The following is a 57,671-nucleotide window of genomic DNA, read 5'->3' as shown; positions in this document are numbered from 1 at the left end:
ATTTTCAATTATATAAATTTTATAATTGAATGAAAGCTTTATTGTTTTGCTCCGCATGATTTTCGTTGATGAATTAGGTATGGTATCCTGTTTGAAAATTATGCTATCTATGCGGCATACCAAAACATCAAAGTCCTTGTGCTTTTTATTTCTATATTTGCCTCGCTTTTGGTTCCCCAGGCCTTTATGATTTGGGGATTAAAAGGGAATCCGGTGTAATTCCGGAACTGTCCCGCAGCTGTAAGCTCTGTTAACCGCTATCCATTCTATAGCCACTGTTTCGATATGATCGCGACGGGAAGGCCGGGTAAGCGGGGAGTAAGTCAGAAGACCTGCCATTGCATGATATGTATTCATAGCTTTCGGGGATTGAAGCTGGAATGAAGATACCTCACGTTGTTGCGTATTTCCATTGATGGTACCCTGTTGGCTGTTTGTTTAATTTTTTCACGAACAGAACGTATTGCAACACTTGTACAAATATTTGTGCTTCCCGATTTTTTTTATTTGCCTTACAGCGGTATGGGGCCTGTTTTGTGGTAACGCTAAGGCGCAGGTGGCGGATACCAGTCGCCATAAACCTGCAGCAGATACTGTTAAAAGTCACCATCTGAAAGAGGTTTCCGTTCGTGCAGGCCGGATTTCTTCGCGTAATACTTCGGCAACACCACTGCAAATACTCAAAGGAGCGGAGCTGGAAAAGCTGAATAGTTTTTCGGTGGCCGATGCCATCCGTTATTTCTCAGGTGTGCAATTGAAGGATTACGGCGGCGTAGGCGGTCTCAAAACCATTAATGTGCGCAGTCTGGGTAGTAATCATGTAGGTGTTTTTTATGATGGTGTCGAATTTGGCAATTCGCAAAATGGCCAGGTTGACCTGGGTAAGTTTTCGCTGGATAACATTGATGAAATAGCCCTTTACAATGCGCAAAAGGGTACCATATTTCAGTCGGCCAAGGGCTTTGCCTCCGGGAGCGCTATTTGCCTTACCTCGCGTCAGCCGCATTTTGAGGATAGTAGCCGTTCTGCTGGTAAAGTGAGTTTTAAAACCGGTTCATCAGGTTTGGTTAATCCGTCATTCTTTTGGCAGTATAAGCTGAGTGATAATACCTACAGTACCTTCAGTACAGAGTTTGTACATGCCAATGGCCGCAACAAATTCCGTTATACTAATGGTGTTTATGATACTACAGCCGTGCGGCAAAACAGCGATATCACCGCGCAACGGGCAGAGCTCGGGCTAAATGGAAAGCTGCCGGATAGTAGTAAATGGGCAGTTAAAGGGTATCTGTATAATTCGGCAAGGGGATTACCGGCCGCCATTGTATCCAATAAATTTGATTCGGATGAGCGCTTGTGGAACAGGGATATCTTTATGCAATCTACCTACAACAAAAATTTTGGCGACAGGTACAGTCTGATGCTTAGTGGTAAGTATGCCAATACTTTCAGCCATTATACCAATCCCGATATCACCACAACTACCGGGCTGTTAAATGATCGTTATTATGAACATGAACTTTACTTTTCGGTAGCTAATAAATACAAGATCAATAAGTTTTGGGATGTGGCGGCCTCGGCAGATTATGAGTGGAGTACCTTGCACATCACCGAGAATGATTCGGCTAAATATAAGTTTGCACCGCCTATTCGTAATCAACTGTTAACGGCCTTGGCCACCGAATTGCATTTTACCCGGTTTAACTTACAGGCTAATGTGCTGGGTACTTTTGTTCGGGACAAAGTTCCGGTTGAGGCTAATTCAGATAATAAAACCGAGTATACACCCGCATTATTGTTTTCATGGCAACCCACAGAAAGCCCTGATTTTAGGTTGCGTGGTTTTTATAAGAGCATTTTCAGGCTGCCAACTTTTAATGACCTGTATTACACTTTTGTAGGTTACGCTACGGTAAGGCCAGAATTTAACAAGCAGTATGATCTGGGCTTTACTTATAACCGTACACTGCATCAGCAAACGCTGGTCTACTTCGCGATACAGGCCGATGCTTATTACAACCAGGTAAGGGATAAAATAGTGGCGGTACCGGGAGCCGATCTGGGTCGGTGGTCTATCATTAACCTGGGTAAAGTACATATTAAGGGGGCCGAGGTAAACGCGCAGGCTACGTGGCAATTATGGGGTAGTGTGCTATTGAATACCGGCATTTCATACACCTATCAACAATCGGTGGATGTAACTGATAAAACTGATCTCAACTATAATCAGCAAATACCTTATACCCCTGTAAACAGCGGTTCGGTACTGATAGGCGCTGAGTGGCATAAACTGGCCTTCACCTATAGCTATATCTATACCGGCGAAAGATATAATCAAAAATATCATGAAGCAGCCAATTATATGCCGCCATGGTATACGCACGACATAGCGTTTACCTATGCCACAAAGCTCAATAGCCACAAGCTTAAACTTACTGCCGAAATCAATAACCTGCTTAATCAATATTACGACGTGATATACAATTTTCCCTTGCCGGGGCGCAACTATCGCTTCACCATAAGTTCAACATTTTAAGCATTTGCCATGAAGAAAATAAATCACATGAAATATCTGCTGCTCGGATGCATTATTCTGAGCTACAGCGCCTGCCGGAAAGATGCTAAACCCATCCCAGAGCAGGATAAGTCCTTGTTGCCCCCCGATCCCACAGCTGTGGTTAAAGGCTTCTATTTGCTTAATGAGGGTAATATGAATATGAATAAGGCTTCGCTTGACTACCTGGATTATACTACCGGGCAGTATCGCCGTAATATTTACAATCAAACCAACCCGGATGTTACCAAAGGTTTGGGCGATGTGGGTAATGATATTGGCATTTATGGCTCAAAGGTATATGTGGTAGTTAACGTATCCAACAAGGTGGAGATTTTGAACGCGAAAACCGGTAAACGGATCTCGCTCATCAATATCGATAACTGCCGTTACGTAACCTTTCATAATGGCAAAGCCTATGTGAGTGCTTACCTGGGTAAAGTAGGCGATCCCAAAGCGCCGAATGGTGCTGTTAATGAGATAGATACTTCTACACTTCAGATCACACGCAAGGTTACCGTTGGCCGCCAACCCGAAGAGATGGCCATAGTAGGCGAAAAGCTGTATGTAGCTAACTCAGGCGGTTATAGTCCGCCAAATTATGAGCGTACGGTTTCTGTTATCGACCTGCCTTCATTTAAGGAGTTGAAACGCATAGATGTGGCCATCAACCTGGATAGGGTAAAGGCTGATAAATACGGCGATATCTATGTAACCTCCCGCGGCGATTATTATAGCATTCCCTCCAAGTTATTTGTAATTGACACCAAAACAGACCAGGTTAAAAAGCAATTTGATTTTGGCGTAAGTAACCTTTGGATTGATGGTGATATCGCCTATATGTATGGTTACGAATATAATTACAACACCAACTCAAATACCACCACCTATTCCATGCTTAATGTAAAAGATGAAACCGTATTGAATACGAAGTTTATTACCGATGGCACCGAAACCCAGATCAAGGTTCCCTACGGTATAGCTGTAAACCCGGTAACTAAAGAAGTATTGGTTACTGATGCTAAAGACTACGTTACACCGGGAACGCTGTATTGCTTCGATCCGTCGGGAAAGAAAAAATGGTCGGTAGTGGCCGGGGATATACCGGCCCATTTTGCATTCGCTTATTAATACTTACATAAACTCATCAATAAAATGAAATTGAACCTTAATCTTTACCAAGTTTTTCTCCTGTCGGTCATCATTGGTGTCGCCCTGCTGTCATCCTGTAAAAAGGATGTACAAATAGTTGAGAAACTGCGGGTTGATACAGTTATTAAACGCGATACTGTAGCTCCACCCGAGCCTCCGGGCTCACCTATCAGGCCTGTAACGGCTTCAAGTAACCCCTATGTAACCGCACTTTTTGATTTTAAGCCTGCTCCGGGCCAATTTATCAATACCACTCTTGGCGATTCAACAGCTGCCAAAGGGGTATTAAGAGGTACTCAGGGGCTGGTTTCATTAGGAGCCTGGGGCGGTTATATTGTACTGGGATTTGACCATACCGTTTTGAATGTACCCAATGCCAATGACCTGATTGTTTTTGGTAATCCTATACCTAACATATTTGCCGAGCCCGGCGTGATATGGGTGATGGATGATAAAAATGGTAACGGTAAACCGGATGATACCTGGTATGAACTGAAAGGCAGCCAATTTGATCATGACGGATATGTGCGCAATTACCAGGTAACTTATACCCGCCCGGCAAATGATGCTGATGACATACCATGGACAGACAATCAGGGCGGTGCCGGCTTTGTAAAAAGGAACCAATATAACACGCAGCCCACTTATTTCCCGGGATGGGTAAATGGCAGAACGCTTACTGTAACCGGAACTTTGTTACCCTCAACTAATATTGACGATAGCAACCCGCAATATATCACAAGCAGGCCTTTTGATTTTGGCTATTCTGACAGTACTTATGGCGGCGATAAGGTTGATATTTCCAACGCTATTGATAAGGACGGAAAAAGAGTGAAGCTGAAAGGTATCGATTTTATCAAAGTGCAAACCGGGGTGCTATATGATATGGGGTGGCTTGGAGAACAATCAACCGAAGTTTGCGGTGCCGCCGACCTTAGCATAGTGAAATTAGATCAATAAACAATCTGTATAAATAACCAATCAACACACCATGAAAACAAAAAGATCTACCCTTATTAAGTTGCTACCCTATATTGTTCCTGTATTATTGATGGGAATGGTAAGTTCCTGTAAAAAAGATGCGGCGAACATTACACCAAATACTAATCAGGTAAACAGCAAATTGCAAGTGCGTGGCACAGGTAAATATGATAACGGCTTTTTCCTGATCAATGAAGGATGGTATGCACACGGTACCGGAACGGTAAGCTTTTACGATTTTGGTACTGGCGTGCTCAGCGACAGTCTGTTTACCAAAGAAAACCCGGGTAAGAACCTGAACCCAACCAGCAGCACCTTACAGTACGGTACTATTTTTAACGACAGATTATACCTGGTAAGTAAAGTTGGAGGCCCCCTGGTAGTGGTCAATCCACATACTTTACAGGAAATAAACCGTATTGCCGCCAAAAGTGGTAATGACTTCAGGGCTTTTGTGGGTATTGATGCTAACAATGGCCTGGTGAGTACCAATTCGGGTATTTTTCCTATCAATCTGCAAACATTGGCTTTGGGTACCAAATTAAGTGGCGTAACCGGTCAGGTGGGCGATATGATCAAAGCCGGTAATTATGTTTTTGTACTATCAGCATCAAGCGGAGTGATCGTATTGAATGCTTCTAATAATTCGGTGGTTACATCTACCTCTGTTGCTGGCATGTTATGCGCGTTTGCCAAAACCCCTGACGGTGCTGTTTGGTCCGCCGGTGGCACACAACTGGTGCGCATTGATCCAGCTACTTTGGTTATACAAACCATTACTGTGCCGTTTTCCATATACGGCTCATGGGCGGCCTGGCATCCGGGTTCTATCGCTGCTTCTACTACCGAAAACGCCATCTTTATAGCCAAAAACGCTACATTTTCTGGTGGTACACAGATTTATAAGTATACCTCAACCAACAGCGCTTCATTTACTACGCCATTTATCACCGTGCCAACAGGCAGAGAGTTGTATGGTTCGGGTGTAGGTTATGATCCTGCACATAACCAGGTTATTGTTAATACGGTACACTCCGGTTTTACCACTAACTATGGCTTTAATGACCTATGCTTTTATAATGCCTCAACAGGAGCATTGATCAATGATATCGCTTATACAGGATATTTCTTTCCTTCTATAGCGGTATTTCATTAATTCTTTATATCACAAACAATAAGCATGAAAAATAAACTCACCATAAAAAAGCTATCAACATATCTTATTCCGGTATTGTTAATGGCCACTATCGCTTCCTGTAAAAAGGATCACGATGTTAAAATAGCGCCTCCGGGTAAATATGAAAACGGTTTCTTTATAGTAAATGAGGGCTGGTATGGTCACGGTACGGGTTCCGTAAGCTTTTTCGATTACGCAAAAGGGACTTTAACCGATAGCATATTTACCAAAGAAAACCCCGGTAAAACACTTCTGCCAGCTACTTCATCATTGGAGTTCGGTACGGTTTATAATCATAAATTGTACCTGTTATCAAAAGCAGGCGGTCCCCTGGTGGTAACTGATGATATGTCGCTTAAAGAAACGGGCCGTATAGATTCTGCCGGTAGTAACGATTGGCGGGCGTTTGTCGGCATCGATAATAATACCGGTTTAGTGAGTACAGGTGATGGTATTTATCAGCTTAATCTGCAAACGGTTAAACTGGGTACAAAGATCAGCGGTGTGAGCGGCGAGGTAGGTGACCTGATCAAAGCAGGTAATTATGTATTCGCGCTATCACAATCGGCCGGGGTAGTGGTACTAAACGCCTCTAACTATACCATTGCTAAAACTATTCCTGGCTTAGAAGTAGCATTCGCCCGTAGCAAAGATGGTGCTATATGGGCGGCAGGCGGCAACCAGTTGGTGCGTATAGACCCCGCAACGCTTGATGTACAAAATATCACTGTGCCATTTACTGTTAATGGTTCATGGGGTGCTTGGCATCCAGGCTCCATTGCAGCCTCTACCACCGAGAATACTATTTTCCTGGCTAAAAATGGCCCATATAGCGGTGGTACCGAAATCTATAAATATACCCCAGGCAATAGTACTTCATTTACCACTCCTTTTATAACCGTACCAGCCGGCAAGGAATTGTATGGCGCAGGTTTGGCTTTTAATGCCAAATTGAATCAGTTGGTAGTGAGTACGGTAAAATCCGGGTATGGTATTAACTACAGTGTAAACGACCTGTTTTTTTATGATGCATCAAGCGGATCTCAAACTAAGGATATCCCCTATACAGGCTATTATTTCCCGGCTACCTTCGTATTTCATTAATATTTAAATAAGTATAGTTCTGTTTATAAAAGAAGGCCACCGGTAGGAGGCCTTCTTTGGTTTTGTGTTTATAGATTTGCCTGTTAATAGCAGGTTTTTATAGTGAATAAAATGAACTGTTCTGTAATTTATGAATAGAAATAACAATTTAGTTTAAATTACTTTTAGAGGTTAAAACATGGAACGCTTATCACGGCATGCAGTCATTCTTTTTAGTGAAGTGGTTTAGGGATATTCCGATCGCGAAGAAATTATATTTTACTATAGGTATAATGGCTTTTCTGATTATAATAGAGTTATTTACGCTTAGTTTTGCCATAAAAACACTCTCGGCAGTTAGGTCATATGTTGGCGGGGAGGGGCTTTGGTCAAAGGCGCAAAAAGATGCTTTATCCCATTTAAAAGTCTACGCTTATTCACACAATGAACAGGATTATCAGGCTTTTCAGCAATTTTTAAAAGTTCCACTGGGGGATGGTGCAGCTCGTACTGCCCTTGAAAGAATGCCTCCAGATTACGATGCAGCCCGATTAGGTTTCCTGGAAGGTCGTAATCATCCGAATGATATTGACGGTATGATTAAATTAATGCTGCGGTTTAATCAGGTGAAATATCTAAAGCAGACCATTTTTTATTGGAAAAAGGCCGAGGGAGTATTGATAAAGCTGATCCCCGTGAGCAAGCAACTACATGATAAAGTGCTATCCGGAACTACAACTGCATTAGAAACTCAACAGTTTTTAGAATACATTTCTGCAATCGATGCCGAGTTTACGCCAATGGAAGATGGCTTTTCCTATAGTTTAGGTGAAGGGTCGCGATGGTTTGAAAACCTTGTACTTAAAATTCTAATTGGTTTGGCATTTACTGTTGAACTAACGGGGATACTGATCGCTATATCTATAAGCAATGGTATGCAAAAAGGCATTAAAGAAATTATCTCCGGGGCTAAAAAAGTGTCAGAAGAGGAGTTTGATACCCGGGTAAAAGTTTATTCAAAGGATGAAATTGGTATTTTGGCAACCGCCTTTAACCAAATGACCGATAAATTGGAGCATACTATATACGAGTTGAAAAACGCCAAGGTTAAAGAGCGCCGGCAACTGGAAAGGGCAGAGGCATCTGAAAAAATTAAGCAGGTGTTCATTGCCAATATGAACCATGAATTTTTAACGCCCATGAATGCTATTATGGGTTTTGCCGGCTTGTTGCAAGAATCAGAAATGAATACCGAGCAAAAAGAGTATATCAGGGCTATTATGAAATCGGGTGAGTTTTTAAAAGGTTTGCTTAATAATATTCTTGACCTATCGAAGATTGGATCTGGCAACGTACAATTGGAAAAGCAGCCTGTAAGCATTCGTGATGTAGTGCACAACGCGGTGGCTATGTTAAAACCGGAAGTTAATAAAAAGTCGCTGGCCATCAGCTATCATATTGATGCCGACATTCCAGACCTGATTTTGGGCGATGAGATGCGCCTGAGTCATATATTATTAAACCTGCTTTCCAACTCGGTGAAGTTTACCCATCAGGGCGCTGTTATGGTGGAGGCATATGTTATTGATGACACCGATGATGTCATCTGGGTAGGTTTCAGTATTCAGGATACAGGGATAGGTATCCCCGCAGAAAAGCAGGATAAAATATTTGAGAGCCTTGATCAATTCAGGCAAAATAAGGGTTTAGGTGGTATTGGCCTTGGATTGAGCATGGCCAAGCACCTGGTCGATTTGCATGGAGGGGATTTATTTATCAAAACAAGTACGCCCAGGGGGTCCGATTTCAGATTTTTGCTTCCCTTTGATAAATATACGGTAATTGCTGAGCAACCAGTAATTGATAATGCATCGAACGGTTGTGCTCCGGAAAATGAAACAAAAAACACCAGGATATTGGTTGCGGATGATAATCATTTGAATCAGTTGCTGATCATTAAAGTATTGGAAAAGCGTGGTTATTGTGTTGATGCTGTTGATAATGGAAAACAGGCATTGGAGAAATTACAGCAGAATCATTACGATATTATACTGATGGATCTGGATATGCCCCAATTAAATGGCTATGAGGCAACCGCTGCAATCAGAGGCGAGGATAATGGCAAAAATACTATTCCCATTATTGCGATAACCGCCCATGCCACCCGGGAAGTAATGGAAAAGTGTATCGATCATGGCATGAACGATTTTGTGGCAAAGCCTTTTGACGCGCATGATCTTGACCAAAAAATAAAAGCCATTTTAATCGACGTCTGATCTTTACATCTGCGCGATTTTAAAATAAGCTGTAACATTAACTATATTTAACAGTCAAAAAACCTAATTAATGCCGTATTTAGCGGCGTAAATCCTTACGCGCTATATTTTCACGATTATTTTACTTATGATGCTTTTAAAACCTTTCTGCAAAACTTACTATGTACTTTCGCCTCAGAATAGGGCTGTATTTTTTACCGCTGCCTTACTGGCAGCTATATTGAGTTCCTGCGGGAATAAAAACAAACAGGCAGCCGGCGGGCAGGAAGGAGCACAGGTGTTGGATTATAAAGTACTTACCCTTCAGCCACGGTCGGCTACTTTAAATGTGGATTACCCGGCAAGTATCCAGGGGCAACAGAATATCGAGATCAGACCCAAAGTAGATGGTTACGTAGAAAAAATATACGTAGACGAAGGTTCTATCGTAAAAAAGGGCCAATTGCTTTTTAAGATCAATGCCCCGCAATATGAGCAGGATGTACGTACCGCGCAAGCAGGTATTAAAACAGCGGAGGCCGATCTGAGCCTGGCCAAAATGCAGGTAAATAAAGTAAAACCCCTGGTTGAAAAAGATATCATCAGTCATTACGAGCTGGAATCGGCAGAATATACACAGCAGTCAAAAGCAGCCGCTTTAGCACAAGCAAAGGCTGCGTTGGTAAACGCGCAGGTTAATTTGGGATATACTACCATAACCAGTCCGGTAAATGGCGTTATTGGTTCGCTGCCTTATAAATTGGGTAGTTTGATAACCAGTACCACAACAGATCCTTTAACTACAGTTTATAACACCTCCAATATTTACGCCTATTTCGCGCTGAACGAAAAACAATTACTTGATTTTAGCAAGGATAGCGCAGGTACAACCTCCTTCAAATCAAAATTAAGCAAACTACCCAATGTGCTGCTTATACTTCCTGATGGTACTACTTACGAGTATACAGGCCGTGTTGAAACGGTGAACGGATTAATTAATACCGCTACAGGCGCTGCCAATGTACGTGCCGATTTTGTAAATCCACGGGGTATTATCCGTAGTGGCAGTAGCGCTTCGGTTAGAATCCCCAACACGATTAAATCGGGTTTGCTGGTACCACAAAGAGCCACTTATGAACTGCAGGATAAACGCTTTGTTTACCTGGTTGATAAACAGAACAAGATCAAGAACGTAGCTATTCAGGTGATGGATAACACCGCTGGTCAGTTTTACGTAGTTACCGACGGTTTGCATGCCGGCGATAAAATAGTGCTGGAAAGCGCCAATAATTTGCCGGATGGAACCACCATAAAAGTCAATCCGGTTAGTGAGGCATCTGTTTATGGCAACCTTAAATAGTGGAGTTTAATTTATCAATCCTGTTAAAGCAATTGTATGCTTAAAAAATTCATAGAACGCCCGGTATTATCAACTGTTATATCCGTTTTACTGCTGATACTGGGTATACTGGGCCTTATTAATCTACCCATATCACAATATCCAGATATAGCGCCGCCAACGGTAAACGTGTCTGCTTTTTATAATGGCGCTAATGCCGATGTGGTACTTAAAAGCGTGATCATCCCGATGGAAGAGCAGATCAATGGGGTGGAGAACATGACCTACATGACTTCGTCTGCCTCTAATGATGGCTCAGCATCGATCACGGTATACTTTAAAGTAGGCACCAATCCCGATCTGGCCGCGGTGAACGTGCAGAACAGGGTATCAAGGGCAACCAGTTTACTGCCGCTGGTTGTTACGCAATCGGGTGTTACGGTGGCCAAAAGCCAGAGCAGCAACCTGGTTATTTTTTCCTTATACAGTGACAATAAAACATACGACGAAACCTTTTTGCAAAACTATGCCAAGATAAACCTGGTGCCGCAAATACAACGTGTAACCGGTGTGGGTACCGCTGAAGTGTTTGGCTCCCGGGATTATTCCATGCGTATCTGGCTAAAACCGGATGTGATGTCGCGATATGGTTTAGTGCCTGATGATATTACCGATGTGCTTAACGAGCAGAATATAGAAGCTGCGCCAGGTAAATTCGGCGAAAACAGCAATCAATCTTTTCAATATGTGATCAGGTACAAAGGGCGTTTACAATCTGCCGCTGAGTTTGGCAACATGATCATTAAATCGGTGGGCAATGGGCAATTGCTGCGGTTGAATGATGTGGCCCGGGTTGAATTAGGCTCGCTGGATTATTCGTTTCATATCATTACTGATGGTAAACCATCAGTAGGTGTGGCCATTAGCCAAACGGCGGGATCAAACGCCCGCGATGTGATCAATGAATCAAAAAAGATCCTGGATGCGGCTGCCGAAACCTTTCCTAAAGGAATGAAGATCGCTTACCTGGTTGATGCCAATGAGGTTTTGGATGCCTCGATAGAAAAAGTGATCAGCACACTCATTGAAGCATTTATATTGGTATTTATCGTAGTGTTTGTGTTCCTGCAGGATTTCCGGTCTACACTGATCCCGGCTATTGCGGTTCCGGTAGCTATTGTGGGTACTTTCTTTTTCCTCAACTTATTTGGCTTTACTATTAACCTGCTCACCTTATTCGCATTGGTGCTGGCCATCGGTATTGTGGTGGATGACGCCATTGTGGTGGTGGAAGCCGTACACGCTAAACTCGATATAGGCTATAAGTCGGCCCGAAAAGCATCTATTGATGCGATGAGCGAGATATCAGGCGCTATAGTTTCCATTACATTGGTGATGTCGGCAGTGTTTCTACCGGTAACTTTCATATCTGGCTCTACCGGTGTATTTTATAAGCAATTTGGTATTACGCTGGCAGTAGCTATTATGTTATCGGCCATCAACGCCTTAACGCTTAGTCCGGCTTTGTGCGCCCTGTTCTTAAAGCCGCACGAAAAAGGCACCAAGAAGCATGGTTTTATCAATCATTTCTACGTGATATTTAATACCGCTTTTGATGCGGTAAGCGGTAAGTATAAAAAGTCGGTAGGGTTCCTGGCGCATAAAAAGTGGATAGCGGTAGCCGCCATAGCCGTATTTGCTTCTGTTCTTATTTACCTGATCAAAACCACGCCATCCAGTTTTGTGCCTAATGAAGACCAGGGCGTTGTATTCGCGGCTATTAGTCTGCCCCCGGCATCGTCCATGGAACGCACAGATGCGGTTGCCAATAAGATCGATAGCATTGGACATACCTTTCCGGCTGTGGTGAGTACCTTGAAACTGGTTGGGTTTAACTTTATTGCAGGTAATGGCAGCGCTTACGCCATGGTGATCATGAAACTGAAAACCTGGGATAAGCGTAAATCAAAAAGCGACAGCCAGGAAGGTATTATTGGTCAGCTTTATGGCAAAACCAGTGGAATGCGGGAAGCTAATGTGTTTTATTTTTCGCCACCAACCTTAAATGGCTTTGGTAACAGTGATGGTTTTGAGTTTCAGCTGCAGGATAAAGGCGGGCATACCGTGAATGAATTGTTTAAAGTAAGTAACGACTTTATAGCGGCCCTTAGCAAGCGCCCCGAAATTCAAAGCCTTAATTCATCCTTCAACCCCAATTTTCCTCAATACCAGGTTGATGTTAATGTAGCCAAATGTAAAGAAGCCGGTGTAACGGTAAATTCGGTATTGAATACGCTGCAGGGGTACTATGGCGGTTTATATGCTTCTAACTTTAATCAATTTGGTAAACAATACCGTGTAATGGTGCAGGCCGATTATGATTACCGGGCTACGGAGGCAGGTTTAAGCAAAATATTTGTACGCAACAGCGCGGGTACGATGGCGCCTATAACTTCCTTTATTTCATTGAAAAGAGTATTTGGGCCTGAGTCTATTTCACGATTTAACCTGTTTACGGCCATATCCGTTTCGGGCCAACCTAAGCCGGGTTTTAGTACGGGCGATGCCATCAAGGCCATTAAAGAGGTTGCTTTGGAGAGCCTGCCTGCGGGTTATGGTTATGAATTTTCCGGTTTAACGCGGGAAGAGTTAACCGCAGGCACGCAATCGGCTTATATATTTATGCTTTGCCTGGTGTTTGTGTACTTTTTATTAAGCGCCCAATATGAAAGCTATATTCTGCCTTTCGCGGTATTGCTCTCCTTGCCTGTCGGTTTGTCGGGAACTTACCTGTTTGCCAAGATATTCGGTATCGAAAGTAACATTTACCTGCAGATCTCCCTTATCATGCTCATTGGTTTGCTGGCCAAAAATGCCATCCTGATTGTTGAGTTTGCTTTGGAAAGACGACGAGCGGGTATGGAACTGATACCAGCAGCTATTGCAGGTGCCGAAGCCCGTTTACGCCCCATCCTGATGACCTCCTTTGCTTTTATATTTGGTATTATGCCTTTGATGTTTTCAACAGGAGCAGGGGCTAATGGCAATAAATCTATAGGTACAGGGGCAGTGGGTGGTATGTTTGTAGGAACCATATTTGGGGTGTTTGTGATCCCGGTGTTGTTTATCATCTTCCAGCATTTGCAGGAAAGGGTAAGCGGCCCACCGAAACAAGATAATGACGACGATGAGGATGAAGCGGTTGAACTCAAACCCGCTCATTGATCCATCAATTAAAAACATCGCCATGAACAAAAATTGTTTAAAATATATATTGCTATTTGCCTCGCTTTCGGGAGTGCTGCTGTCTTGTCGTGTTACCAAAAGCTATAAACGCCCGGAGGTAAATACCGAAGGTCTTTATCGTGGTAGCCAGTCGACTGATACGACCACCATGGCCTCGATGCCCTGGCAAAACCTTTTTGCGGATACTGTATTGAGATCATTGATACAGGAAGGCTTGAACAATAACCTCGATCTGAAAACCGCGGTACAAAAGATATTGGAAGCGCAGGCAACCCTGCGCCAAAGCAAAGCCGCCTTTCTCCCCAGCTTAAGTGGCAATGTGAGCGTTACCCGGTCAAAACAATCGCAGGCCGGGTTGAATTTCCCGGAAGGTATCGACATCAATACCCTCACTACCACCTATCAGGCCAATTTAAGTACTTCGTGGGAGGCCGATATTTGGGGTAAACTAAGCAGCACCAAAAGAGCCGCCCTGGCCAGTTTTTTACAAAGTGATGCCGCCAAAAGAGCGGTGCAAACCCAGCTGATAGCGGATATTGCCAATAACTATTTCAGCCTGTTGGCTCTGGATAAGCAATTGGAAATTACTCAGCAAACGCTTAAAAACCGGATTCAGGATGTGGAGACCATGAAGGAGCTCAAAAAAGGGGCCGTGGTTAATGGCGCGGCTGTGGTGCAGAGCGAGGCTAACCGTTATGCCGCCGAAGTATCTATTCCTGACATTAAACGCAGCATTCGCGAGACGGAGAACGCACTGGATATTTTACTTTCGAGGGGCCCGGGCCCAATTACCCGCAGTACATTAGCCGATCAAAAGGTAACCACCGAACTGCAAACGGGTATCCCTACACAATTGCTAACCAACCGCCCGGATGTGCAGCAAAGTGAATATGCTTTCAGGGCGGCCTTTGAGAATACCAACCTGGCGCGGACTTATTTTTACCCGTCATTTACCATAACCGCTTCCGGAGGTCTCTCAAGCTTGACTTTGAAAGATTTTTTTGACAAATCAATATTTTATAACGCAGTGGCTGGTATAGCGCAACCTATTTTTAACCAGGGTATCAATAAAGCCAGATTACGTACCGCCCAGGCACAACAGCAGGAGGCTCTGAATAGTTTCCAGAAAACATTGTTGGTAGCCGGACAGGAAGTTTCCAACGCGCTTTATGCTCATGAAACCGCTGTTGAAAAACAGGATTCCCGCAGTAAACAAATCATCGCACTGCAAAAATCGGTTGACTATACACAGGAGTTATTACGTTACAGCTCAGCAACAAACTATACCGATGTATTAACCTCCGAACAAAATTTATTGGCAGCGCAACTTAGTGGCGTGAGTGACAGGTTGCAGGAATTGCAAGCCATTGTGAATTTGTACCGTGCTTTGGGTGGTGGATGGCGGTAATGTAAACTGCTGTTTTCTAAAAAAAATAAAAGGCCAGGCTTTATAAAGTCTGGCCTTTTTTATGGGTAATTATTGAGTGCTTATTATATTTTACTTTTCATATATATAGCTTATAGGTTTCTTAATAAGCTATATAAAATTCCTTTAACTTAATTAATAATCTATAATAGTTTAAAAATTAAGTATTTATTAAGCTTTTTTTAATATCCTTCCGCTTATTTTATGCTGATAACCAATTTATACCGGTATGCTTTTTCTAGAAGTTTCCGGTTTATTTAACCTTAATATCTATGAAAAAATACGTTTTTATGCCCCCTTAGGGATGGCTATGTCTAATTACAACTATTAACTACTATCAAACCAATTATTAAACACGTAAATTATGAAACTAAAAAATATTAAAGCTATATTTTTATTGGCCTTATTTGGCATTATAAGCTTAAGCAGCTGTAAAAAAGGTTTAGACAGAAACTCAGCTAGTGCATTGGCTGGAAAAAACAAAAGTACATTTGCCTCACCTGTTGGTGATGTGGTTGGGAAGATCACTGTAGGCTACCAGGGATGGTTTGCCGCTATTGGCGACGGTTCGCCTATTAATATTTGGTGGCATTGGGCACCGAATGCGGGCCAGGCGCCATCAACAAACAATATCGGTATCAAATCATGGCCTGATATGCGCGAGTATACCAGCTCTTATCAAACTGGTTTTGCCAATTTAAATAATGGAACACCCGCAAAATTATTCTCATCCTTTAATGACCAAACTGTAAATGTACAGTTTCAATGGATGCAGCAAAATAATATTGATTGCGCCGCGCTGCAACGTTTTAATCCAACAGGTGGGGAAGGCCCGGTTCGTGACGCGATAACGGCTAAGGTAAGAACTGCCGCTGAAGCTACTGGTCGCAAATTTTATATCATGTATGATATCACCGGCTGGACAAACATGCAATCAGAGATCAAAACCGACTGGACAAATAAAATGTCGGCGTATACTTCGTCATCGGCCTATGCCAAACAAAACGGCAAACCGGTAGTATGTATCTGGGGATTGGGTTTTATGGATGCTAACCACCCATTTTCTTCGGCTGTTTGTTTGGATGTGATCAATTGGTTTAAAGGCCAGGGCTGCTACGTAATAGGTGGTGTACCAGCTTCATGGCGAGATACCAATGCTACCGATATCCAGCCCAACTTTTTACCAACCGCTACCGCGTTGAACATGATATCGCCATGGATGATCGGTAAAATAGGTAATATCAGTGAAGCCAATAACTTCTATAACGATCATCAGGTGGGCGATCAGGCTTATTGTAATGCCAATGGTATCGATTATCAACCATGTGTATTGCCGGGCGACCTGCAATTACGTCAACGCGCACACGGCGACCTGATGTGGACCCAGTTTTATAACCTGATCCGTGGTGGCGCACAGGGTCTGTACATTTCGATGTTTGATGAATACAATGAAGGTAACCAGATTGCTAAAACAACAGAAAATTCATCCTTTGTTCCGGCCGGTTCCAACTTTTTATCATTGGATGAAGATGGTACCGTATGCTCTGCCGATTACTACCTGCGTTTAACGGGCGATGGTGGCAGGATGTTGAAAGGACAAATTCCTCTTACCTCAATACGCCCGACAGCGCCTGTTGTAGGTGGTAGCAATCCGGTTACGCCTCCCTTTGGGCAAACAGTGACTATAAAAGGCTCGAATAACCAGTATGTAAGTTCTGAAAACGGTACACAGGCCATGAATTGCAACCGCCCTGCGGCACAAGGCTGGGAGCAGTTTACTGTTGTTAATGCAGGTAACGGAAAGGTTGTTCTGCAAAACTCCAGTAAATATGTATCGTCTGAGAACGGTACCCAGGCTATCAACTGCAATCGTACTGTTATTGGCCCTTGGGAGCAGTTTGATTGGGTTGTGAACTCAAATGGCACTATCTCGTTCAGAGGTAATAATGGCGCTTATATTTCAAGTGAGGGCGGCACCGTAGCCATGACCTGCACCCGTACAACTATAACCGCAACAGAGCAGTTCCGGATAAATCAATAGACCCCAGCCAAACCCTTCCCGGGAGGGAGGGCTTTTAAAACAAAACCGGCGACCATATCAGGTCGCCGGTTTTGTTTTATGCTTACTCGGCAACAAACTTAAGCCCTATTACGGAGATGATGAGGGTGCTCATGAAAAACAAGCGCCAAAAGTTGGTTGGATCTTTAAATACCAGGATTCCGACCAGCACGGTGCCTACAGCGCCGATGCCTGTCCAAACGGCATAGGCTGTCCCTATAGGTAAGGTTTGTATGGCTTTGATAAGGAGTACCATGCTCAGGGTCATGGTGATAAAAAATCCGGTATACCAAAGGTACATTTCGGTACCTGTTGTTACTTTGGCTTTGCTTAAACATGAGGCAAAACCCACTTCGCAAAGACCTGCGATGATTAATATGATCCAATTCATTTTATCTTATATTTATTTCGACTGTAAAATTCCGGAGTATAAACAGCCTAAAAATTAACATAGGATAAATAATATAGTTACCTGATTTTGGATCTTATACGGCTTAAACTCACCTGTGTAATGCCCAAATAAGAGGCTATATGACACAATTGCACCCTTTGCACAAGATCGGGATTGTGGTTGAGTAGCTCCTGGTATCTGTCGGCTGCCATGCTGAATTGGCGGGAGATCAATCTTTCTTCTACCTTGATCAGTTCCGTTTCGGCAAAGCGGCGGCCCCAGTTGGCTATGTGAATATCCTCGGCAAACAGCTTCCGCAGGTCGCTGGTTCTGATGCGGTACAATTCACAATCTTCCAAAAGCTCAATATTTTCATAACCGGGTTTATTATCTACATAATTTTTCATCGAGATAATGGTATCACCTTCCCGGCCAAACCAGAAGGTAACCTCGGTATCGTGCTGAAATAAATAAGCACGTACGATACCTTTTTTTAAAAAATAAACGTTCCGACTGATTTTATCAACCTCAAATAAAATGCGCCCTTTAGGTAAAGTGATTTCCTCAGCCAACTGTTTCAGCTTCTGCGCGGAGGTTTCCGGTACAGGATAAATTTGATTGATAATTTGTTCAATGCTCACTTTAGCAATTATTAATTATAAATATTAACCTTAGGCTTGAGGGTATTTGCCCCTACAATTGTCCTTCTTATGCCGTTAAAAACCAAACGGAACTTTTATTATAAAAGAATATCAATAACATTGTCCAGAGCCATCGATCCTGTTTATATAATAGTTTGTAAATTTTAAAAACGTAATTATAACAAAACCTTTATTCTTAACCAATGAAACGTAACTACTACATTGTAGCCCTGATCATGCTCATCTTTTTTGTGATCTCCTTTTTAACCAATGTGATCGGTCCGCTGATACCTGACATTATCAAAGTATTCCATCTAAGTTACACATTGGCAGGTGTACTTCCTCTGGCATTTTTTATAGCCTATGGTGTAATGTCGGTGCCATCGGCTATTATGCTGGAAACATTCAAGGAGAAAAAGATCATGGTAGCGGCGTTTGTGGTGGCTTTTTTAGGATCGCTTTTGCTGGCGATGGAGCCTAATTACCTCAGCGCTATTATTTCCTTGTTCCTGATTGGCTGTGGTATGGCTATGCTGCAGGTGGTGATCAATCCGCTGCTCCGAACATCTGGTGGCGAAGAGAATTATGCCTTTACCTCGGTATTGGCGCAATTGATATTCGGGCTCGCTTCTTTTCTGAGCCCGCTGGTTTATTCTTATATGGTTAAAGCTTTAAAAGAAAACAATAGCGGCGGTATCGTGGGCTTATTACATTCGTTGGTGCCAGAAAATCTGCCCTGGATATCATTGTATTGGCTTTTTACTGTGATATGCCTGGCGATGGTTATTCTGTTGATATTAACCAAATTCCCCAAGGTTGAACTGAAAGAAGATGAGCAGGTAGGCTCCTTGCAAACGCATTTTGACCTATTTAAGCAACCTATCGTTATCCTGTTTTTGGTAGCCATGTTCTGCTATGTGGGCACGGAGCAGGGCATCGCTAACTGGATCTCCCAGTTTCTGAAAACCTATCACGATCTTGACCCTCAAACCAAAGGAGCTGATACCGTAGCCTATTTCTGGGGACTGATGACGGCAGGCGGCATCCTGGGCCTGTTTCTGTTGAAGATCATGGACAGCCGTAAAGTGCTCATCAGTTTTACCATACTGGCTTTAGTATGTTTAACTTCGGCTTTGTTTGGGCCAACAAGTGTGGCTTTGATCGCCTTTCCGCTGGTAGGTTTCTTTGCTTCGGTGATGTATCCTATTATATTTTCACTGGCACTTAATTCTATCAATAAAGATCACGGTTCTTTTGCAGGCTTGCTGGTTACGGCCATTATCGGCGGAGCTATCATACCACCTGTTATCGGTTTGCTGGGTGATGCTTTTGGCTTGCGCGCTGGTATGTTCTTTTTGTACATCACCCTGGGTTATATATTAAGCGTAGGCTTTTGGGCAAAACCACTCATTACCAATAAAACCATCGACATCAAAAAGAAAACTACTCATGAATAATATCAAAGTAATAGGGATAGACCTGGGGGCTACCAATATCCGCGGAGCAATTGTAAATGATAACTCCTTGTCGGCTATCGTATCGCAAAAAATAAAAAGCGATGGTTCTGTTGAAGATGTGATGAATGATATATACCAGGTGGTTGACGCTCTGTTAAAAAACGATCAGGTAGCCGCCATTGGTATTGGTGTACCCAGCGTGGTTGACGTTGCTGAAGGTATTGTATATGATGTGCAATACATTCCATCATGGAAGGAAGTGCATTTAAAACAGTTGATGGAAACACGTTATGGCATACCTGTGTATGTAAATAACGATGCCAATTGCTTTGCTGTAGGCGAATATTATTTTGGCAAAGGGGGCAATGTAGATTCGATGATCGGTTTAACGCTGGGTACGGGTTTAGGCGCTGGTATCATGATCAACAAACGATTGTACCCTGGTTTTAACTGCGGAGCTGGTGAATTTGGTTTGTTTCCGTACCTGGATAACATACTGGAATATTATTGCAGCGGCTCGTTCTTTAGCAATGTGTATGGCTTAGATGGCGTGCAGGTTTTTGAGGATGCCAAAAAGGGGGATGAGCAGGCATTAAAACTATATGCAGAGTTAGGTAAACATATTGGCCATGCTATAAAACAAGTGATGTATGCTTATGATCCGCAGCTAATTGTACTGGGTGGTTCTGTACGGTATGCCCATGCGTTTTTTCAGCAAACGATGTGGGAAGAGATCAGAACATTCGCCTATACCAAAACTGCCGAACGGATCAGGGTAGAGGTATCGGAACTGGAAAACAGCGGCATCATTGGCGCCGCGGCTTTGTATTACGATAATCAACAATAAACTATACTTCTTATCATGAAAAAATTCATACTTACGCTCATTTTACCCTTGTGCTTTCAACAGGCATTCAGTCAGGCCAGACAGGAAAGTTTTCAGCTTATACTGAAGGACGACTGGAAAATGCAATCAGCAGTGACCAATGTGGCACCGGCCGACAAAATCTCCAAAGAAAATTACGATACCCAAAACTGGTATAAAGTAAGCGTGCCTACTACCATCATAGCCGGCTTACTGGCCAATAAAGTTTATGATTTTGACCCATTTATGGGACGCAACTTAAAAAAGCTCAATGATCCTAAACTGGATAAACCCTGGTGGTTTCGCCGGGAGTTTACCTTGCCTGCTGCCGAAAACGGTAAAAATGTAATCCTGCGATTGCATGGCATCAATTACAAGGCAAACGTATGGCTAAATGGTGTAAAAATTGCCGATTCGACCCAAACCAAAGGGCCTTTCCGCATCATTCAGCTGGATGTAACCAAACACATCAATTATACCGGCAACAATGTGCTGGCCCTGCAAATAACGCGACCATTTACACCCAACAAAGCCAAAGGTGACCTGGCCATTGATTATGCCGACTGGATCCCTTATCCACCCGATTATAACGGTGGTATTGTGAACAATGTGGAGATCAAAACCTATGATAAAGTAGGGGTGCAGTACCCACTGGTAACCACTCGTTTTGATTTGCCGTCATTGGCCGTAGCGCATTTATATGTGGATGCTCAGGTAACCAATTATACCAATACCGCGCAGGATGCCGTGATTAAAGGGCAGATCAACAGTGACGTAAGCTTTGAACAAAAAGTGCATCTGTTGCCTCATGAATCCAAAAATGTAGACTTTAGTCCGGAGGTGTATAAACAGCTCAATATCAAAAATCCGCGTATCTGGTGGCCCTGGCAATATGGTAAGGCCGAACTGAATAGAGTTGAATTATCCGCAGAGGTAGGAGGTAAGGTAAGTAACAGCCTTTGGGAGAAATTCGGCATCCGCCAGATGGATTCTAAACTGATCGACAATGAATCGCGTGAGTTTATTGTGAACGGTAAACCTATTCTGATCCGCGGTGCGGCATGGTCGCCGGATATTTTTCAGCGCCGTTCGCCTGAAAGGCAAGAGCAGGAAGTGAGGCTTGTGCGGGATATGAATATGAATATCATCCGCTCCGAAGGTAAAATGGAAGATGATAATTTTTATGATCTGTGCGATCAGTACGGTATGCTGGTGATGACCGGCTGGATGTGCTGTGGCGTATGGCAACACCCCGAGCACTGGGACACAGCCGAACGCAAGGTAGCCATGGCATCTGACAGCAGCGTAATGTACTGGCTGCGCAACAAAGCCAGCCTCATGGTGTGGCTCAATGGCAGCGATATGCCGCCAACCGATACCTCTGTAGAGCGTGATTACCTGAAGATTGAGAAAACGTTGAAGTGGCCAAATCCGACATTATCTACGGCTAATGAAACCAAATCGAAAGTATCCGGCTATAGTGGTGTAAAAATGGCTGGCCCTTATGAATGGGTGCCGCCTATTTACTGGGAAACTGATGCTACGCATAAATTTGGCGGCACCTGGAGTTTTGCTACAGAAATTTCTCCGGGCCCGTCTATCCCTCCATATGAAAGTTTGATCAAGTTTATCCCCAAAGATTCCCTGTCGACCAGTTCGCCGGCATGGTTATACCATTGTGGTACAGGGTCATTTGGCACTACGAAAGTGTTTGATAAGGCGCTTTCAAACCGTTATGGAGAATCTACATCAATCAAAAACTACATAGCCAAGGCACAAGCGCAAAACTATGAGGCACACCGCGCCATGATGGAGGCCTATGGTTTTAAAAAATACAATACAGCTACTGGGGTAGTGCAATGGATGCTGGCCAACCCATGGCCCGGGTTGATTTGGCATACTTATGATTATTACCTGTACCCGGCAGGCACCTACTTCGGCATGAAAAAATCCATGGAGCCGTTGCATGTGATGTATTCCTACAAATCAAATGAGGTAGGTGTTATCAACTCTTACCTGAAAAAAATCACAGGTTTACAAGTAAAAGCTACGATTTACAATATTGATGGTACGGTAAAGTTTACCAAAACCGCCCTGGTAAGTATTGAAGCTGATGCCTCGAAAGTGGTATTTGCCCTGCCCGCTATTACCGGATTGTCACCTGCTTATTTTGTACGTTTGCAGTTAAGTGATAGTCAGGGTAAGGTAGAAAGTATTAACTGGTACTGGCTATCGCAAAAACAGGAAGTACTAAACTGGAAAAAATCAAACTGGTACACCACGCCGGAATCTGCCTTTGCCGATTATACTGCTTTACAACAGATTCCGAAAACGGCGCTTAAACTGGGCCATGTTCAGGAAGCTGCTCAAAGTGATAGCACCACGCATTCGGTTACCATAACCAATAACGGCAAAGCAGTGGCCTTTTTTGTGCATCTGCGCGCTTTGAAAGGTAAGGATGGTGATGATATACTGCCGGTGATATTCAGTGATAACTATATTTCGCTGGCGCCGGGCGAAACAAGGGTGATCAAATGCACTTACAGCAATAAAGATGCGGCGGGTAAAGCGCCCCACTTCCTGACCTCCGCCTGGAATATCGATACCGGTAGGAGTAAGAGTGATGAACAGGCTGGTTTTGAGGAAGGCTTGCCGGTAAATTAGTTTTAACAACATAGTTTGTCATTCTGAGCGTAGCGAAGAATAATCTATCGGCCAGCGGTTAGGTCGTAGGATAGGTCTTCGTTCCTCAGGATGACAAGTTAATGAATATCCCACCTTGCGCTCGTTTGTAACAACAAGTGTTGGGAAGACATAAATTTATACCGAACGTTGTCATTTCGATGAGCAGAAGCTGAGGCCTGGGCGGGAGGGCGAAGAGAAATCTTGTACGATTTGCTTATCTCAGCATATAAGATTTCTCCTCGTACCTCGTCGAAATGACAACTTTTTCTTCTTCCCAACACCTGTGGTTACAAACGAGTGCAAGTAGATAAAAAGAGTGTAAGTAGAAAATATAAAATTTGTCATTCTGAACGGAGTGAAGAATCTATTGACCAGCGGTAAGGTCGTAGAACAGATCCTTCGTTCCTCAGGATGACAAATTGAATGGACTGGACAAAAATCACATCGTAATCACTACCCGTTTACCCTGCGCATCCTGCTGCCAGGCTTCGGCTACATCTTTTAAAGGTATGGCCAGCGTATCGATAGATAGTTTTCCTTCCGCGGCCAGCTTGAATACTTCGGGTAGTATCTCGGTTTGGATCTTGACGATGATCTCTTGTGAAACGCTTCCACCACCAGCACCGGTAAGCTCAATAGCGGTGCTACGCAGGATAGAGGCAGGAAGATTAATAGCAGGGCCGGCCATTTCGCCAACCTGCACATAACGGGTGATATGATCAACCGTGGCATTCAAATCGTGCCCAGCCAAAGTGCCTAACAGCAGCTCGGCGGGTTTACCCCATAGGTAGTCGATAACTACATCAAACGGACTTTTAGCTGCTTCTGCTTTAATAGCTTGTTTAACGTCGTCGTCAGGTTGGTTGAGGGAGATGGTTGCATCAGCACTTAGATCATCTAAAGCCCGTTGATTACGACCAATGGCGATAATCCTGCCCGCACCTAAATGGCGGGCTATCTGCACGGCCAGTTTTCCGGTAATGCCGGTGGCGCCTAATATCAATACAGTATCTCCTGCCTTTAATTTGCCTTTATATGCTAATGATAACCACGCTGATATGGCCGGGTTGGGTAGCGCGGCTGCGGTAACGTCATCCAGTTCATTAGGTATTGGAACGTACCAATGTTTATTGATGAGGGCTTTTTCGCTCATCATACCTGTGGCCGATCCAGCGTATACGCGAGTGCCGTCTGCTAACACACCTACACCGTCAACCCCAACTATTACCGGGTAGTTCTCGTGCTTATCATAATGCGTGCCCTTGGCTCGTGCTTTATCCAGATTTTTGATACTGGCGGCTTTAATTTCAATAATTTGTTCGTGTTCGGAGGGGATGGGCTCTGCAAAATTTGCATATTGAGGAGTTTCTCCTGCCCGATATAATACTGCTGCTTTCATTTCATTTGTTATTTGTTCAACAAATTTCGGCAGCCAGCTATTGGCCTGCGATAACATTTGTTAATAAATGAAAAGGTGCTTTTTGATTCAGTAATTCACTAATTCAATAATTACCTAATGACTGCGTTACGGATGCGGCTTAGCGAAACCGAGGTAATACCCAGGTAGGAGGCGATATAATGTTGTGGTATGCGCTTAATGATATGTGGTTTTTCTTTGAGCAGGGTGAGGTAGCGTTCCTTGGGCGTGTATTTGATGAACGACATGAAATGGGTCATGTAATTGATTTGCCTGTCCAGCATCACATCGGCCAATCGTTCCCGCACCTCCGGAATGGCATTGAGCTCGCTCATCATCTCGTTATAATCCTTTTTGTGGATCCAGTGAAGTATGCAGGGCTCTATAGTTTCCAGCGTGACCAGGCTTGGCGTGCCTTTCCGGAAACTTTCAATAGATGATACCGCTTCCTGTTCAAAAAAGAACTGGAATGTTACATCCTTACCTTTATTGTTGAACCATACCCGCAAGCAGCCCTTTTCAATATAATAGGCTTTTTTGGATACATCCCCCTCGTGCAAAAGGATAGTTTTTGCAGGAACTTCAAGGCGATGGTAAAGCTTCTCATACTTTTCCCATGAGCCTTGAAGTTGTGGTAATAATTTTTTAAGCTGATCAAACACAGCTCAAATTACTGAATTTTTTATGAAAACAAGCTTAAAAGCCGCTATCGTCTAAAGCGAATGTGTTTTTACGGTCTTTCCATTTACCTTTTGTAAAATCGGGGAACTCCAAAGTCTTGCCCTCTTTTACCGATTGGGTTGACAGAGGAGCTATCACACTCATAGTTACGGAATCATACACATCAATAGGCGTTTGGCGTTTGTGTTTTACCGATTCGATAAAGGCGTTAAATACAAACCAGTCCATACCGCCATGCCCGGCGCCTGCGGCTTCGGCATCGTGTTTTTTCCATAACGGGTGATCATATTTTTCAAACCACTCTTTCGCCGGATCCCAGCTATCATCCTCTTTTGATTTATGATCGATATAGATGGATCTGTTTACATCCATCCAGATACCTTTAGTACCCTGAACCCGGAAACCCAAAGAATAAGGGCGAGGTAAATGTGTATCATGTGATAACAGAACGGTTTCGCCATTGGCACAGTTGATCATGGTGGTGGTTACGTCGCCATTTTTGTAGTTGATCTTGGCATTTGGATGGCCCGGCGAAAGCTCCTCTACATAAGCCGCCAAACCACGCGCTTTTGAACTGAACGAAACCAGGCTTGTAAAACGGTTACCACTGTTAATATCAATATAATGCATTACCGGTCCGGCACCATGAGTAGGGTACAGGTCGCCGTCACGGTCGATGTTAAACTGGGTACGCCATTGGGCTTCGCTTAACGCTTTTGCGCCGTATTCCACACCTTTGCCGCCATAGCGGCCTTTACCATCATTAAATAACACATCGCGCAGGTTGTGCTGATAACCGCCTTCAAGGTGTACTAACTCGCCAAACAGACCCTGTCTAACCATATTTAGGGCCGCCATTACATCACGACGATAGCATACGTTTTCGAGCGTCATGTAAGGGATACCTGTTTTTTCGGATGTTTTAACAATATCCCAGTGCTCGTCAACAGTTAAGCCGGCAATTACTTCGCAGCCTACATATTTACCAGCTTTCATGGCATCAATGGATTGCTGATAGTGGAACTGCCATGGCGTAGCGATGATTACCGCGTCAATATCCTTCCTTTCCAGTAGTTTTTTGTAAGCATCAAGACCGCCGGTGTATTCCTTAGCTGCGGGCCGGCCTTTTTTGGCCAAAAAATCCCGGCAGATACTTAATGAATGTTCCTGGATATCGCATATAGCAACAATCTCTACATCGTCGCGCAGGGCGCCTTCAGAAATATGGCTCATGCCGCGGGCACCTACACCAATATAACCAAGCCGTACTTTGCCGTTATCTTTGGCAAATAAACTACCTGCTGGCAGTATGGTAAACCCGGCGGCAGCTATCGCGCTGCTTTTTACAAATGTTCTTCTGTCCATTTATGTTATTGTTTGATAATGATTTATTAATGTGAACTAATGGTTTGGTTACCACCATCTATCGGGATTGAAGTTATAGATCATATTTCTAAAATCAACAGATCACCGGCCTCAAATACGCCGCAAACGTTTGATAAGCTTAGCTATTTATCCCAAATTCAAAAATAGTACGACTCTTAAACTCTTCGCCCGGATTTAACTGCGTACTGGGGAAATGGTGTTTGTTTGGTGCATCCGGATAATGCTGGGTTTCCAGGCATAATCCGCTTCTGAACGGATAGCTGCTATTTTGTTTACCGATAATGGTTTCGTCTAAAAAATTACCTGTATAAATGTGTATGGCAGGTTCGGTAGTAAAAACGTTTAATGTTCTTTTGCTGCCAGATTCAAAAACGGTTGCCGCTAATTTTAACTCATCGGAGTCCTGCTTTTTTACCACCCAGGAATGATCATATCCACGGCTTAATACCAGCTGGGCGTTATCCTCATTAATGCGCTTGCCAATAGCAGTTGGTTCTGTAAAATCAAAGGGTGTGCCGCTTACCGGGGTAAGTGTGCCCTCGGGTACCTGCATGGCATTTACGGGCAGGTAATCTGTTAAAGGCAACATGAGTTGATGATCCAGGATAGACCCGGCATCGTGTCCGGCTAAATTAAAATAAGCGTGTTGTGTTAAATTGATCAGGGTTGATTGATCGGTTTTGGCTGCAAAATCAACTATAAGCTGGTTTTGGTTATTAAGCGTATAAGTAACTATAGTAGTGAGGTTGCCCGGGAAACCTTCCTCGCCATCTTCACTCAGATATTCCAATATAACACCAACGCCATCTTCATTATTAAATGATTTTGATTGCCATACCTTTTTATTAAAGCCAACCTTGCCACCATGGTGATGGAAGCCGCCGTCTTTAACCGTAAGTTGATGCGTCGTACCATTTATATCTACCTTACCACCGGCTATCCGGTTGGCAAAGCGGCCAACTACGGTGCCAATATAAAACTGATCGTCGATATAGCCCTGCAGATCATCATATCCCAGTACAACATCGGCCATATTGCCCTGATTATCCGGAACGGATAAAGACTGTATAGCAGCACCAAAATTGGTTATGGATGCTTTTATGCCGTTATCATTGCTTAGTTCGTAAAGGAATATCTGGTGACCGTTATACTCGCCCCAATTTTTTTGGCTGATGGTGTATTTCATGTGATAATATGTTTAAATAGAATAATGGAAATTAGTGTTTTCATAGGTAGGGCAGCACAGAAAATTGCACAAAATACCACGCAAACGTTTGCAATAGGCACATCATACCAAATGTTCGCATCGGTTCTGTCTTTTTTGATGTGAGCGATGAAAATAATACTTCATCCTGTACTGTTAATTCTTCTGAATAACGTTAACCGGTAATATTTTATCATATTGTCGTTATGAATATTGTTGCTTTTTGTAATGACCTTTTGTTAAGGTGATTAGCTTGTGTAAAATAAAGAAGCACAAACGTTTGCGCATGTTTTTTCATCAGTAATTAATTACGTTTGACTAAAATTTGCCTTAAATGATGCTTGACCAGATCCTGGAACTATACGGACTCGATGCCAATAACTATATTATAAAAAGCTTTGGTGCGGGGTTGATTAACCATACCTGGAAGGTTAGCGGGCCAAAAAATTATATCCTTCAGCGTATTAATCCGTACGTTTTTAAAAATCCGGAAGCCATTGCAGAAAATATGGCTCTGTTGGCAGATCATCTTAAACAAACCGCACCCGATTACCTTTTTGTGGCGCCAATACCCACCCTGACAGGCGATCGTTTGGTTGAAATAAATAACAAAAAGGAGTATTACCGGCTTTTTCCTTTTATTGATAACTCGGTAACCATAACCGAAATTAAAAATCAGCAGGAAGCCTTTGAGGCCGCCCACCAGTTTGGGAAATTTACCTATTTGCTGCGTGGTTTTGACTTGGATAAACTGCATTATACTTTGCCCCGGTTTCATGATCTTAAATTACGGTTCGACCAATTTAAAGAGGCTTGCTCCACTGCAGGGGCCGATAAATTGGCTGTAGCCGCTGCTGCTATTAATGATATTTATAAGTACCAAGGTATATTATTTACCTATATGCAACTGATCGACCGCCAGTTGCTGCCCTTGCGGGTGATACATCATGATACCAAGATCAGTAATGTGTTGTTTGATCAGGATCATAACGGTTTGTGTGTGATCGACCTGGATACGGTGATGCCGGGGTACTTTTTGAGCGATGTTGGTGATATGCTGCGTACCTACCTTTCGCCAGCCAACGAAGAGGAACGTGATTTTTCAAAGATCCAGATCAACGAAGAATGTTTTTATGCTATTTATAAAGGATATATTTCGGCTATGGGTTCAGCCCTGACTCCTGTGGAGAAGGAATATTTTACTTACTCGGGCAAATACATGATCTATATGCAGGTGCTCCGGTTCCTGACCGATTTTTTAAATGACGATATCTATTATCACACCACCTATCCATTGCAAAACCTGGTAAGGGCGCAAAATCAGTTGGCCCTGTTAGAGCAATTCATCAAATCGGAAAAACGGTTCAAGAAATTTATTGAGTACTTTAGCTTTAAGCACAATAATATCGTGAACTGATGCCGCGACTAATTATCGCATAGCAAAAGAGGCTGTTCCCAAAAATGGAAACAGCCTCTTTTATTTTGATCTGTGATCCCGGATTAATGATAACCCGGATTTTGATCTTGTGGTGTTATTTCGGTATTCAGCTTTAACTCAGTGTCTGGTATTGGATAAAGCGCGTTAAATGCCTGGATGGTTCCGGATTGCGCCGTCCATTTATTATACTTTTTAACACGATCAACAAATGTTCCGGTACGGAGTAAATCAATACGACGCCAGCATTCCGCGAAAAGTTCACGGGTACGTTCGTCCATGATATTGGTACGGAAATCGGCCTGCGACATCGCGCCCCATGCTTTATCGCCCGGCAGTGTACCGCCCCAGGCGCGTGCCCGTACCTGGTTAACCACGGTAACAGCTTCGCCTGTTCTGTTCAGCTCATTTAAACATTCGGCATAGCATAATTTAATATCGGCTAAACGCAGTATGGGCATATCTTTACCTGAGTTGTACATGTTGTTGTACCCCAGACCGCTATGGGTATCGGTACGGAAATCCTCATATTTTTTTATGTGCGGTTTTAGCTCATCAAAATCATTGCCCAAACCTTCCCATGAAATAATGTCGAGCGTTGGCGTAACGCCATAATAGGTAAAATCATAACGGATGCTTTCGTTACGGCGCACATCACCATCTTCCCATATACCACCATTGGCAACGGTTTCATAGGCATGTATTGTAGGAACTATCTTGTCGTAGCCCGAGTAATAACAGCCATCGCCAAAGGTGTTCTGTACCGCGCGCGAGCCTATCTGGAATTGTACTTTATTATTGTTGGGAGATACCGGGCTATATTGAAATTCGAATATCGATTCGGCCGTGTTGGGTTTGTTATAGTCCCACAGATCGGCATAAGGTACCAGGCTGTATCTGCCCATCATTTTTTCAAAGCAGTCACGGGCTTTGTCAAAATCGCGCAAGCCGGTTGACACGGGGGCCGACATATAAGCTTTACCCAGCATAGCCAGGGCTGCGCCGCTTGTTGCCCTGCCTGCGGCATTTTTGTCCGGACAAAAAGCCGCGGCCTTAGTTAAATCGGCGATAATAAATGTCCATACATCTTTAAGCGGCTGGCGTTTAAAACCCAGTTGCGATTCGCGGCTCAGGTCCCTGATGGGTATTTCGCCCCAGTACATGGCCAGCTCATAGTCAATAAAGCCACGGATGAAACTGGCTTCACCTACAATGCCTGCTTCTACAGAGCCTGCCTGCAGTGTAGGTTTATCAACCCCGTTAATGATTTTGGCTGCCTCATTCACCAGGGGCCAGCGGAGGTTCCACTGAGTTGTTACCTGGCCTTGCAGCGAGTTCAGGTTGCCGTCGTACCTGTCCAATCCACCTTTGGAGGCATCGCTTTTCATTTGATAGGCACCTTGTTGGGTTTCGTCGGTACCCATCATCAAAACGGTTCCCTGCTCATCTACACGGTTATTTAACCAGCTGGCATATACGCCTTTCAAGCTGGTTTGTACCAGGCCTATATCTGAGTATACCTTACTTTCGTCCAGTTTGGTTAAACTATCCTCTTTCAGGAATTTTTTGCAGGAAGCCGAACATATTACTGTTCCTGCAATGCATATATTTATAATGGTTTTTTTCATGATCTTTTGCATTGAAGTTTAAAATCCAAAATTTACCCCAAGAACAAATGTCCGTACCGGTGGATAACCGTAATCGCCGGTTTCCGGATCAAGGCCTTTGTATTTTGTAATACAGAACAGGTTTGAACCTGTAGCATAAATCCGTACGCGGTTGGCATGCCAGCTGTTTAGTAGTTTTTGAGGCAGGTTATAGCCTAAAGTCAATGCCGATAAACGCAGATACGAGGCATCCTGAATGGCATAGTCCAGATCGGACGGGTTGTACCGGTTGTAACTGGTATTGTCAATTACGCGGGGAATATTGGTATTGGTGTTGGTTGGTGTCCAGCGGTTTAACAGATCGGTTGAAGCCATGCTTGAACCCACGCTGTTGATCAGACCTTCATAATAACCGCTGATCTTTTTGGCGCCATGCGAGTAAACAAACACCGCGTTTAAAGTTATCCCCTTGTAAGAAACATCGGTTGCAAAGCCACCGTAGTATTTCGGATCTTCGTTACCAACAATCTGCAGGTCATACTGGTTAACAATACCATCTTTAACGCCGTTAGGGCCCGAAACATCAAGCGCAAACAGATCGCCCAGACCTACTGTTTTACCATTGTAGTTAAGGCCCTGCCACTCAGCGCGGTTTGATTCCTGCGCTATACCGCCCGAACGAAGGGTATAGATACCGTGCAGCGGCTGGTCAACAAATAAATTGCCTTCACGCTGTATGGTGCTGCCAGATATGTTATAGATCTGCTGGGCATTGCCATATAATTGTTTTACCGTGTTTTTGGCAAAAGATATATTGCCGGATAATGACCAGTTCCAATCTTTGCTTTTAACTACCTGGCCGCTTAATGAAAGATCGACGCCTTTGTTATTTACACGACCCACGTTTTGCAACTGATGCGTATAACCGGTAGTGGTAGCCAGTTGACGATCAAGCAGCAAGTTATCATTATTGATGTAAAACGCGTCGGCAGTAACAGACAGGCGCGAGTTCAGGAAAGCCATATCTAAACCAAGATTGGCTTGTTTTTGCCTTTCCCAGGTGAGATCCGGGTTGCCCTTCAGGCCATCATTTGCCAATAATGCGTTGTTGTTGTTAACTTTTGAACCATACAACGTCTGGAAAGCATAATTGGTGATATCCTGGTTACCTACAACGCCATAACCCACACGCAGAGCCAATTGGTTAAATATTTTCTGCTGTTTCATGAAATCTTCTTTAACAACATCCCATTTTACCGAAGCTGATGGGAAAATACCATACTGATGTCCCGGCGCAAACCTGGATGAACCGTCATCACGTGCGGTAGCAGTCACGAAATACTTATCATCAAAGCTGTAGGTAAAACGAGCGATCACCGAAAAGATGGAGTAAGCGTAAAAGGTTGATCCTATGGTTGTTTTGTCCTGGGCGGCCGCACCATTCAGGTCATAGTATAACAGGTCGTTGCTGGCGAAACGGTCGCCTTGCGCCAAAGTATAATCGGAGGTGCGTTTGCTGGCACTGGTACCCAACAACGCAGTAATGCGGTGTCTGGAATTAAAGGTTTTACTATAGGTAGCGGTATTATCCCATTGCCAGTACAGGTCATTCCAGCGTTCGGCTTTGGCCCGTGCATCGCCATTGTAATTCCGGATAGCTTCCTGGATGTTGTTTGGTGTAAACGTAGAGTAGCTTTGCTGCCCGTAATCAACAGAAAAGGTTGAACGTATATCCAAACCCGTTATCGGGTTTACATTGATAAAGTTTGATATTGACAGGCGGTTGCGGTTTTGCCTGCGGGTAATATCAAGCGCGTTGAACGGGTTAAAACTATTGTTGCTGTTTTGACCAAGCGCACGGTAATACACGGTTAAGTAATTAGGCGTATACCTGGTAGCTGCAGCACGGTACGGATCATAATTTAAAAGTGGGTTGGCATTAATGGCCTGGTTGTACGCATCGTCATCGGGCAGATGATCGTCAGTACGGGTAAAGCCGGTATTGGTGCCAATTTTTAACCATTTTTTAACCAGGTAATCCGCATTAAAACGACCACTATATTTGTTTTGAGTTAAGGTTTGTATAATCCCTTTTGTACCGGCATAGCCCAAACTCAGGTAAAATGAGCCTCTTTCGGTACCACCTGCAAAGCTTAAAGCATGGTTTTGCTGATAGCCGGTCTGCGAAATAGCTTTAAGCCAGTCGTAGGTTTTACCGCTGTTATAAGTGTCAAATTCTTGTTGTGAGAAAGCTAAGTTGGTTTTAAGCAAGGTATTGTTAATGTAATCCTGTCTGTTGGCGTTAGGATTATCTTTGATGTAACCGTTAGCATAGGCATCCACGCGTAAATCAAATAACTGTTGGGCACTCATGGTTTCGGGCCTGTTGGCATAGTTAGAGAAGCCGGCCCAGGCATCATAGCTAATGGTACCATCGCCAGGTGATTTTTTGCCTTTTTTGGTGGTGATAACCACAACACCATTGGCACCACGCGAACCGTAAAGGGCAGTAGCCGAAGCGTCTTTCAATATGGATACCGTTTCCACATCGTTCATGTTGATGGAATTAAAGCCACCAAGGTTGTTTTCCATGATCAAACCGTCTACTACATAAATAGGGGTTGAGCCGGAGTTGATGGTGTTGGTACCACGGATCTTGATCACGGGGTCGTCGCTTGGTTTGGAGCCGCCACCTATAAATACGCCAGCCACACGACCCTGCAAGGCGCTGCTAACATTGGTAACTGTGCGTTCCTGTAACGTTTTGGAATCTACGTTACTTACAGAGCCGGTAAGGTCGCCTTTTTTGAAGGTTGTACCTACCACTACGATTTCGGCAAGGCTGTTATTCGATGTTACCAGGGTAATTTTCAGAGGCTCGGTTGTGGCAAGTACTTCTTTGGTTTCAAAACCTATAGCGGTGAAAACCAATGCTGTGCCCGGGCTTACATTTAGTGAAAAGTTACCATTAATATCTGTAACGGTTCCGGTTCTGGTACCCTTAATGGTTACCGTAACACCAGGAACTGCCAAACCTTTATCATCCTTAACATTACCCGTAACAGGAGCCTGGTTCATATCCAGGTCGGCTCGTTTGTTAACCACTGTGGGAGGGTTGTTTTTGATGATGATCACGTCGCCCGAAACTTCATAAGCCAGGTTAAGCGGCGTAAACAGATCGGTTAACACGTTGCCTAAGGTTTTTTCTGTAAACGAGGCGTTAACCTTTTGATTATCATTGATCAGTGCCGGGCTAAACACAAAGTTAATATGGTATTTTTCTTCCAGCCTTTTAATTACTGTTTTTAACGCGGTGTTATTTTCGCTTACCGTGATCTTTGTATTTAAAATAGCCTGTGCCTTACTATCTTTTGCAATTGCGCTTCCTAATAATGAGAGACTTAATGTTAACTGTAAAAATGTGATCTTCATTATTTTTACGAGTATAGGTTTATATTTCATAAATTTGGTTAGAGTTAATGATTCGTTAATAACTTGACAAAAAAGCCCCGCTCAACCTTTGCAAGAGGTTACAGTAAATGAGTATCCATCATTTGTGGGGCTAAACATTTGGACCGGCAGTACCGCAAATATTGCCGGTTTGTTTTTTAGGTGGGTTTAAGTATTTCTTTCTCTCATCATATTCAATAGGTTTAATAATAGGTTAATTGGTTGGTATAGGGTTTGGGTTTTGACCGTTGATAATAATGCGGCCATCAATAAATTGGCAGGTGGCATTAATAGCCTTGCATATCAGCTTAACTTTTTCGTCAAGCGGCCTGTCAGAAATAGATATGGTGAGGCTGATGCCGCCCAGTTTGGCTTTGTCGTACTCAATATTTACATCGTAGTCCTTATTTATCCGGTCGATAACTGCTGATAAGGGAGCGTTATCGAATGTAAATTCTTTTTGCGCCATTTCTTTTGACAGGGTCAATGGAATAGCGAGTGTTTCTTTTTTAAAGCTTAACTGTTTATCAGCAACGGTTACCTGTTGGTTTGGCGTAAGAATAACCTCATGTTGGCGTTTACCCTCTTTGGTTACTTCCTTTTGATTGTAAACCAATACTTTGCCGGTATTTACCACCACTTTAAAATTTTGGTTGTTGCGCCTGCTTGTTACGGTAAAGCTGGTACCCAATACCTGCACTACCATATCGTGGCTATGCACCCGGAAAGGCATCTGTGGATTTTTGTGTATCTCAAAAAAGGCTTCTCCATCTAAAAAAACCTCTCTTTTATCATGAAATGAGCGCAGGTATTTTAATCCGGAGCCTGGTTTTAAAACGGCAAGACTGCCATCACTCATGCGCACCAGTTTTGATTTTGGGGTATGATTGATCACCTGTAAAAACGGATCGGCTTGAGAGGAAACAGGTTGACGATACTTCTTAAAAAACAAAAAGCCTGCACCGGCAACCAATATCACCGTAGCTGCAACACGAAACCAACCGGTTTGGTAAAACCGTTGTTTGATCACAGCGGGCTCATATTGTTCAATAGCTTGCTGGTAAATGTTTGTTGCCATAGCGTTTACCTCGGCATTAGTCAGCTCTTCCGTTAAAGGGTTAACCCTTATAGCCAGGATAATGGCGCGTGCCTGATCGACGGTCTTCTTTCTGCCGGGGTTTTCAGCAAGCCATTGCTCCCAGAAAGCCTGGTGGTGTGGCTGGTTTTTTAAAACCCAGTCAATAAAAAAATCGTCATGCAAAAAGTCTTCGACTTCGTAATTCGTATAGTTGGTCACCTGGAACAGATTCAATTGGTTATTACCCTATATATTCCGAAAAGGCTGAATATTACCCTCCTAAGGGATAAAAAAATGGAAGTTTTTTGTGAATTTGTTATAACTGTCTGATAAACAATTGTATAATTTTACAAATTCAGGTTCGAAAAGGCGATGATCAGCACAACCCATTCGGCCCTGAAGTTTTTATAGGCCTTTTGCAACAGGTTATGAACCGATTGTTTGCTGATTTCCATGATCTGCGCGATGTTATCAAAGTCAAGGTTCTCATAAAAACGTAAGTACATGATCTCGCGCTGGCGCGGGGGCAGGGCGTTTAGTACCTGTTGAATCCTGGAGCTTAAGGTTATGGTTTCCAGGTCGATTATCATTTTTGATTCGATATTGAATTCAACCAGGAACTCATAGCTTTCGTCGAGTGCCTCGCTCCGGTTCCATTTAGATTGTTCGCGGAATATCCTGAGGCGGATGGCTTTAAATAAATACCATTTTACAGCAGGCGTGGGGCTGATGCGCAGCCTTCGGTTCCATAACTCCAGGAACACATCCTGGATACAATCTTTTAGAAAATCTTTGTCCTGATAAATGCGGTAGCCGTAGTTAAAAAGAGGCTTGGAATATTTTTGTATAAGCTGGGTATAGGCCACTTCATCGCCATCCCTAAACAGATCCCAAAGCTCGGAATCATCAGCAGTAAATAGCTTATCGTTATTGGGGGCCATTTTGGTTATACACTTATAAAAGCATCTTCAATTTACACAATTCAGTTTAAACCGAAGATGAAAATAAAGGCAAAGTTATTCAAAAGTTAATTAACCCTAAGGTTTTGAAGCTTAAACCCGTGAAAAAAATGTTCAAACAAATAAACCAAGACCCAAAAACAACCTGTAGGTTTAAACTTAATCAAAGGTTTAAAAATACAGGCATCTACACACTAACCATTTTATCAAAATAATATCTAAATTATCGCACCCAAACTCTACCCTTTATCATGACTACAACTATTGCCGAACCCGTTTACTGGTCAGCCCAAAAAAAAGCCGGATTTCGCTTTGTGTTAATCTTTCTTCTAAGTTTTATTTTTTTTAATCCTAACGGAGCTTATCCAAATCCGGTTGTTGGACTGCTTACGGAAACTCAGCACAGTTTTATCATCTGGTTTGCAAAACATGTGCTTAACCTGGCCAGACCGATCACCGCATTTACGGGTGGCAGCGGCGATACACGGTATGATTATATTATGCTGCTGTTGATATTTACCTTGTCAGTAATAGCCGCCATTATATGGACCTTGTTGGATAGAAAAGCACGCAACTACAGTAAACTGTATTACTGGCTTACCGTAATTGTACGTTTTTATTTAGGCATCATGATGCTGGAGTACGGCTTTGTTAAAGTTATTAAATTGCAATTTCCAACACCCTCCCTCGTCAGATTATCGCAACCTTACGGTGATTCATCCCCTATGGGATTAGCCTGGACGTACATTGGTTACTCTACCGGCTTTAATTACTTTGCTGGTATAGCCGAGGTTACTTGCGGTTTATTATTGTTTTTTAGACGCACATCGCTTTTTGGGGCGCTTTTAGGGGTGGTGGTAGCTGGTAATATCATGGTTATCAATTATTGTTTTGATGTGCCGGTTAAGCTGTTATCAACCGCGTTGGTCGTGATGAGTATATTTCTGCTGCTGAGTGATGCGGAGCGTCTTATCAATGTTTTCTTTTTAAATAAAACAGCCTTACCCGCCAGTCTTTCGCCACACCGGTTTAAAAAACGATGGAAAAATATTAGCCTTATTGTAATTAAATACCTGATCATCATCTACGTACTTGCCGGAAATATTACCAACGATATAAAGATGGCATCCTTGTATGGCGAAAAAGCCAAAAAACCGCTGCTTTATGGTATTTATAACGTGGAAAGTTTTATACGCAATCAGGATACCGTGGCTCCGCTTGCCACTGATACTACCCGGTGGAAACGGCTGATTATCAGCAACAGCAATAGCGCGCAGATTAAATTAATGAACGATACCAACAGGTATGTGGGTTTTAAAGTAGATACTCAAATACATTATGTTGTTATCAACACCGTTACCGATACATCGGATAAGTTTTACTTCACCTATACACAACCGCGCCCCGGTGTTTTGCTGTTAAAAGGAAAATGGATGGAAGACTCTTTGAAAATTAAACTTAACCGTTTTGACGAAAAGCAGTTTATGCTGATGCGCAGAGGATTTCACTGGATAAACGAATATCCGTTTAATAAGTAAATGTATGGTTCCATTACCTATTACCCGGATATCCGTGTGTAAACTATCTTGCGTATTTCAAATTCGGGTTAATTGCGGGGCTTAATGAGTTGGCTCGCCTGCCGATAAAAGGATACCTTCATGCGCATTCTCTACACCATTGGCAAAACCATTATGATTGATGAACATCTTTTCGTTCTCGATCATAAAATGAGCGCCATCAACCTTAAAATTACCTTTGATGGTGATTACCGCGTCGGGATGTTGTACGCCAATTTCGTTAACTATATGACTGCCTAAACCATGAAATTCATGCTCATTTAACTGGTATACATCCAAAACCGGCTCATGATGTCCTGTTTGAAACACCCAAACCCGGTTAGCATCCGTTTCCACATGCACAGTTGATGGGCCACTTTCCAGACGGTTGCCGCTTATTTTGATGACTTCGCCGGATAGGGTAGTGATATTGGCATCGATAACGAGCGATTGATCTTCCGAGCCCCGTTCGTGCTTATAAAATGAGAGTACCTTTAAAAATTCGGTGCTTTTATCACCGTCTGTGTAGGTCAGGGTGTTTTGGCGGCTTAAAAATATGCTGGTGCCAAAAATAAATGCATGTTTCATAATGGTAACTTGGTTTAATTTTGATTACTTACTTAACGTATGCTGCAGCTCAAATGTTTTAATAATGAGTAACTTATATATGAGCTTTATGGCAAAGTAAAATTGAGCTTCCTACCAAAACTCCTACCTTCTTTATTGTACAATTTTGCCTGTATATTTTACACTCATTAGCATGGATTTTATTCAAAAAATAACACAATACTATCATACCGAATCAAGGCATGGCTTTACCGGTGCAGCATTTGGCGTATTACTAATAATAGTCGGGTTATTGTTTTGGCGTTTTTCCAAACCGCTATCTTTATTAAAGGGATTATCACTGCCTTTGCTTGTTATTGGTCTGGTGATGGGCATGGGTGGTTTTGGCGATGGTTACGTAACCCAGAAAGCGCTGCCCCAAAAGTTGCGTTTATACCGGGAGAACAAACAAGCTTTTTTTAAAGAAGAGGTTCCGAAGGTTGAACGCACCCACCATTCCTGGCTGCGTATCAGGATAGTTTGGAGTGTGCTGGCATTTGCAGGTGCCTTATTGCTTTTTACGGTGAAAAAGAGTTATTGGATAGGCGTGGGTCTGGGGGCTTTGCTCATGGGCATTATCGGGAACGTGGAAGAGGCTATTTCCATGCGCTTTAACGAACGTTATTACCAGGAAGTATTGCAAGCCGCCAAACCTCAGATGATCACACAGATACAGAAAACAGAACCCCGCGCACTTATACTTATACAGGTTCAACCCCTGGCAAACAAACAAAATGTCACTGTTAAAACCGGGCAAAACGAACAGCCAAAAATAGAAAGAGATACGTTGATGCACTTGCAGTCTCCTTTAGTGAGAGATATCATTGCCCTAAGCAGATCATTTGAAAGATCGACTGAGGTTTTAGACATCAATGTGATAACTGATCATGCAAAAGAATTTGACGAGGGAGAAGCCACTAAGCCGGGGAAAAAGAAAAAGCTACTCGATTACTACCGTTCCGATCTTATCCGGGCGAATAATGTATCAGCAAAACATTGCTGGTTGGGCAAAAAGTATCTTGATTGAAATGCTATTGATTCTTGATTTTTAGGGGTACATTGTGGTAACCAATTATGCCGCGCTATGAAAAGAAAAACATTTATTCAATTAAGCACTACCTTAATGGCTACACCGTTACTATCATCATTGGAGGGCTGGGCTCAGGCTCCGCGATTAAAAAACTGGGCTGGTAACCTAACCTACAGCACCAATCATGTATTTTACCCCAAATCGGTTCAGGAAGTTCAGCAACTGGTTAAAAAATACGATAAACTGAAGGTGCTGGGTACCAGGCATTGTTTTAATACCATTGCAGATAGTAAGGACAACCTGCTCTCGACCAAAGAGCTCAACAAAGTGATAAGTCTGGATAAAAAAGCCCATACTGTTACCGTTGAAGGAGGCATCAAATACGGCGAACTGGCACCATACCTGCATAAAGAGGGTTTTGCACTGAATAACCTGGCCTCTTTGCCGCATATTTCTGTGGCGGGATCAATCACCACAGCTACGCATGGCTCGGGTGTAAAAAATGGTAATCTATCCAGCGCGGTTACCGCCCTGGAAATTGTAAAGGCCGATGGCAGTATTGTTCACTTATCTAAAGCAGCGAATCCTGAAAAACTGAACGCTGCCGTGGTAGGTCTTGGTGCGCTCGGGGTGGTTACCAAAGTTACCTTACAGATAGAGCCCACCTTTATGATGCAGCAGCGGGTGTTTACCCAAATGCCCATGGCGCAGGTTAAGCAAAACTTTGAAAAAATAGTATCTGCCGGTTATAGCGTGAGTTTATTTACCGACTGGCAGCACGACAGCATCAACGAGGTTTGGATAAAAAGCCGTATCGGTAGGGATAAAGATCATAACGGCCCCGAATTTTATGGCGCCAAAGCCGCCACCAAAAATGTGCACCCCATTATCGCGCTCTCTGCCGAAAACTGTACCGAGCAAATGGGCGTTCCCGGACCCTGGTATGAGCGCTTGCCACACTTTAAAATGGGTTTTACCCCCAGCAGCGGTAAGGAACTGCAATCTGAATACTTTGTGCCGATGAATCACGCAGTAGAAGCCATAACCGCTATAGCGCGTTTAGGTAAGCAGATAGGGCCGCATTTGTTTATCACCGAGATCCGTACCATTGCTGCCGACCAGCTGTGGATGAGCCCCTGCCATAATCAAACCTCAGTTACCATTCACTTTACCTGGAAACAGGAAACAGCTGCTGTATTGAAACTGTTACCCCTGATTGAAAAAGAACTTTCACCCTTTAACGCCCGCCCACATTGGGGCAAAATATTTACCATGGCGCCCAAAGTACTGGAATCGCGCTACGAAAAACTCAATGACTTTAAAAAGCTGGTAGCTGAGTTTGACCCAAAAGGAAAGTTTAGGAACGACTTCTTGAGTAAGGAGATATACGGGTAGGGGGAAGATGACAATAAAGGGGTGTCATGCTGAGCTTGTCGAAGCATGGTGGGAAGGCCTCTGCGCGCGACCCTTCGGCAAGCTCAGGGTGATAGGCCACTTTTGTTCCCTTAGGGTCTCCTGAAAGGGACCCTGAGGTTCGCCGTCTGGCAATTCAAAACACAGGGTCCTCTCCGAGAGGCCCTGTGGGGACATTAAGGATAAGAGGAACAAGGAATAAGGATCTTTTCTTTGTTCCCCAAATCCTTATTCTCCAAAGTCCTTATTCCCCAAAGTCCTACAATCCCCAAAGTCCCATAGTCCCCCAGTTCTAAAAATCCTGCTGACATACTGCTGTCACGGCGCTGCACCAGTTTTGTATAGCAATACAAACCAAATGAACAGGACAGACAGGTTATTGGAGGTACTGGCCGTTTTACAAACCCAAAAGGTGGTAACGGTTGATTACTTAAAAGAAAAGTTCCGCATCAGCACGCGTACGCTTTACCGCGATATCCAATTGCTTACCGAACTTCGGATAACTGTGCAATATGAAAACGAAAAAGGTTGTTTTATCCTGAAAGGTTACCGCGAGCCAACGCGGGAAATGCCTGTTGGCATCCGGGATATGGGCCAGGTTTCCCAAAGCATCATCCTGATACCCGATCATTTGAAAAATGATGTTTTAGCTTTATTGTCGGTCAGCAAGAATGACGCAAAATAGCAGAGCAAAAATCAACTGCTTTTTGTTTAAGTGGATTTCAAAATTTAATACTTTTTAAAATTTAAAAACGCATCAAAATCGCCTTGAAATTTGTTAAAAGCGTTAAACTTGGACTTTTTTGAGTGATTTTTAATCTTTTTTAGCCCGTTTTTGAGCGGAAATTTGTTAAAATTTAAGGTTTAAAAAGTTTTTTGACGCACTTTATTTGACCACCCCGAGTTGTTTCATCATGGCCAGCTCGTCGGTTACCCGCCAGTGTTCTGTGATCTTTCCGTTCTCAATTTTTTCAATGTTGATCTGATTAACTTCTACATGCTTCCCGGTAGGCGCTATCCCGAATAAGGTGCCTGTTTGGGTTCCGGTCATAACTACACGCGCAACGGCTCTGTTGTTGGTTACAATAATGTCTTTTATTTCATAATGCAAGTCCGGAAATCCCGCACGTATGGCCGTAATTATAGGTTTTAATCCTGCAGGGCCTTTCGGAGGGTTAGGTGTTGATGGGGTGTGGTTGATATAATTCTTGCTTAAAATACTGTCCAGCACGTTCAACCGGCCCTTGTTCCATGCCTCGTTAAAATAGGTTTGGATGATCTGTTTGTTCCTGTTCTCAGTTGTACGATCGGTTACTGAAGTGGTCTGGGTACAAGCCGCGAACAATAAGGGTAGTAGTATGGAAAATCGATAATGTTTCATAGCTTATTTAAAATAAAACACAAAGGAATAAACTACTCACCAAAAATTTATGAATGTAGTTTCATGGTTTTTTGAATCTGCCTAGATCATAGAAATGTCATTTACGGAAAATAATTTACATATAGGCTAAGGGTAAAGGGGAAATAGCCTGACTGTATATCAGAATAATTTTCATGAAGAGTAAGGGTAAATGTACCTAAGCGTGTTTCAAGAGAAATATGAATTAAAAAACAACATCAAACTGTATGCAGGGAAGGATCCACCAGGTAGCCAGTTTGGCAAACAAATCATTTAAAATAACCCCATAACAACTCATGAAAACTAAGATCTTGTCTTTAATTGCGATAACTACAGTATCATTCTCCCTATCGACGCAGGCACAGCAAAGCACACCCGTAGAAGAGGGTGTGTCAGCACCCATAACTACGGTTCCGAATTTGGGTTCCTTTGAAGCCGACTATACCTATTCTCCCTTTAAAATCAATGGTAAAGACCTGAATATACAGCAAGTAAACGGAAATCTTACTTTGCCCTTATACAGCAAAATGCAAAACGGAAAAGTTGATTTTTTACTGGCAGGAGTAGGGTATAGCGGCCTGTTTCTTTCTGGCATGGGCAATCAGTTTGGCGGCGATAATTTTCATGCCATTTCGGTTCCCCTTACTTTTCAAAAGGCATTTTCGCCAAAATATGCCTTGCTCATTTCAGCGGTACCAACACTATCTTCTGATCTGAAGGATATCTCTGGTGATGATATGCTTTATACCGGAGTGGCAATGTTAAAGATCAGGAAATCAGCTAAATTTACTTACTCAATAGGGGTAGTTTATTCAAAACAGTTCTTTGGTTCAGTGCTTGTTCCGGTATTTGGCATCGACTGGAACATTTCCGACAAACTAAGCTTATCAGGAACAATCCCGGTTTCTGAAAAATTGAACTATAAGCTATCCAAAAAAAGTAATCTCGGCTTCAACGGCGATTTTGGCATCGGTGGAGGTACTTACCGTTTGTCAAAAAAGATGAACTCCGATTACTTCCAGGCACAGCAATTCAAGGCTTCGCTATACTACAATTATGCGCTGGCCAAGAATTTCTCGGTAGAGGTGAGTGCCGGGTATAATGTTGTCCAAAAGCTCGATCTGTATGATAAAGATCAAAAAGTTAACTGGGTACCGTTTAACAATCTCGACAAACGGGGAGCTCCTTTAACCGAATTAAAGAAAACAGGTGTGGCGGTATCAACAGGTATTAATTACCGGTTTTAAAAACTATCCCTCAAACTATACAATTTATCCTAAAAATAAAGGAATGATGATTAAACAGGCATATGCACCAAGAATGACAGATACTATGGTAGAAGTTTTTAAAACAGATGTTCAAAATGTTGATCAATCGGTTAAGCTTATCCGCAAACTCAGGCAATATATTCCAGGTATCGAAATAAACTTTGATCTGGAAGATTGTGATCGCGTTTTACGAATTGAGGGGGAGCATGTCCCAGTGCCCAGAGTCATCAAACTGATGAATAATAACGGATATTATTGCGAGCTTTTATAAGCAGATCATTTATATATAAAATCCACCCGGTTGTTTGGGTGGATTTTATTGCTTTGTACCGACTGATCAATGCCGTGATCCCAGATCACTGTCTTTCGGGTCACCGCTTATTTGGCGGGTAAGTTCGTTGCAATAATTTATCTGCCCATCCTGAATGTGAAATTCAGCTATCACCTGAACCTCGCCTGTATTACCTTCTTTAGTAGTCGCCTTCACCCGGTGATTGGTGAAAACAATATCATTATCCTGGGCCATGGAATCAAAAACTAAAGTCATGGATGCTATGGCCTCTTTAAGTACTTTAATATGTTTGATGAACTCATTAAAGTGCAGCGTTTTACCGTCTACATATTGTACGTAATCAGTACTAAAATAGCGCTTTACGATCGTTTCGTCATAACCCGGTTTCTCAAAAATGTTTTGAAATATTTCCTGAATTAACTTTTTATAATCTTTCATTAACTTGTTGTTTTATAGTGCAAATCAACAGCAAAAGTCCTTGTAATGAAATGGAAGATAGCGGGGAACTATTGGATTATACACGGTGATTTCTACATCGATGGTGCAGTTTTATTTAAAGTTTGCAACTGAAAAGTTACCGTAATGAAACTATTTATTAACCCGGATTTAACTTAAATTGAACACGTAAAGTTCAACTTTGAACCGGGTATTTATGATGAGCCAGTAATGGCGTAAATGATGCTCATAAATTATTTCTGCAACGGATAGATGAGTATTGTAAAAGGAATATTTACGCACAAAAGTGAGTCGGTTGGATCGATTGAAGAAATAGATCTGGATGTTCTTTTTAAAGAGCATTATGACAGGCTGGTATATTTTTCTTTTCAATTGGTTAAGGATAAAGATCATGCGGAAGATATTGTCCAGGATGCATTTATAAAATATTGGCACCACCGTGATACGGTAATGCAGGACAATATAGCCGTTAAGAATTTCCTGTACAGCACCGTTCGTAATGCAAGCCTTAACAGCATCAGGCATAATAAAGTGGTGGAGGGTTACATACAATACTACGGAAATACGGAGCCCGAAGAACCACCTGTAATTGAAGCCATCATCACCGCCGAGGCTATGGCCGAGATCCACGCCGCTATCCATGCGTTACCGGATAGCCATCGATCCATATCTATCATGGGTTATTTTGATGGTAAAAAGAACCAGGAAATAGCCGATGAGCTCAATATGTCTATCAATACGGTAAAAAAGCAGAAACAAAGGGCCCTGGAACTGCTCCGGGTAAAACTTTCGCCCGAGTTATTTACCTGGTTTACATTAGCCCTGCTTACTTTCAGGAAATAATCTTACTACTGTAACTGTTCAAGCTTTTTCTGGATCACTTGTTTACTGGCTACGGTTCTGGCAATAGACAAAGCCGTCTCAAAATTGGCTTTTGCTTGATCATTATCAATACCAGTATAAAGCTCACCCAATAGGGTAAAATAAAATTGGTTATCTGTTAGCTTTAGTTTTTCGGCTTCCACAATCGCCTCGGCTTTACTGTTGGCTTTTGATAAGGCAAATGTGCGGTTGAGCGCGGCAATGGGGGAGTAGGCTACTTGTAATAAACGGTTATACAACTGCAGTACCTTTTCCCATTTTTCTTTGGTATCGTTCTTTTGAGTGCTCCAATAAGCTATGCTAGCTTCAATATGGTATTTGGAAAGGGTGTTGCCGGTTGTGGCGCATTTTAAAAAATAAGCGCCTTTACTAATCAGTTCCGCGTTCCAAAGATCAACATCCTGATCATCGTATAAAATATGTTCACCATTCTCACCCTCGCGGGCATCAAAACGTGAAGCATGAAAACACATTAAAGATAGCAGGGCATTTACCGGTGGTTTGTTGGTACTACTGTTCTCGATCAGCATATAACATAAACGCATAGCCTCAAGGCAAAGCTCTTTACGTAAGGTTTGATGTTGACTAACGGAATAATAACCCTCACTAAATAACAGGTATATAGTTGTTAATACATTTTCAAGTCGCTCATCAATTTCGGCAGGGGCAGGTAGTTCAATTTTTATTTTTTCGGTCCTGATTTTTTCTTTAGCTCTGAATAAGCGTTTGTTGATGGTTTCCTTATTGGTTAAAAAAGCCTCGGCAATTTCGTCAATGCCAAAACCGCAAAGAATACGCAACGATAAGCCAATCTGCGCTTCGGGAGATATGGCCGGGTGGCAAATGGCAAACATCATCTGTAACTGGCTATCGTTGATGTTTTGTGGCGACAGATCGATGTCCAACTCATGAAATTCAGGAGCAGCAGTTCTTACTTCTGGCGATACCTTGCTTTCAAAAACGGTATTGCGCTGCAGATGATTTTTAGACTTGTTTTTGGCCACATTGTATAACCATGCAGTTGGATTGGGCGGAACGCCATGAAAACTCCAGGTTTGTGCCGCTGCTAAAAAGGTATCGCTGGTAATATCTTCGGCAGTTTCCATTTGGTCAAAGCCAAACCGGCGGCAAAGTACAGCTACTATTTTCCGGTATTCGGTTCTGAACAAGTGTGGTATGAGTTCCTGTTTTTGCATGGTAAGATGAGCGTTGGATTGACTCAATTAACCCAAAAGTGGGTTTACACAATTTTCTTAAAAAAATTCATAACTAATTTATTATCAATTATATAAGTCAATGTTAATCGTAAATTGTGTAAACCCATGTAAACCCACTTTTTGCATAAATATCACCGGCTTAACCTCAATGCGTAGGTGATGCAAAACCAGTAACGGTTTGATAATTTGGCCTCAATAATTTAATGGATACCGTCGCGCCGGGCTATCCTGCGCACCTCTACACTATTACCATCACCTTGTAATACCGGGCTGCCTTTAGCAAACTCTACCGCTTCTTCCACAGAATCGGCTTTTACAATAATGTATCCTCCGATGGTTTCCTTGATCTCGCCGAAAGGGCCATTAGTAACCACATTATTGTGCCAAACTACCCTGGCGTCATCAAAAGGTAAACCGGTGCCGCTGCTGAATTTATTTTGTGCCGCGATGCCACCTATCCAGTCCATCGTTTGTTTCATCCAAACCTCAATCTGCTCAGGTGAAGCTACTTTACTACCATCCTCGTGCCTGAAAATTAAAATGAATTCGTCCATTGTTTCAAATTTTAATCGTTAATAAATATATGAATTACACCTGCATATCAAGCGAATAGACCCAAATTGGACACCAGGTAAAAAATAAATGAATTTTTTTGATGACCTCTTTATCCTTTTTAAAAACAAGGGTGTCTTTATATACGAAACGGAAATATGAATAATTACCAACCCTATTTTGATCTGGGTAAGCTGATCGCGAAATATCTGCGAAAGGAGCTTACCACCGAGGAGAAAGACCAACTGGAGCAATGGCTTCAAGCAGATACACGCAACCAGGAATTATTCAGAAAACTAACCGATGAAGTTACAATTGATTCGGAATTGGAAACCTTTGAAGCAAACGATAAGGATAAAGCGTGGCAAAATATTGTAAAAAAAACGGGGTTTAAAAATATCACCCGTAAAAAAACTGCCGCCAAATTGTGGCCCTACGCGGCAGCTATAATCGTATTAATAGCTTCAGCTATTACATTAACCAGATATTTTAATACATCAGGTGAGCAGAAGATGGCTATTAAGCCGCAGAAAGACCTTCCGCCCGGAAGCAATAAAGCTATTCTGACATTGGCCGATGGATCAAAGGTTGTTTTGGATGATTCCAAACAGGGAAAAATAGCCAATCAGCAAAATATTATCATTACTAAAGATAAAAGCGGAGAGTTGGTTTATCAGGCTGCTGAATCCGCTAAACCAAAAGAATTACCGCAATTTGAAAAAGTAGTGATGAATATGCTGGCCACACCACGCGGTGGTCAGTATCAAATTGTTTTACCTGATGGTACCAGGGTTTGGCTAAACTCGGCCTCGTCGTTAAAATATCCTGCAGCATTTGTTTGTAATGAACGTAGGGTTGAACTTAACGGAGAAGCCTATTTTGAAGTAAGTAAAGATCCCTCAAAACCTTTTTATGTAAAAACCGCTACTCAAACGGTCATGGTTTTAGGTACGCATTTCAATATTAACAGCTATACCGATGAAGCGGCTACCAAAACAACACTGCTGGAAGGTAGTGTAAAAGTTACCGGGAATGCAACCGGAGCAAGCGCCAAACTTAAACCAGGAGAACAGGCGGTAAATACAATAAACGCTATTGAAGTAAAGGAAAATGCAGATATAGATGAGGCGGTGGCCTGGAAAAACGGCAAATTCCTTTTCCGTAATACCGATCTGCATACCATTATGCGCCAATTATCCAGGTGGTATGATGTAGATGTGGAATACCAGGGCAATGTGGTACAAAAACATTACCGGGGCCGTATTTCGCGGAATGTACCGGTGTCAGAGATATTTCAAATATTAAAAACAAGCGGCATAAACTTCACAATTGACGGGAGGAAGATTATAGTAAGATCATAAAGCCTGATAACGGCAACCGGCAAGGCCGGGCGACCGAGATTGGCTCATAAAAAAGCCGGAAAGTGTTACGAGCACCTCCGGCCGGAGTAATGGGCTGACCATATAAAATCATATTGACTAAATACACTTTTTACTAAACAACCCAAACAAAAGTATGGATTTTTCTACATTTCCTGCGCCCGTATGTGAAGGCACGCGGGTAAATAAAATTAATAAGATTACCAATTGTTTTTCCCGGATAAATCCGGCTACAAAAAGGAAATTTATTATGCGGATTAAACTTATCACAGCTTTACTTTTTGCCGTATGCCTTCATCTGAGCGCCGCGAGCTTTAGCCAAAGCATTACCCTTTCCGAAAAGAATGCCAGTATCGAGAGCATCTTAAATAAAATAGAGCAGCAAAGCGGCTATGATATTTTTATGCAAACAGAATTGGTAGCCAACAGCAACAAAGTATCACTTAGCGTGAAAAACCTGGCGTTAACCGCGGTATTGGATAAGGTGTTCAAAGGCCAGCCAATTACCTATGCTATAGTTGGTCACACCATTGTTGTTAAAGAAAAACAATCGGGCAAACCAGTATCAGCGGCTAATCAAGCTATGTTAGCCTCTGTGTATACGGGTAAAGTAGTTGATGCCGACACCAAAGAACCGCTTATCGGTGCCTCTGTTGGTGTAAAAGGCGGCGGCAAAGCCACCTCAACCGGCCTTAATGGTGATTTTAAGCTAAAATTAGGTGATGACGATACTAAAATACTGGTGATTTCCTACATCGGCTATGTCACACAAGAAGTGCCAATTACCGGTAAAAATGATCTGGGCCTGATCTTACTAAAATCAAGTGCCAATGCCATGAAAGAGGTTGTAGTAACCGGCGATCTGGCTATTGATCGTAAAACACCGATAGCAGTATCAAGCATCAATCAACAATATATTGAAGAAAAATTGGGCGGCCGTGATATTCCGCAATTGTTGCAAAGTACACCAGGCATAATGGCTACAGCGCAGGGTGGTGGTTATGGCGATTCTCGTATCAGTATCCGTGGTTTTTCAAGTGGTTCCAAGAAAGGTAACGTTGCCCTAACCATTAACGGTATTCCTGTTAATGACATGGAAAACGGATCAATCTTTTGGTCAAACTGGTCGGGTCTTACCGATGTAACCAACTCTGTGCAGGTACAACGTGGTTTAGGGGCTTCAAAAATTATCGTTCCGTCATTTGGCGGTACCATTAATATCACCACACGTACAACAGACGCAGAAAAGGGTGGATATATTTCACAAACTATTGGTACCAATAATTACGAAAAAACAGCAGTGTTGGTATCAACCGGTTTAAATGCCAATGGTTGGGCCGCTACTTTTCAGGGTAGCAGAACCAAAGGGGATGGCTATGCTGATGGATTGAATTTTTTAGGTTACAATTACTTCTTTAACCTGTCAAAAGTATTAACTCCGAGTCAAACCTTATCTTTTACAATGATGGGTGCAACTCAAACCCATGGTCAGCGTCCAGAACGTCCATTAACTGATTACGCTGGTGCTCCACAGGGAGTTAAATGGAATTATGACCTGGGTGTAAAAGATGGTAAACAAATAAATCCTTATAACAACTTTTTCAGCAAACCGGTATTTTCATTAAACCATAACTGGGTTATCAACGAAAAGTCGAGCCTGTCTACCGTATTATACGCAACATATGGTACTGGTGGTGGTGGTGCAATAGGGGCGTCTGCCACCGGTACCGCTGTACCCCCAAGAGTGAGTAATTTTTACTCTCCTTTTGATTTTGATGCCGTGCAGAAAAGTAATGCCGCTAACCCGGATGGTTCTGCCTCAACATATTTGTATGCGGCACATAATGATCATGCCTGGTATGGTTTAAGAAGTACTTACACCACTACATTTGGTAATTATTTGAACCTTTCTGCCGGTTTAGATTTAAGATATTATAAAGGCACCCACTACGAGGAAGTTAAAGATCTGTTAGGTGCTGATTACGTGTATGATCCATATACTGCAAGCCAGGCAGCCGGTAGCCGATCTGGGGATATTAACAATCCAAATCATCGTGCAGTAGTTGGTGATAAAATTGATTACTACAACAAGGACTATGTGATGTCAGGAGGGGCGTATGCACAAGCAGAGTATGCAAAAGACGACTTTTCGGCATTTATAACCCTATCGGGTTCAGGAACCGGCGATAAGAGGGTTGACTTATACAACTATCTGAACAGCGACCCCGCACAATCAAGCCGGTATGTTAACTTCCTGAGTTATCAGGCCAAAGCTGGAGCAAATTACAACTTGAACGATCAGATGAACGTGTTTGCTAACATTGGTTACATTACCAAGCCACCTTACTTTGATAACGTATTCCAAAAATTCACTAATTCCATTAACACCGGAACTGTAGATGAAAAATTATTCAGCTACGAATTAGGCTACCAGTTTAAAAAATCGGGCTTTTTAGCTAAGTTGAACCTGTACCGTAGTGCATATAAGGATGAGGCTTTTTCATCTTCGTTTACCGATAATGCTACTAACCTGATATATAGTGTTAACATATCCGGGGTTAGTGAAATGCACCAGGGAGCTGAACTGGAATTATCATATCAGCCAATTAAGGCAATAACGTTGCATGGTATGTTCTCTTACGGCGATTGGTACTACACCAAAAACGCAGGTCCGGCTACCGTATTTAATAACCAGCAAAAGGCTATCGGTACCGTTAAGGAAGTATTAATAAAAGGAATTAAAGTAGGTGATGCAGCGCAAACCACAGCGGCGTTTGGCTTAGATATTAAAGTTTTACCTGATTTAAAACTGGGTACAAACTATTACTTCTACGGTAATTACTATTCAAGTTTCAATTTTGCCAATATTACCAGCCCGGGAGTACAACCATATAAAATACCAAACTATTCTTTATGGGACCTTAACGCTTCCTTTAAGTTTAAGATTGCTGGTTTAGATGCTTCATTAAATGGTAATGTAAATAACCTGTTAAACACCAAGTATATAGCCGATGGATATGACGCAGCTGCTACCGGCTCACCAGCTAATCTGAGCGTGTATTATGGTTTGCTCAGAACATTTACTACTGGTATAAAAGTTAAATTTTAAAAAGAAACTTCATGAAAAAGATATATAGTTTAATTGCTTTTATAGCTGTAGTACTAACAGCTTGCCAAAAGCAGCCAAACATAAGCCCCGCAACATATACCAAGGTCATGAGCCTTACCCTGGCACAAGCAGATTATAAGTTGTTGGATACATCAAAATATCCTTCTAAATCATATAATTTTAAGTCAATTGCCGACGCAAATACCTATATCCCACAGATTTTAAATGCAAAAGAGCCTCAATTGGGCAATGGTTCAACTGCAATTGTTACTTTTACACTTGCTCCATTATCTATTGTTTTAGCCGATTCAACCAACGCGAATACAGCTTATACGCTTACTAAGGACGACTACACTCTGTTACCAGGCAACAAGTTTACCGACTTCAGCACAGCTCAAATACTAAGCTGGCTCCCTTACAAGTATACAAGTCCGGTAGCTAATCAATTGGCGGTATTGAGTTATACCTATTTTGAGTCGGGCGCTACTCCAAGTTCAGGTGTGCCAGCTACGGATGCATTTTTATATTTGAATGGGGCATGGCAAAAAATTTATCGTGTGTCTGCAGCTCAATATGCATCTGTGGGGCGAGGAAACAATAATTGGTTCATTGCTTCAGACTTAGGTAACAACACTATTCCATCTTATATCAATACCTTTTTAAAGGCTGATCCGCTAGTTTCAACAACGGTTAAAAAAGGCGATGTTAAATATGTGAATTATCGCTATTTAACTACTTATCAAAAGGTTATAGTACTTACTTATGATGGTGCAAATTGGGTAATAAATGCTACACAATCAACTGCATCATTTCTGAAAAACAATGGCGCATGGATACCAGATCCTACGGTATATTTGACACTATCATCCGCTGATTATACCTTTATAGGAACCACAACCGCCGGCACCGCAGCAGCGAGGGCAAACGTAGCACAATATAAAGATTTCAATATCAGTGCTTCTACAGATGCTACATATTGGAGCGATACAGACCTAAATAACGCATTTATAGCTCTATTAGCAAATAAATACACCAGCCCTATCAAGGATCAGATATTTAACGTTACTTATGCGGTTTATAAATTTGGTGCTATATCAAATGCCACCAAAACATTTACCTACAATGGATCTGCTTTTGTAATTAAAAGCTAAAATATACTGGCAATTATACTTCAGGAGCATGGTTTACACATGCTCCTGATTTTACTCCTCTATTCATATCACTCTTAGTATAATTTTTTCATGGGCATCTATGTCATGGCCATGCTTTGCTATTATCTATCACACAAAAACAAATAATGATGAAAATTCAAAACTTACTGCTGGGCTTTGCTTTGGTATTAACCATGGCAAGCTGCTCAAAAAAATCAACAGACATGCCGCCCACCACCTCGGGCGATACAACAAAAACTACACCTCCACCACCTGTAATTCCGTCTTATAGTATCACTGAAACCTTTGAGCAGGGTAAGAAGACCGCTTATGCCGCCGCTGATATAACTTTACTTACCGGCAGCTGGAATTTTAACGATGCATTGATTGGGAATACGGCACCCGATGTAAAAGATGGTCTTGCATCTGTACGTCTGCGTGCCGGAGATATTGCCATGAATTTTGATATTAATGGTATTGATACCTTGCTTATTAAACATGCCAAGTACGGTTCTGATCCTGTTTCTGTATGGCAATTATTAATGTCTGCTGATGGCGGCAAAACTTATACGCAGATTGGAAAGGATATCAATGAAAACAATACAAAATTGGTTACTGATACTTTCAAAGTAACAGTAACCGGTAAAGTACGTTTTGAAATCAAGAGAACGGGAACCACCACAAATAACCGTGTCAATATTGACGATATTACCTTTAAAGGTGAAGGCGACCCAGGGATTGTTGTAGGTACCCCCGATAACGGTGGTGATGACGGCGGTGGTTCACCAACAGCACCTGCATCTACTCCAAGGGACGTAACAGCGGGTACAGACGCTCCGCCGTCAACCGGCGACAATAGCGATCTGCTATTTGGTAACCCCTCAAACGCGCAAAGCAGTACATCGTCTATGGATAACTACCTTATCGATCAGAAATATTATACCGAATCATACAATGCCACCAAAGGCGAGCCGAATTGGGTGAGCTGGCATTTGGATGCTACAAATATCACTGGTGCTTCAGATCGGTTGAATAATTTCGCGGGCTGGGCCAGCTTGCCTGCAAATTGGTATATGGTTAATGATAATGCCTATTCTGGCAGCGGGTTTGACAGGGGGCATAATTGTCCTTCGGCTGATCGTACCAGTTCGGCTAATGCTAATTCGGCTACTTTCCTGATGACTAATATGATACCGCAGGCGCCAAATAACAATCAGCATACCTGGGCCAATCTGGAGAATTATCTTCGAGAGCAGGTAGTTTTAGGTAACGAGGTATATATCATTATGGGCAGCTATGGTACCGGGGGGGCCGGCTCAAACGGTTCGGCTACTACCATAAACAATGGCCATGTTAATGTGCCAAGTAATGTATGGAAGGTGGCGGTTATTATACCAGTTGGTGATAATGATTTGGGCAGGGTAACCAGTTCAACAAGGGTTATCGCTGTAAATACACCTAATATTAACACTACCAATAGCGACTGGACAAAATATATCGTAACCGTGAAAGATATAGAACTGGCAACGGGTTACGCTTTATTATCAAGCTTGCCGGCAAATGTACGGGCAGCCTTGGAAGTAAAATTAGATGCAGGTACTCCTGGGTCTTGATATTTTACCAATTAATAACAGGAGCCACTCTAAATGGGTGGCTTTTTTTGTTAATTGTAAATTTAATTCTTTGTAAAATATAAATGTAATGAGAGTTTCGTCAAATCAAACATAAAGTACGAGTAATGTGGTTGTTTTGTATATTCGCAACCCAATACCCCTGTTTTATGCAAAAAATAACTAAACTTATCTACAATAAGCCCTTTGTGTTTTCTTTATGGTTCGGGTTAAGTTTCCTGATCGTCCTTAAAGGAATTTTAACCCACCAGGTATTTAATAACTATTTGGTATTCAAATACAATTTTATAAATACTATTCATCAGCATAATCTTTATACCTATCAACCAGAACATTTTTACGATCTTAATCATTATGGTCCTGTATTTTCTATAATAATCGCACCATTCGCGTTGATGCCCGATAGTATAGGTGTTTTGCTGTGGGTAATGTTTAATGCTTTTATATTGTTTAAAGCCATACAACGGTTACCCATTAAAGAAAATCAGTATGTAATTATTTTGCTGATCTGCGCACATGAATTAATGACAGCATCTGCTAATGTGCAAAGTAACCCCATGATAGCCGGGTTAATTATTTTAAGTTTTAGTTTTATCAAAAGGAAACAGGACTTTTGGGCCGCCCTGATGATAGCTATTGGAACCTTTGTGAAGTTATATGGGATAGTAGGGCTTGCCTTCTTTTTCTTTTCAGAAAATAAACTAAAATTTATTGGAAGTTTTCTTTTTTGGTCGGTAGTGTTATTTGTATTACCTATGCTTATTTCATCGCCAACCTTTATCATTCAAACCTATCATGACTGGTACAATGATCTGGTGGCCAAAAATGCCCATAACCAGGGATCTGATCTTCAGGAAATATGCATTATGGGATTGATCAGAAATATATTTAATTATCAAGGACTAAAGAATATATATGTTATAGCGCCAGGGCTGATGCTCTTTATGCTCTCTTATTTAAGGCTTAAAAGCTTTAAATTGCGACAATATCAATTACTTATCCTTTCGTCTGCCTTAATATTCGCTGTTATTTTCAGCAGCTCATCAGAGTCATCAACTTATATTATCGCTTTTACTGGTGTTGCTATCTGGTACATAAATTTAAATAGGCCAGTTACCCGGTATGAGGTATTTCTATTGATCTTTGCTATTATACTAACCAGCTTTTCCCCATCAGATCTTTTTCCACGATTTATCAGAACGGAGTATGTTGCCCCATACAAACTCAAGGCTCTGCCATGTTTCCTGATCTGGCTAAAAATAGTTTATGAAACCTTAACAAGGGACTTTTCAAAGCCAGAACAGCTTAAATCTGTATAAGCTGTTGACATTGTGGTACATCAGAGCTCTGGTGAATGTTAATATGTTTACAATTCTATGGCTAATTGTAGATGATTTTATGGTTAAATCATTATTAATTATTTATGTTTGTAACAGCAAAGTTACACCTGTAAAGTAAGAGTATTTTCTTTTTTTAATGTGTTATACTTTTTATTCAAATGGAGTTGTAGCATTGTTGCTTATTTCTTCGTATCATGTTTGTTACAGAAGGATTGATTAAAAAATTATAAGAGTAAACCTGACCAATATAGTATTTAGTTACCTGTCACAATTTAAAGCCCCTATTAAAATAACATGACATTCGTTATAAAAAAGAAAATATCGGTAATTATACCATCCCACAATGAAGAAAAAAATATAAGTTATTTAATTGAACAGATCAATGAAACATTGAGTCACTCAAATTATGACTATGAATTAATTTTTGTTGATGATGGGAGCCGTGATAATACCTTAAATGAGATAAAATTTAATGCTCAACTGCATACTAATGTTTTTTATATAGAGCTTTCAAAAAACTTCGGGAAAGATCATGCGCTTAAGGCGGGTATTGCAATGGCTCACGGTGATGCCGTAATAACCATGGATGCCGATCTGCAGCATCCCCCGCAGTTAATATTAAAAATGTTAAAATATTGGGAAAATGGTTATGACATTATATACACTTATAGGCAAAACAGTAACCCGCACGCTAAAGCTTATCAGAAAGCCACTTCAAAGCTGTTTTATAAAGGCATAAATATGCTTTCAGATATCAAACTGGAAAATGGCACCGCCGATTTCCGGTTAATGGATGAGAAAGTGGTAAAGCAGTTAAAACTGATTGATGAATATGAAATATTTTTCAGAGGGATAATCAAATGGGCTGGTTTCAAACAGATTGGTATTCCTTATACACCATCTAAAAGGCATACCGGCGAAGCCAGTTACTCTTTCTTTAAACTCGTTAAACTTGCAGTAGGCAGTATTATGGCGTTTAGCGCCCGCCCCTTATATTTAGTTACAGGTATAGGTTTGTTTTTTTCGGCTATGGCTATATTATACATTCCGTATGTATTGTTTAGCTACTTTGCCGGATATGCCGTTTCTGGCTGGGCTTCGGTAATAGCCACTGTAGCTTTTTTTGGTGGTTTGCAACTATTGGTATTAGGCATAATAGGGGTTTATGTGGGTAAAATATTTATGCAGTCAAAACACCGCCCTAATTATATTATTCGTTCAACAAATCTTCTAACCGTCAAAAATGTAAATAATGATTTTATTGGGGTTTGACGTTGAGGAATTTGATTTGCCTTTAGAATTCGGTCGGTCAATATCTTTTGATGAGCAACTATCGATCTCTACTAATGGCACAAATTCAATTTTGGAGTTACTCAGATCCGCAAACATACGGGCTACCTTTTTTTGTACCGCGAATTACGCGCTTCACAAACCAGATGTGATTGCTAAAATTGTAAACGAGGGGCATGAAATAGCATCACATGGCTATTATCATTCCGATTTTAAACCAGAGCATTTAAAACAATCCAAAGAGGTACTCGAGGATATTTCGGGTGTTGAAGTAAGTGGCTTCCGTATGGCAAGGATGATGCCTGTAGATGAAGCTGAGATAAAGAACGCCGGATATATTTACAATTCATCTATTAACCCTACCTGGCTACCCGGGCGTTATAATAATTTTGATAAGCCACGTACCTGGTTTTATGACAATGATGTTTTACAAATTCCGGCTTCGGTATCACCATTGATCCGTTTTCCGCTTTTTTGGTTAAGTTTCCATAATTTACCTTTGCCGTTGATCAAGCTAATGAGCGCAGCCACGCACCGTAAAGATGGGTATCTGAACCTTTATTTCCATCCAT

The 57,671-nt window shown here is 42.2% G+C and carries 43 protein-coding genes and 1 riboswitch (1 of these 44 only partly in view); of the genes, 28 read left to right on the top strand and 15 right to left on the bottom strand.

Annotation, left to right across the window (positions count from 1 at the left end):
* Window positions 1-151: 151 nt before the first annotated feature.
* Window positions 152-354: riboswitch (cobalamin riboswitch) on the top strand.
* A gap of 130 nt (window positions 355-484) precedes the next feature.
* The 10 genes from ACTJKG_RS14510 to ACTJKG_RS14465 all read left to right on the top strand — a co-directional run bounded on the left by ACTJKG_RS14510 (window position 485) and on the right by ACTJKG_RS14465 (window position 17,254).
* Window positions 485-2,536 (top strand): TonB-dependent receptor plug domain-containing protein, encoded by a 2,052-nt coding sequence (locus tag ACTJKG_RS14510; RefSeq protein WP_440739636.1) that lies wholly within the window; start codon window positions 485-487, stop codon window positions 2,534-2,536.
* Window positions 2,537-2,545: 9 nt separating this feature from the next.
* Window positions 2,546-3,685, top strand: a complete 1,140-nt coding sequence (locus tag ACTJKG_RS14505) for a YncE family protein (RefSeq protein WP_440739635.1) — start codon at window positions 2,546-2,548, stop codon at window positions 3,683-3,685.
* 24 nt (window positions 3,686-3,709) lie between these two features.
* Entirely contained in the window at window positions 3,710-4,666 is a 957-nt protein-coding gene (locus ACTJKG_RS14500; protein ID WP_172333757.1) for a cell surface protein, read from the top strand.
* A 31-nt stretch (window positions 4,667-4,697) separates the two neighbouring features.
* On the top strand, window positions 4,698-5,843 hold the full coding sequence (locus ACTJKG_RS14495; protein WP_440739634.1) for a DUF5074 domain-containing protein: 1,146 nt from the start codon (window positions 4,698-4,700) through the stop codon (window positions 5,841-5,843).
* A 24-nt stretch (window positions 5,844-5,867) separates the two neighbouring features.
* The gene (locus ACTJKG_RS14490) at window positions 5,868-6,968 is read left to right on the top strand and encodes a DUF5074 domain-containing protein (RefSeq protein WP_172333755.1); all 1,101 of its coding nucleotides are present in this window, start codon (window positions 5,868-5,870) and stop codon (window positions 6,966-6,968) included.
* Between the two features lie 272 nt (window positions 6,969-7,240).
* Window positions 7,241-9,223 (top strand): response regulator, encoded by a 1,983-nt coding sequence (locus ACTJKG_RS14485; RefSeq protein WP_440739633.1) that lies wholly within the window; start codon window positions 7,241-7,243, stop codon window positions 9,221-9,223.
* Between the two features lie 127 nt (window positions 9,224-9,350).
* The gene (locus ACTJKG_RS14480; RefSeq protein WP_440739632.1) at window positions 9,351-10,562 is read left to right on the top strand and encodes an efflux RND transporter periplasmic adaptor subunit; all 1,212 of its coding nucleotides are present in this window, start codon (window positions 9,351-9,353) and stop codon (window positions 10,560-10,562) included.
* A gap of 36 nt (window positions 10,563-10,598) precedes the next feature.
* On the top strand, window positions 10,599-13,766 hold the full coding sequence (locus ACTJKG_RS14475; RefSeq protein ID WP_172333753.1) for an efflux RND transporter permease subunit: 3,168 nt from the start codon (window positions 10,599-10,601) through the stop codon (window positions 13,764-13,766).
* A gap of 22 nt (window positions 13,767-13,788) precedes the next feature.
* Window positions 13,789-15,195, top strand: a complete 1,407-nt coding sequence (locus ACTJKG_RS14470; RefSeq protein ID WP_440739631.1) for an efflux transporter outer membrane subunit — start codon at window positions 13,789-13,791, stop codon at window positions 15,193-15,195.
* Between the two features lie 382 nt (window positions 15,196-15,577).
* Window positions 15,578-17,254, top strand: coding sequence for a hypothetical protein (locus tag ACTJKG_RS14465; RefSeq protein WP_440739630.1), 1,677 nt, complete (start codon window positions 15,578-15,580; stop codon window positions 17,252-17,254).
* A gap of 82 nt (window positions 17,255-17,336) precedes the next feature.
* Here ACTJKG_RS14465 and ACTJKG_RS14460 read toward each other — a convergent pair whose 3' ends face one another.
* Together ACTJKG_RS14460 and ACTJKG_RS14455 are read right to left on the bottom strand one after the other, a co-directional pair.
* Window positions 17,337-17,663 (bottom strand): DMT family transporter, encoded by a 327-nt coding sequence (locus tag ACTJKG_RS14460; RefSeq protein ID WP_172333750.1) that lies wholly within the window; start codon window positions 17,661-17,663, stop codon window positions 17,337-17,339.
* 77 nt (window positions 17,664-17,740) lie between these two features.
* Entirely contained in the window at window positions 17,741-18,304 is a 564-nt protein-coding gene (locus ACTJKG_RS14455; RefSeq protein ID WP_440739629.1) for a Crp/Fnr family transcriptional regulator, read from the bottom strand.
* Window positions 18,305-18,507: 203 nt separating this feature from the next.
* Here ACTJKG_RS14455 and ACTJKG_RS14450 point away from each other — a divergent pair, with 203 nt between their 5' ends.
* Genes ACTJKG_RS14450 through ACTJKG_RS14440 form a run of 3 tightly spaced genes read left to right on the top strand, consistent with a single transcriptional unit; the run spans window position 18,508 to window position 23,290 of the window.
* Complete coding sequence (locus tag ACTJKG_RS14450; RefSeq protein ID WP_440739628.1) at window positions 18,508-19,761, top strand: sugar MFS transporter; 1,254 nt, start codon at window positions 18,508-18,510, stop codon at window positions 19,759-19,761.
* Complete coding sequence (locus ACTJKG_RS14445; protein ID WP_440739627.1) at window positions 19,754-20,608, top strand: ROK family protein; 855 nt, start codon at window positions 19,754-19,756, stop codon at window positions 20,606-20,608. Before ACTJKG_RS14450 ends, ACTJKG_RS14445 begins: the two co-directional genes overlap by 8 nt.
* 15 nt (window positions 20,609-20,623) lie before the next feature.
* Window positions 20,624-23,290, top strand: coding sequence for a glycosyl hydrolase 2 galactose-binding domain-containing protein (locus tag ACTJKG_RS14440; protein ID WP_440739626.1), 2,667 nt, complete (start codon window positions 20,624-20,626; stop codon window positions 23,288-23,290).
* A 460-nt stretch (window positions 23,291-23,750) separates the two neighbouring features.
* Here the strand turns inward: ACTJKG_RS14440 and ACTJKG_RS14435 are convergent, their stop codons facing one another.
* The 4 genes from ACTJKG_RS14435 to ACTJKG_RS14420 form a co-directional block, all read right to left on the bottom strand.
* Window positions 23,751-24,710, bottom strand: a complete 960-nt coding sequence (locus tag ACTJKG_RS14435) for a quinone oxidoreductase family protein (protein WP_440739625.1) — start codon at window positions 24,708-24,710, stop codon at window positions 23,751-23,753.
* Between the two features lie 110 nt (window positions 24,711-24,820).
* Window positions 24,821-25,390, bottom strand: coding sequence for a Crp/Fnr family transcriptional regulator (locus ACTJKG_RS14430; RefSeq protein WP_172333744.1), 570 nt, complete (start codon window positions 25,388-25,390; stop codon window positions 24,821-24,823).
* Window positions 25,391-25,424: 34 nt separating this feature from the next.
* Window positions 25,425-26,774: a Gfo/Idh/MocA family protein gene (locus ACTJKG_RS14425; RefSeq protein WP_440739624.1), complete on the bottom strand. Its 1,350-nt coding sequence runs from the start codon at window positions 26,772-26,774 to the stop codon at window positions 25,425-25,427.
* A 139-nt stretch (window positions 26,775-26,913) separates the two neighbouring features.
* On the bottom strand, window positions 26,914-27,981 hold the full coding sequence (locus ACTJKG_RS14420; protein ID WP_440739623.1) for an aldose epimerase family protein: 1,068 nt from the start codon (window positions 27,979-27,981) through the stop codon (window positions 26,914-26,916).
* A 352-nt stretch (window positions 27,982-28,333) separates the two neighbouring features.
* Here ACTJKG_RS14420 and ACTJKG_RS14415 point away from each other — a divergent pair, with 352 nt between their 5' ends.
* Complete coding sequence (locus ACTJKG_RS14415; RefSeq protein WP_440739622.1) at window positions 28,334-29,416, top strand: phosphotransferase enzyme family protein; 1,083 nt, start codon at window positions 28,334-28,336, stop codon at window positions 29,414-29,416.
* 83 nt (window positions 29,417-29,499) lie between these two features.
* On the opposite strand, the gene ACTJKG_RS14410 is transcribed toward ACTJKG_RS14415, so the two are convergent.
* From ACTJKG_RS14410 to ACTJKG_RS14395, 4 genes are all read right to left on the bottom strand, one after another.
* Entirely contained in the window at window positions 29,500-31,062 is a 1,563-nt protein-coding gene (locus ACTJKG_RS14410; RefSeq protein ID WP_172333741.1) for a RagB/SusD family nutrient uptake outer membrane protein, read from the bottom strand.
* Between the two features lie 18 nt (window positions 31,063-31,080).
* On the bottom strand, window positions 31,081-34,473 hold the full coding sequence (locus ACTJKG_RS14405; RefSeq protein ID WP_440739621.1) for a TonB-dependent receptor: 3,393 nt from the start codon (window positions 34,471-34,473) through the stop codon (window positions 31,081-31,083).
* Window positions 34,474-34,705: 232 nt separating this feature from the next.
* Window positions 34,706-35,803, bottom strand: a complete 1,098-nt coding sequence (locus ACTJKG_RS14400) for a FecR family protein (RefSeq protein WP_440739620.1) — start codon at window positions 35,801-35,803, stop codon at window positions 34,706-34,708.
* A gap of 113 nt (window positions 35,804-35,916) precedes the next feature.
* Window positions 35,917-36,510: an RNA polymerase sigma factor gene (locus tag ACTJKG_RS14395; RefSeq protein ID WP_172333739.1), complete on the bottom strand. Its 594-nt coding sequence runs from the start codon at window positions 36,508-36,510 to the stop codon at window positions 35,917-35,919.
* Window positions 36,511-36,779: 269 nt separating this feature from the next.
* On the opposite strand from ACTJKG_RS14395, the gene ACTJKG_RS14390 reads away from it, so the two are divergent.
* The gene (locus ACTJKG_RS14390) at window positions 36,780-38,066 is read left to right on the top strand and encodes a hypothetical protein (RefSeq protein WP_440739619.1); all 1,287 of its coding nucleotides are present in this window, start codon (window positions 36,780-36,782) and stop codon (window positions 38,064-38,066) included.
* 81 nt (window positions 38,067-38,147) lie between these two features.
* On the opposite strand, the gene ACTJKG_RS14385 is transcribed toward ACTJKG_RS14390, so the two are convergent.
* A complete protein-coding gene (locus tag ACTJKG_RS14385) occupies window positions 38,148-38,672 on the bottom strand; it encodes a hypothetical protein (RefSeq protein ID WP_172333736.1) in 525 nt (174 codons plus the stop codon).
* Between the two features lie 172 nt (window positions 38,673-38,844).
* Between ACTJKG_RS14385 and ACTJKG_RS14380 the strand changes: the two genes are divergently transcribed.
* The 3 genes from ACTJKG_RS14380 to ACTJKG_RS14370 all read left to right on the top strand — a co-directional run bounded on the left by ACTJKG_RS14380 (window position 38,845) and on the right by ACTJKG_RS14370 (window position 41,818).
* On the top strand, window positions 38,845-39,717 hold the full coding sequence (locus ACTJKG_RS14380; RefSeq protein WP_440739618.1) for a hypothetical protein: 873 nt from the start codon (window positions 38,845-38,847) through the stop codon (window positions 39,715-39,717).
* Between the two features lie 57 nt (window positions 39,718-39,774).
* Window positions 39,775-41,115 carry an FAD-binding protein gene (locus ACTJKG_RS14375; protein WP_440739617.1) on the top strand — a complete coding sequence of 447 codons (1,341 nt, stop codon included), beginning with the start codon at window positions 39,775-39,777 and terminating at the stop codon, window positions 41,113-41,115.
* 376 nt (window positions 41,116-41,491) lie between these two features.
* Window positions 41,492-41,818 carry an HTH domain-containing protein gene (locus ACTJKG_RS14370; protein ID WP_172333733.1) on the top strand — a complete coding sequence of 109 codons (327 nt, stop codon included), beginning with the start codon at window positions 41,492-41,494 and terminating at the stop codon, window positions 41,816-41,818.
* A 201-nt stretch (window positions 41,819-42,019) separates the two neighbouring features.
* Here the strand turns inward: ACTJKG_RS14370 and ACTJKG_RS14365 are convergent, their stop codons facing one another.
* Window positions 42,020-42,514, bottom strand: a complete 495-nt coding sequence (locus tag ACTJKG_RS14365; RefSeq protein ID WP_172333732.1) for an ester cyclase — start codon at window positions 42,512-42,514, stop codon at window positions 42,020-42,022.
* 314 nt (window positions 42,515-42,828) lie between these two features.
* Here ACTJKG_RS14365 and ACTJKG_RS14360 point away from each other — a divergent pair, with 314 nt between their 5' ends.
* Together ACTJKG_RS14360 and ACTJKG_RS14355 are read left to right on the top strand one after the other, a co-directional pair.
* A complete protein-coding gene (locus ACTJKG_RS14360) occupies window positions 42,829-43,779 on the top strand; it encodes a DUF6268 family outer membrane beta-barrel protein (protein ID WP_440739616.1) in 951 nt (316 codons plus the stop codon).
* 43 nt (window positions 43,780-43,822) lie between these two features.
* Window positions 43,823-44,071, top strand: a complete 249-nt coding sequence (locus ACTJKG_RS14355; protein ID WP_216650465.1) for a hypothetical protein — start codon at window positions 43,823-43,825, stop codon at window positions 44,069-44,071.
* Window positions 44,072-44,137: 66 nt separating this feature from the next.
* Here ACTJKG_RS14355 and ACTJKG_RS14350 read toward each other — a convergent pair whose 3' ends face one another.
* Window positions 44,138-44,530: a nuclear transport factor 2 family protein gene (locus ACTJKG_RS14350; protein ID WP_172333730.1), complete on the bottom strand. Its 393-nt coding sequence runs from the start codon at window positions 44,528-44,530 to the stop codon at window positions 44,138-44,140.
* A gap of 270 nt (window positions 44,531-44,800) precedes the next feature.
* Between ACTJKG_RS14350 and ACTJKG_RS14345 the strand changes: the two genes are divergently transcribed.
* A complete protein-coding gene (locus ACTJKG_RS14345) occupies window positions 44,801-45,391 on the top strand; it encodes an RNA polymerase sigma-70 factor (RefSeq protein WP_440739615.1) in 591 nt (196 codons plus the stop codon).
* Between the two features lie 5 nt (window positions 45,392-45,396).
* On the opposite strand, the gene ACTJKG_RS14340 is transcribed toward ACTJKG_RS14345, so the two are convergent.
* Window positions 45,397-46,626, bottom strand: coding sequence for an RNA polymerase sigma factor (locus ACTJKG_RS14340; RefSeq protein WP_172333728.1), 1,230 nt, complete (start codon window positions 46,624-46,626; stop codon window positions 45,397-45,399).
* A gap of 221 nt (window positions 46,627-46,847) precedes the next feature.
* Entirely contained in the window at window positions 46,848-47,201 is a 354-nt protein-coding gene (locus ACTJKG_RS14335; RefSeq protein WP_172333727.1) for a YciI family protein, read from the bottom strand.
* A 156-nt stretch (window positions 47,202-47,357) separates the two neighbouring features.
* Here ACTJKG_RS14335 and ACTJKG_RS14330 point away from each other — a divergent pair, with 156 nt between their 5' ends.
* The 7 genes from ACTJKG_RS14330 to ACTJKG_RS14300 all read left to right on the top strand — a co-directional run.
* Complete coding sequence (locus ACTJKG_RS14330) at window positions 47,358-48,560, top strand: FecR family protein (RefSeq protein ID WP_172333726.1); 1,203 nt, start codon at window positions 47,358-47,360, stop codon at window positions 48,558-48,560.
* Window positions 48,561-48,828: 268 nt separating this feature from the next.
* A complete protein-coding gene (locus ACTJKG_RS14325) occupies window positions 48,829-51,687 on the top strand; it encodes a TonB-dependent receptor domain-containing protein (protein ID WP_440739614.1) in 2,859 nt (952 codons plus the stop codon).
* 11 nt (window positions 51,688-51,698) lie between these two features.
* Window positions 51,699-52,838 carry a hypothetical protein gene (locus ACTJKG_RS14320; RefSeq protein WP_440739613.1) on the top strand — a complete coding sequence of 380 codons (1,140 nt, stop codon included), beginning with the start codon at window positions 51,699-51,701 and terminating at the stop codon, window positions 52,836-52,838.
* Between the two features lie 146 nt (window positions 52,839-52,984).
* Entirely contained in the window at window positions 52,985-54,451 is a 1,467-nt protein-coding gene (locus ACTJKG_RS14315; RefSeq protein ID WP_440739612.1) for a DNA/RNA non-specific endonuclease, read from the top strand.
* A 167-nt stretch (window positions 54,452-54,618) separates the two neighbouring features.
* On the top strand, window positions 54,619-55,788 hold the full coding sequence (locus ACTJKG_RS14310) for a glycosyltransferase family 87 protein (RefSeq protein WP_440739611.1): 1,170 nt from the start codon (window positions 54,619-54,621) through the stop codon (window positions 55,786-55,788).
* 315 nt (window positions 55,789-56,103) lie between these two features.
* Window positions 56,104-57,081 (top strand): glycosyltransferase family 2 protein, encoded by a 978-nt coding sequence (locus ACTJKG_RS14305; protein WP_172333722.1) that lies wholly within the window; start codon window positions 56,104-56,106, stop codon window positions 57,079-57,081.
* On the top strand, window positions 57,062-57,671 hold the 5' portion of the coding sequence (locus ACTJKG_RS14300; RefSeq protein ID WP_172333721.1) for a polysaccharide deacetylase family protein. The gene runs 206 nt beyond the window's last position; only the first 610 of its 816 coding nucleotides appear in the window; the start codon lies at window positions 57,062-57,064; its stop codon lies off the right edge, out of view. Before ACTJKG_RS14305 ends, ACTJKG_RS14300 begins: the two co-directional genes overlap by 20 nt.

This window comes from Mucilaginibacter sp. 22184, assembly GCF_052045695.1.
GTDB lineage: Bacteria > Bacteroidota > Bacteroidia > Sphingobacteriales > Sphingobacteriaceae > Mucilaginibacter.
The sequence above is the reverse complement of the archived record's forward strand: the minus strand, read 5'-3'. Positions and strand labels throughout refer to the sequence as shown.

Bases quoted from the DNA above. Each gene is read 5' to 3' on its own strand.
- ACTJKG_RS14505 (WP_440739635.1), top strand. From the start codon at position 2,546: ATGAAGAAAATAAATCACATGAAATATCTGCTGCTCGGATGCATTATT.
- ACTJKG_RS14500 (WP_172333757.1), top strand. From the start codon at position 3,710: ATGAAATTGAACCTTAATCTTTACCAAGTTTTTCTCCTGTCGGTCATC.
- ACTJKG_RS14495 (WP_440739634.1), top strand. From the start codon at position 4,698: ATGAAAACAAAAAGATCTACCCTTATTAAGTTGCTACCCTATATTGTT.
- ACTJKG_RS14490 (WP_172333755.1), top strand. From the start codon at position 5,868: ATGAAAAATAAACTCACCATAAAAAAGCTATCAACATATCTTATTCCG.
- ACTJKG_RS14485 (WP_440739633.1), top strand. From the start codon at position 7,241: ATGGCTTTTCTGATTATAATAGAGTTATTTACGCTTAGTTTTGCCATA.
- ACTJKG_RS14480 (WP_440739632.1), top strand. From the start codon at position 9,351: ATGATGCTTTTAAAACCTTTCTGCAAAACTTACTATGTACTTTCGCCT.
- ACTJKG_RS14475 (WP_172333753.1), top strand. From the start codon at position 10,599: ATGCTTAAAAAATTCATAGAACGCCCGGTATTATCAACTGTTATATCC.
- ACTJKG_RS14470 (WP_440739631.1), top strand. From the start codon at position 13,789: ATGAACAAAAATTGTTTAAAATATATATTGCTATTTGCCTCGCTTTCG.
- ACTJKG_RS14465 (WP_440739630.1), top strand. From the start codon at position 15,578: ATGAAACTAAAAAATATTAAAGCTATATTTTTATTGGCCTTATTTGGC.
- ACTJKG_RS14460 (WP_172333750.1), bottom strand. From the start codon at position 17,663: ATGAATTGGATCATATTAATCATCGCAGGTCTTTGCGAAGTGGGTTTT.
- ACTJKG_RS14450 (WP_440739628.1), top strand. From the start codon at position 18,508: ATGAAACGTAACTACTACATTGTAGCCCTGATCATGCTCATCTTTTTT.
- ACTJKG_RS14445 (WP_440739627.1), top strand. From the start codon at position 19,754: ATGAATAATATCAAAGTAATAGGGATAGACCTGGGGGCTACCAATATC.
- ACTJKG_RS14440 (WP_440739626.1), top strand. From the start codon at position 20,624: ATGAAAAAATTCATACTTACGCTCATTTTACCCTTGTGCTTTCAACAG.
- ACTJKG_RS14435 (WP_440739625.1), bottom strand. From the start codon at position 24,710: ATGAAAGCAGCAGTATTATATCGGGCAGGAGAAACTCCTCAATATGCA.
- ACTJKG_RS14425 (WP_440739624.1), bottom strand. From the start codon at position 26,774: ATGGACAGAAGAACATTTGTAAAAAGCAGCGCGATAGCTGCCGCCGGG.
- ACTJKG_RS14420 (WP_440739623.1), bottom strand. From the start codon at position 27,981: ATGAAATACACCATCAGCCAAAAAAATTGGGGCGAGTATAACGGTCAC.
- ACTJKG_RS14415 (WP_440739622.1), top strand. From the start codon at position 28,334: ATGATGCTTGACCAGATCCTGGAACTATACGGACTCGATGCCAATAAC.
- ACTJKG_RS14410 (WP_172333741.1), bottom strand. From the start codon at position 31,062: ATGAAAAAAACCATTATAAATATATGCATTGCAGGAACAGTAATATGT.
- ACTJKG_RS14405 (WP_440739621.1), bottom strand. From the start codon at position 34,473: ATGAAGATCACATTTTTACAGTTAACATTAAGTCTCTCATTATTAGGA.
- ACTJKG_RS14395 (WP_172333739.1), bottom strand. From the start codon at position 36,510: ATGGCCCCCAATAACGATAAGCTATTTACTGCTGATGATTCCGAGCTT.
- ACTJKG_RS14390 (WP_440739619.1), top strand. From the start codon at position 36,780: ATGACTACAACTATTGCCGAACCCGTTTACTGGTCAGCCCAAAAAAAA.
- ACTJKG_RS14385 (WP_172333736.1), bottom strand. From the start codon at position 38,672: ATGAAACATGCATTTATTTTTGGCACCAGCATATTTTTAAGCCGCCAA.
- ACTJKG_RS14380 (WP_440739618.1), top strand. From the start codon at position 38,845: ATGGATTTTATTCAAAAAATAACACAATACTATCATACCGAATCAAGG.
- ACTJKG_RS14375 (WP_440739617.1), top strand. From the start codon at position 39,775: ATGAAAAGAAAAACATTTATTCAATTAAGCACTACCTTAATGGCTACA.
- ACTJKG_RS14370 (WP_172333733.1), top strand. From the start codon at position 41,492: ATGAACAGGACAGACAGGTTATTGGAGGTACTGGCCGTTTTACAAACC.
- ACTJKG_RS14365 (WP_172333732.1), bottom strand. From the start codon at position 42,514: ATGAAACATTATCGATTTTCCATACTACTACCCTTATTGTTCGCGGCT.
- ACTJKG_RS14360 (WP_440739616.1), top strand. From the start codon at position 42,829: ATGAAAACTAAGATCTTGTCTTTAATTGCGATAACTACAGTATCATTC.
- ACTJKG_RS14355 (WP_216650465.1), top strand. From the start codon at position 43,823: ATGATGATTAAACAGGCATATGCACCAAGAATGACAGATACTATGGTA.
- ACTJKG_RS14350 (WP_172333730.1), bottom strand. From the start codon at position 44,530: ATGAAAGATTATAAAAAGTTAATTCAGGAAATATTTCAAAACATTTTT.
- ACTJKG_RS14345 (WP_440739615.1), top strand. From the start codon at position 44,801: ATGAGTATTGTAAAAGGAATATTTACGCACAAAAGTGAGTCGGTTGGA.
- ACTJKG_RS14340 (WP_172333728.1), bottom strand. From the start codon at position 46,626: ATGCAAAAACAGGAACTCATACCACACTTGTTCAGAACCGAATACCGG.
- ACTJKG_RS14335 (WP_172333727.1), bottom strand. From the start codon at position 47,201: ATGGACGAATTCATTTTAATTTTCAGGCACGAGGATGGTAGTAAAGTA.
- ACTJKG_RS14330 (WP_172333726.1), top strand. From the start codon at position 47,358: ATGAATAATTACCAACCCTATTTTGATCTGGGTAAGCTGATCGCGAAA.
- ACTJKG_RS14325 (WP_440739614.1), top strand. From the start codon at position 48,829: ATGCGGATTAAACTTATCACAGCTTTACTTTTTGCCGTATGCCTTCAT.
- ACTJKG_RS14320 (WP_440739613.1), top strand. From the start codon at position 51,699: ATGAAAAAGATATATAGTTTAATTGCTTTTATAGCTGTAGTACTAACA.
- ACTJKG_RS14315 (WP_440739612.1), top strand. From the start codon at position 52,985: ATGATGAAAATTCAAAACTTACTGCTGGGCTTTGCTTTGGTATTAACC.
- ACTJKG_RS14310 (WP_440739611.1), top strand. From the start codon at position 54,619: ATGCAAAAAATAACTAAACTTATCTACAATAAGCCCTTTGTGTTTTCT.
- ACTJKG_RS14305 (WP_172333722.1), top strand. From the start codon at position 56,104: ATGACATTCGTTATAAAAAAGAAAATATCGGTAATTATACCATCCCAC.